61 protein-coding genes (1 of these 61 running past the window's edge) are annotated in these 57,671 nt (G+C 43.2%); 17 read left to right on the top strand and 44 right to left on the bottom strand.

What is annotated here, in order from left to right; translation table 11 throughout:
- Positions 1-576, bottom strand: the 5' portion of a protein-coding gene (locus tag E4U82_RS06125) for a phosphatase PAP2 family protein (protein WP_135109196.1). 78 nt of this gene lie to the left of the window's left edge; 576 of the gene's 654 nt are visible here — the first part of the coding sequence; the start codon lies at positions 574-576; its stop codon lies off the left edge, out of view.
- Positions 577-742: 166 nt separating this feature from the next.
- On the opposite strand from E4U82_RS06125, the gene E4U82_RS06120 reads away from it, so the two are divergent.
- Both E4U82_RS06120 and E4U82_RS06115 read left to right on the top strand, forming a co-directional pair.
- On the top strand, positions 743-1,183 hold the full coding sequence (locus E4U82_RS06120; RefSeq protein ID WP_135109195.1) for a ferritin-like domain-containing protein: 441 nt from the start codon (positions 743-745) through the stop codon (positions 1,181-1,183).
- Positions 1,184-1,311: 128 nt separating this feature from the next.
- Positions 1,312-2,481 (top strand): M20 family metallopeptidase, encoded by a 1,170-nt coding sequence (locus tag E4U82_RS06115; RefSeq protein WP_135109194.1) that lies wholly within the window; start codon positions 1,312-1,314, stop codon positions 2,479-2,481.
- 42 nt (positions 2,482-2,523) lie between these two features.
- Here the strand turns inward: E4U82_RS06115 and E4U82_RS06110 are convergent, their stop codons facing one another.
- The gene (locus E4U82_RS06110) at positions 2,524-3,738 is read right to left on the bottom strand and encodes an ABC transporter permease (protein WP_135109193.1); all 1,215 of its coding nucleotides are present in this window, start codon (positions 3,736-3,738) and stop codon (positions 2,524-2,526) included.
- Entirely contained in the window at positions 3,731-4,474 is a 744-nt protein-coding gene (locus E4U82_RS06105; RefSeq protein ID WP_135109192.1) for an ABC transporter ATP-binding protein, read from the bottom strand. Before E4U82_RS06105 ends, E4U82_RS06110 begins: the two co-directional genes overlap by 8 nt.
- Before the next feature lie 623 nt (positions 4,475-5,097).
- On the opposite strand from E4U82_RS06105, the gene E4U82_RS06100 reads away from it, so the two are divergent.
- From E4U82_RS06100 to E4U82_RS06090, 3 genes are all read left to right on the top strand, one after another.
- Complete coding sequence (locus E4U82_RS06100; RefSeq protein ID WP_135109191.1) at positions 5,098-5,523, top strand: HIT family protein; 426 nt, start codon at positions 5,098-5,100, stop codon at positions 5,521-5,523.
- Between the two features lie 146 nt (positions 5,524-5,669).
- A complete protein-coding gene (locus E4U82_RS06095; RefSeq protein ID WP_135109190.1) occupies positions 5,670-6,191 on the top strand; it encodes a tryptophan transporter in 522 nt (173 codons plus the stop codon).
- 198 nt (positions 6,192-6,389) lie between these two features.
- Positions 6,390-6,746: a YtxH domain-containing protein gene (locus E4U82_RS06090; protein WP_135109189.1), complete on the top strand. Its 357-nt coding sequence runs from the start codon at positions 6,390-6,392 to the stop codon at positions 6,744-6,746.
- Between the two features lie 160 nt (positions 6,747-6,906).
- Here E4U82_RS06090 and E4U82_RS06085 read toward each other — a convergent pair whose 3' ends face one another.
- The 3 genes from E4U82_RS06085 to E4U82_RS06075 all read right to left on the bottom strand — a co-directional run bounded on the left by E4U82_RS06085 (position 6,907) and on the right by E4U82_RS06075 (position 10,002).
- Positions 6,907-7,869 carry a glycine betaine ABC transporter substrate-binding protein gene (locus E4U82_RS06085; RefSeq protein WP_135109188.1) on the bottom strand — a complete coding sequence of 321 codons (963 nt, stop codon included), beginning with the start codon at positions 7,867-7,869 and terminating at the stop codon, positions 6,907-6,909.
- Positions 7,870-7,955: 86 nt separating this feature from the next.
- Positions 7,956-8,795 (bottom strand): ABC transporter permease, encoded by an 840-nt coding sequence (locus E4U82_RS06080; protein WP_135109187.1) that lies wholly within the window; start codon positions 8,793-8,795, stop codon positions 7,956-7,958.
- Entirely contained in the window at positions 8,788-10,002 is a 1,215-nt protein-coding gene (locus tag E4U82_RS06075) for a quaternary amine ABC transporter ATP-binding protein (RefSeq protein ID WP_135109186.1), read from the bottom strand. The genes E4U82_RS06080 and E4U82_RS06075 overlap by 8 nt, the downstream gene beginning before the upstream one ends.
- A gap of 482 nt (positions 10,003-10,484) precedes the next feature.
- Between E4U82_RS06075 and E4U82_RS06070 the strand changes: the two genes are divergently transcribed.
- The gene (locus E4U82_RS06070; RefSeq protein WP_135109185.1) at positions 10,485-10,955 is read left to right on the top strand and encodes a GbsR/MarR family transcriptional regulator; all 471 of its coding nucleotides are present in this window, start codon (positions 10,485-10,487) and stop codon (positions 10,953-10,955) included.
- Between the two features lie 59 nt (positions 10,956-11,014).
- Here the strand turns inward: E4U82_RS06070 and E4U82_RS06065 are convergent, their stop codons facing one another.
- Complete coding sequence (locus E4U82_RS06065) at positions 11,015-11,338, bottom strand: DUF1878 family protein (RefSeq protein WP_135109407.1); 324 nt, start codon at positions 11,336-11,338, stop codon at positions 11,015-11,017.
- A 207-nt stretch (positions 11,339-11,545) separates the two neighbouring features.
- Here E4U82_RS06065 and E4U82_RS06060 point away from each other — a divergent pair, with 207 nt between their 5' ends.
- Positions 11,546-12,103, top strand: coding sequence for a DUF3267 domain-containing protein (locus E4U82_RS06060; protein ID WP_135109184.1), 558 nt, complete (start codon positions 11,546-11,548; stop codon positions 12,101-12,103).
- Positions 12,104-12,611: 508 nt separating this feature from the next.
- Positions 12,612-13,577, top strand: coding sequence for a peptidylprolyl isomerase (locus tag E4U82_RS06050; protein ID WP_135109182.1), 966 nt, complete (start codon positions 12,612-12,614; stop codon positions 13,575-13,577).
- A gap of 145 nt (positions 13,578-13,722) precedes the next feature.
- Here the strand turns inward: E4U82_RS06050 and E4U82_RS06045 are convergent, their stop codons facing one another.
- The 3 genes from E4U82_RS06045 to E4U82_RS06035 form a co-directional block, all read right to left on the bottom strand.
- A complete protein-coding gene (locus E4U82_RS06045; protein WP_135109181.1) occupies positions 13,723-13,917 on the bottom strand; it encodes a sporulation YhaL family protein in 195 nt (64 codons plus the stop codon).
- A 79-nt stretch (positions 13,918-13,996) separates the two neighbouring features.
- Positions 13,997-14,947 (bottom strand): 3'-5' exoribonuclease YhaM, encoded by a 951-nt coding sequence (gene yhaM, locus E4U82_RS06040; RefSeq protein WP_135109180.1) that lies wholly within the window; start codon positions 14,945-14,947, stop codon positions 13,997-13,999.
- A 36-nt stretch (positions 14,948-14,983) separates the two neighbouring features.
- Positions 14,984-15,562 (bottom strand): GbsR/MarR family transcriptional regulator, encoded by a 579-nt coding sequence (locus E4U82_RS06035; protein ID WP_135109179.1) that lies wholly within the window; start codon positions 15,560-15,562, stop codon positions 14,984-14,986.
- A gap of 696 nt (positions 15,563-16,258) precedes the next feature.
- Here E4U82_RS06035 and E4U82_RS06030 point away from each other — a divergent pair.
- Positions 16,259-16,444: a YhzD family protein gene (locus E4U82_RS06030; protein WP_135109178.1), complete on the top strand. Its 186-nt coding sequence runs from the start codon at positions 16,259-16,261 to the stop codon at positions 16,442-16,444.
- Between the two features lie 110 nt (positions 16,445-16,554).
- On the opposite strand, the gene E4U82_RS06025 is transcribed toward E4U82_RS06030, so the two are convergent.
- Positions 16,555-17,325 (bottom strand): enoyl-CoA hydratase, encoded by a 771-nt coding sequence (locus tag E4U82_RS06025; RefSeq protein ID WP_135109177.1) that lies wholly within the window; start codon positions 17,323-17,325, stop codon positions 16,555-16,557.
- A gap of 139 nt (positions 17,326-17,464) precedes the next feature.
- Complete coding sequence (locus tag E4U82_RS06020; protein ID WP_135109176.1) at positions 17,465-17,827, bottom strand: YlbF/YmcA family competence regulator; 363 nt, start codon at positions 17,825-17,827, stop codon at positions 17,465-17,467.
- Between the two features lie 155 nt (positions 17,828-17,982).
- Here E4U82_RS06020 and E4U82_RS06015 point away from each other — a divergent pair, with 155 nt between their 5' ends.
- Positions 17,983-18,864, top strand: coding sequence for a PucR family transcriptional regulator (locus tag E4U82_RS06015; protein WP_167751340.1), 882 nt, complete (start codon positions 17,983-17,985; stop codon positions 18,862-18,864).
- A gap of 109 nt (positions 18,865-18,973) precedes the next feature.
- Complete coding sequence (locus E4U82_RS06010; protein ID WP_135109174.1) at positions 18,974-20,077, top strand: ABC transporter ATP-binding protein; 1,104 nt, start codon at positions 18,974-18,976, stop codon at positions 20,075-20,077.
- 126 nt (positions 20,078-20,203) lie between these two features.
- On the opposite strand, the gene E4U82_RS06005 is transcribed toward E4U82_RS06010, so the two are convergent.
- From E4U82_RS06005 to E4U82_RS05980, 6 genes are all read right to left on the bottom strand, one after another.
- Positions 20,204-20,398 (bottom strand): alpha/beta-type small acid-soluble spore protein, encoded by a 195-nt coding sequence (locus E4U82_RS06005; RefSeq protein WP_135109173.1) that lies wholly within the window; start codon positions 20,396-20,398, stop codon positions 20,204-20,206.
- Positions 20,399-20,542: 144 nt separating this feature from the next.
- Complete coding sequence (fumC, locus tag E4U82_RS06000) at positions 20,543-21,928, bottom strand: class II fumarate hydratase (protein ID WP_135109172.1); 1,386 nt, start codon at positions 21,926-21,928, stop codon at positions 20,543-20,545.
- 945 nt (positions 21,929-22,873) lie between these two features.
- Positions 22,874-24,763, bottom strand: coding sequence for an ABC transporter permease (locus tag E4U82_RS05995; RefSeq protein WP_135109171.1), 1,890 nt, complete (start codon positions 24,761-24,763; stop codon positions 22,874-22,876).
- A complete protein-coding gene (locus E4U82_RS05990; protein WP_135109170.1) occupies positions 24,738-25,502 on the bottom strand; it encodes an ABC transporter ATP-binding protein in 765 nt (254 codons plus the stop codon). The genes E4U82_RS05995 and E4U82_RS05990 overlap by 26 nt, the downstream gene beginning before the upstream one ends.
- Before the next feature lie 106 nt (positions 25,503-25,608).
- The gene (locus E4U82_RS05985) at positions 25,609-26,610 is read right to left on the bottom strand and encodes a sensor histidine kinase (RefSeq protein WP_135109169.1); all 1,002 of its coding nucleotides are present in this window, start codon (positions 26,608-26,610) and stop codon (positions 25,609-25,611) included.
- Positions 26,607-27,314, bottom strand: coding sequence for a response regulator transcription factor (locus tag E4U82_RS05980; protein WP_135109168.1), 708 nt, complete (start codon positions 27,312-27,314; stop codon positions 26,607-26,609). The genes E4U82_RS05985 and E4U82_RS05980 overlap by 4 nt, the downstream gene beginning before the upstream one ends.
- A 193-nt stretch (positions 27,315-27,507) precedes the next feature.
- On the opposite strand from E4U82_RS05980, the gene E4U82_RS05975 reads away from it, so the two are divergent.
- Complete coding sequence (locus tag E4U82_RS05975) at positions 27,508-28,422, top strand: zinc dependent phospholipase C family protein (RefSeq protein WP_135109167.1); 915 nt, start codon at positions 27,508-27,510, stop codon at positions 28,420-28,422.
- 85 nt (positions 28,423-28,507) lie between these two features.
- On the opposite strand, the gene E4U82_RS05970 is transcribed toward E4U82_RS05975, so the two are convergent.
- Positions 28,508-29,104: a TetR/AcrR family transcriptional regulator gene (locus tag E4U82_RS05970; RefSeq protein ID WP_135109166.1), complete on the bottom strand. Its 597-nt coding sequence runs from the start codon at positions 29,102-29,104 to the stop codon at positions 28,508-28,510.
- 154 nt (positions 29,105-29,258) lie between these two features.
- Between E4U82_RS05970 and E4U82_RS05965 the strand changes: the two genes are divergently transcribed.
- A complete protein-coding gene (locus tag E4U82_RS05965) occupies positions 29,259-29,819 on the top strand; it encodes a small multi-drug export protein (protein WP_135109165.1) in 561 nt (186 codons plus the stop codon).
- Positions 29,820-29,977: 158 nt separating this feature from the next.
- Here the strand turns inward: E4U82_RS05965 and E4U82_RS19810 are convergent, their stop codons facing one another.
- From E4U82_RS19810 to E4U82_RS05950, 4 genes are all read right to left on the bottom strand, one after another.
- On the bottom strand, positions 29,978-30,130 hold the full coding sequence (locus tag E4U82_RS19810) for a hypothetical protein (RefSeq protein WP_167751339.1): 153 nt from the start codon (positions 30,128-30,130) through the stop codon (positions 29,978-29,980).
- A 48-nt stretch (positions 30,131-30,178) separates the two neighbouring features.
- Positions 30,179-31,453: an MFS transporter gene (locus E4U82_RS05960; protein WP_135109164.1), complete on the bottom strand. Its 1,275-nt coding sequence runs from the start codon at positions 31,451-31,453 to the stop codon at positions 30,179-30,181.
- Between the two features lie 209 nt (positions 31,454-31,662).
- A complete protein-coding gene (locus E4U82_RS05955) occupies positions 31,663-31,896 on the bottom strand; it encodes an IDEAL domain-containing protein (protein WP_135109163.1) in 234 nt (77 codons plus the stop codon).
- Positions 31,897-31,996: 100 nt separating this feature from the next.
- Positions 31,997-33,196, bottom strand: a complete 1,200-nt coding sequence (locus E4U82_RS05950) for an MFS transporter (protein WP_135109162.1) — start codon at positions 33,194-33,196, stop codon at positions 31,997-31,999.
- A 220-nt stretch (positions 33,197-33,416) separates the two neighbouring features.
- On the opposite strand from E4U82_RS05950, the gene E4U82_RS05945 reads away from it, so the two are divergent.
- Positions 33,417-34,283 carry a cation diffusion facilitator family transporter gene (locus E4U82_RS05945; RefSeq protein WP_135109161.1) on the top strand — a complete coding sequence of 289 codons (867 nt, stop codon included), beginning with the start codon at positions 33,417-33,419 and terminating at the stop codon, positions 34,281-34,283.
- 51 nt (positions 34,284-34,334) lie between these two features.
- On the opposite strand, the gene E4U82_RS05940 is transcribed toward E4U82_RS05945, so the two are convergent.
- Positions 34,335-34,628, bottom strand: coding sequence for an AzlD domain-containing protein (locus E4U82_RS05940; protein ID WP_135109160.1), 294 nt, complete (start codon positions 34,626-34,628; stop codon positions 34,335-34,337).
- A complete protein-coding gene (locus E4U82_RS05935; RefSeq protein WP_135109159.1) occupies positions 34,625-35,353 on the bottom strand; it encodes an AzlC family ABC transporter permease in 729 nt (242 codons plus the stop codon). The genes E4U82_RS05940 and E4U82_RS05935 overlap by 4 nt, the downstream gene beginning before the upstream one ends.
- A 612-nt stretch (positions 35,354-35,965) precedes the next feature.
- Here E4U82_RS05935 and nhaC point away from each other — a divergent pair.
- Complete coding sequence (gene nhaC / locus E4U82_RS05930; RefSeq protein ID WP_135109158.1) at positions 35,966-37,330, top strand: Na+/H+ antiporter NhaC; 1,365 nt, start codon at positions 35,966-35,968, stop codon at positions 37,328-37,330.
- Between the two features lie 117 nt (positions 37,331-37,447).
- On the opposite strand, the gene E4U82_RS05925 is transcribed toward nhaC, so the two are convergent.
- The 12 genes from E4U82_RS05925 to E4U82_RS05870 all read right to left on the bottom strand — a co-directional run bounded on the left by E4U82_RS05925 (position 37,448) and on the right by E4U82_RS05870 (position 47,786).
- Positions 37,448-38,212, bottom strand: coding sequence for a cobalamin-binding protein (locus E4U82_RS05925; RefSeq protein WP_135109406.1), 765 nt, complete (start codon positions 38,210-38,212; stop codon positions 37,448-37,450).
- 107 nt (positions 38,213-38,319) lie between these two features.
- The gene (gene map / locus E4U82_RS05920) at positions 38,320-39,072 is read right to left on the bottom strand and encodes a type I methionyl aminopeptidase (protein WP_135109157.1); all 753 of its coding nucleotides are present in this window, start codon (positions 39,070-39,072) and stop codon (positions 38,320-38,322) included.
- A gap of 339 nt (positions 39,073-39,411) precedes the next feature.
- Positions 39,412-39,786 (bottom strand): hypothetical protein, encoded by a 375-nt coding sequence (locus E4U82_RS05915; RefSeq protein ID WP_135109156.1) that lies wholly within the window; start codon positions 39,784-39,786, stop codon positions 39,412-39,414.
- Between the two features lie 250 nt (positions 39,787-40,036).
- The gene (locus tag E4U82_RS05910; RefSeq protein ID WP_135109155.1) at positions 40,037-40,795 is read right to left on the bottom strand and encodes a (S)-benzoin forming benzil reductase; all 759 of its coding nucleotides are present in this window, start codon (positions 40,793-40,795) and stop codon (positions 40,037-40,039) included.
- A 70-nt stretch (positions 40,796-40,865) separates the two neighbouring features.
- The gene (locus E4U82_RS05905) at positions 40,866-41,495 is read right to left on the bottom strand and encodes a C39 family peptidase (RefSeq protein WP_135109404.1); all 630 of its coding nucleotides are present in this window, start codon (positions 41,493-41,495) and stop codon (positions 40,866-40,868) included.
- A 237-nt stretch (positions 41,496-41,732) separates the two neighbouring features.
- On the bottom strand, positions 41,733-43,097 hold the full coding sequence (locus E4U82_RS05900) for a dipeptidase (protein WP_135109154.1): 1,365 nt from the start codon (positions 43,095-43,097) through the stop codon (positions 41,733-41,735).
- Between the two features lie 117 nt (positions 43,098-43,214).
- A complete protein-coding gene (locus E4U82_RS05895) occupies positions 43,215-43,598 on the bottom strand; it encodes a hypothetical protein (protein WP_135109153.1) in 384 nt (127 codons plus the stop codon).
- A gap of 66 nt (positions 43,599-43,664) precedes the next feature.
- The gene (locus tag E4U82_RS05890; protein WP_135109152.1) at positions 43,665-44,798 is read right to left on the bottom strand and encodes a bifunctional cystathionine gamma-lyase/homocysteine desulfhydrase; all 1,134 of its coding nucleotides are present in this window, start codon (positions 44,796-44,798) and stop codon (positions 43,665-43,667) included.
- A gap of 15 nt (positions 44,799-44,813) precedes the next feature.
- Positions 44,814-45,740 (bottom strand): PLP-dependent cysteine synthase family protein, encoded by a 927-nt coding sequence (locus E4U82_RS05885; protein WP_135109151.1) that lies wholly within the window; start codon positions 45,738-45,740, stop codon positions 44,814-44,816.
- A 14-nt stretch (positions 45,741-45,754) separates the two neighbouring features.
- Positions 45,755-46,222: an S-ribosylhomocysteine lyase gene (locus E4U82_RS05880; protein WP_135109150.1), complete on the bottom strand. Its 468-nt coding sequence runs from the start codon at positions 46,220-46,222 to the stop codon at positions 45,755-45,757.
- 28 nt (positions 46,223-46,250) lie between these two features.
- Positions 46,251-46,889, bottom strand: coding sequence for a class I SAM-dependent DNA methyltransferase (locus E4U82_RS05875; RefSeq protein WP_135109149.1), 639 nt, complete (start codon positions 46,887-46,889; stop codon positions 46,251-46,253).
- 234 nt (positions 46,890-47,123) lie between these two features.
- Positions 47,124-47,786, bottom strand: a complete 663-nt coding sequence (locus E4U82_RS05870; RefSeq protein ID WP_135109148.1) for a YhcN/YlaJ family sporulation lipoprotein — start codon at positions 47,784-47,786, stop codon at positions 47,124-47,126.
- A gap of 163 nt (positions 47,787-47,949) precedes the next feature.
- Between E4U82_RS05870 and E4U82_RS05865 the strand changes: the two genes are divergently transcribed.
- On the top strand, positions 47,950-48,186 hold the full coding sequence (locus tag E4U82_RS05865) for a YhdB family protein (RefSeq protein ID WP_135109147.1): 237 nt from the start codon (positions 47,950-47,952) through the stop codon (positions 48,184-48,186).
- 288 nt (positions 48,187-48,474) lie between these two features.
- On the opposite strand, the gene E4U82_RS05860 is transcribed toward E4U82_RS05865, so the two are convergent.
- The 4 genes from E4U82_RS05860 to E4U82_RS05845 all read right to left on the bottom strand — a co-directional run bounded on the left by E4U82_RS05860 (position 48,475) and on the right by E4U82_RS05845 (position 53,406).
- Entirely contained in the window at positions 48,475-49,713 is a 1,239-nt protein-coding gene (locus tag E4U82_RS05860; protein ID WP_135109146.1) for an anti-sigma-I factor RsgI family protein, read from the bottom strand.
- Positions 49,713-50,441: an RNA polymerase sigma-I factor gene (gene sigI, locus E4U82_RS05855; RefSeq protein WP_135109145.1), complete on the bottom strand. Its 729-nt coding sequence runs from the start codon at positions 50,439-50,441 to the stop codon at positions 49,713-49,715. Before sigI ends, E4U82_RS05860 begins: the two co-directional genes overlap by 1 nt.
- A gap of 855 nt (positions 50,442-51,296) precedes the next feature.
- On the bottom strand, positions 51,297-52,115 hold the full coding sequence (locus E4U82_RS05850; RefSeq protein ID WP_135109144.1) for a S1C family serine protease: 819 nt from the start codon (positions 52,113-52,115) through the stop codon (positions 51,297-51,299).
- Between the two features lie 187 nt (positions 52,116-52,302).
- Positions 52,303-53,406, bottom strand: coding sequence for an MFS transporter (locus E4U82_RS05845; RefSeq protein ID WP_245183529.1), 1,104 nt, complete (start codon positions 53,404-53,406; stop codon positions 52,303-52,305).
- Positions 53,407-53,648: 242 nt separating this feature from the next.
- Between E4U82_RS05845 and E4U82_RS05840 the strand changes: the two genes are divergently transcribed.
- On the top strand, positions 53,649-54,203 hold the full coding sequence (locus E4U82_RS05840) for a beta-class carbonic anhydrase (protein WP_135109142.1): 555 nt from the start codon (positions 53,649-53,651) through the stop codon (positions 54,201-54,203).
- A gap of 166 nt (positions 54,204-54,369) precedes the next feature.
- Here E4U82_RS05840 and E4U82_RS05835 read toward each other — a convergent pair whose 3' ends face one another.
- From E4U82_RS05835 to E4U82_RS05825, 3 genes are all read right to left on the bottom strand, one after another.
- Entirely contained in the window at positions 54,370-55,578 is a 1,209-nt protein-coding gene (locus E4U82_RS05835; protein ID WP_135109141.1) for a quaternary amine ABC transporter ATP-binding protein, read from the bottom strand.
- Positions 55,578-56,435 carry an ABC transporter permease gene (locus E4U82_RS05830; RefSeq protein WP_135109140.1) on the bottom strand — a complete coding sequence of 286 codons (858 nt, stop codon included), beginning with the start codon at positions 56,433-56,435 and terminating at the stop codon, positions 55,578-55,580. Before E4U82_RS05830 ends, E4U82_RS05835 begins: the two co-directional genes overlap by 1 nt.
- A gap of 86 nt (positions 56,436-56,521) precedes the next feature.
- Positions 56,522-57,538: an ABC transporter substrate-binding protein gene (locus E4U82_RS05825; protein WP_135109139.1), complete on the bottom strand. Its 1,017-nt coding sequence runs from the start codon at positions 57,536-57,538 to the stop codon at positions 56,522-56,524.
- Positions 57,539-57,671 lie beyond the last annotated feature (133 nt).

The raw sequence follows: 57,671 nt of genomic DNA, 5'->3' as shown, positions 1-57,671 counted from the left end.
TCCGAAAACAAACCCGGCGATGACATCTGTTAAATAGTGAACGTTGATGATATAGCGGCTGATCCCAATCAGAAAAATAAGCAGCGCGAGGCTTAGTTGAACGGCTAAAACAGCCCGCGCTGACGTTAGCTTTTTGACAAGGAAATAAGCAAGCAACCCATAACAAACCATTGGAATCATTGCGTGACCGGATGGGAAACTGTATCCTTCAGCATTCGCGGCAACCAAGATACTTGGGCGTTCGCGCTCCACAAGCTGTTTAATGACAACATTCAGACCATGGCTCGTCAACGTCCCCAGGCCAAATACCAAGGAAGGCAGCAACTCCCGGTAAACACGCCATAGAAAAAGTGCCATCAAAATTGTAAAGGGCGTTAAAAAGGTATCCGAACCGAATTCCGTTACCCATCGGAAAAATGTATAAACAGTGGTATCTTCCATTTGTTCAACAAGGCCACGGGTCATTCGATCCAGGTAAAGAATTTTCCCGCTGATAATACGGAACACCCAAACGCCAATCGTTAAAAGAACTGCCATCAACAAAAATAATAGAATACCATTCCGTCTATGCCACACGTCCAGCCCCTCCTGAATACATCATACCTTATTTCCCAGTGGCATAACAATCACGAATTGCAAAAGCGACAACGAACCAGATAAACCAACCCATGCATGTTTCAAATTAGTGATGAAGGGTAACATATTAATGTACTTATGATTATTTGAAAGGTTGGGATATGCTATGAACCAAGATATGCAAAATTTGGTTGACGGATTGAATGAAGATTTGGCTCACGAATATGCTGCAGCGATTCAGTATACGTACAGTGCGTCGGTTGTCTCGGGACTGTACCGTTCCGCATTAAAGCCTTTTTTCGAAGCGGAAATCAATGATGAAATGGGACATGGATTATATTTGTCCGAAAAGATTAAGTCATTAGGTGGTACACCAACGACAAAATCTGCCGACGTCCCACAGCCGGAAGAAGTAAAAGATCTGTTGGAAGCTGCACTTGAAGCTGAAAAAGACACCATTAAACGTTACGAAAAGCGCAAACAACAGGCTGAAGCGCTAGGCTTAACTGAGCTGGTCGTTAAACTGGAAGATATGATCGCCGATGAAACAGGTCATAAAGAAGAAATTCAACGGTTATTGACAGACCCAAGAGTCCATAATCAATAAGACAGGGCTGCTCCGAAAAAATTACTTTTTGGGGCAGCTTTTCTTTCTCTAAATCTTCTTAACTATATAACATGGCCCCGCAAATGATGTTATACTAATTGCAACAGCTTGAAAAAGGAGGCCTTTCCTTGCTACAGGATATACATAAAAAATTGGATGAACTGTACCCTGAAATGGTAGATATCCGGCGTTATCTGCATCAATACCCGGAACTATCATTTCAGGAAACCAAAACCGCACAATATATAACAGATTTTTATGAAGATCTGGGGATCCCTTATCAGAAAAATGTCGGTGGTAATGGCGTGATTGCCACATTAAAAGGCGGAAACCCGGGCAAAAAAGTGGCATTGCGAGCTGATTTTGATGCCCTTCCAATTCAGGATGAGAAAGATGTTCCCTATAAATCAAAGATCGACGGCGTCATGCACGCATGCGGTCATGATGGGCACACTGCACAACTGCTAATGCTTGCCAAAACAATGAAAATGTTTCAGGACGATCTGCCGGGCACCATTGTATTTCTGCATCAGCATGCAGAAGAATACGCACCAGGCGGAGCTAAACCGATTGTTGAGTCAGGTGTGCTTGATGATGTCGATGCGGTTTTTGGAACCCATCTTTGGGCAACGACTCCGTTTGGTGTGCTGCAGACATCAAAGGATGTTTTCATGGCCGGTCCAGATCGCTTTGAAATAACTATACAGGGCCAAGGCGGGCATGGCGGCTACCCGCATCAAACAAAAGATGCAATTACCATTGGTTCGCAAGTCGTCACCCAGCTGCAACAAATTGTCTCAAGGCAGCTTGACCCGCTGGAAACAGCGGTCATCACCATCGGGCAATTTGAAGCGGGCAATGCGTTCAATATCATCGCAGACAAAGCAAGGCTTGTCGGTACAGTCCGATATTTAAAACAGACGGTTCAGGAACAAGTGATGAATGAAATGGAAAAAATAATACAGGGCGTTTGTATCGCCCATGATGCTTCCTACTCATTCCATTACGAAAAAGGCTATCCGCCGCTCGTCAACAATGCTAAAGAAGCCGAAGTGGTCCTCGAAGCAGCCCAGGAGGTTGATGGCTTACAAACAGCCGAAGAGGTGAAACCGGTTATGGCCGGTGAGGATTTTGCCTATTACACGATGGAAAAACCTGGTGCATTCTTTTTCACAGGCGCACAAAAAGAAGGACACCACTACCCGCACCACCACCCGAAATTCGACATTGAGGAACGTGCCATGCCGATAGCCGCCAAAACACTCATTACAGCGTATTTTAAATACCAGGAGAAATAAGCCGTAAAAGGAGGCTGACACCAAGGCGGGTCAGCCTCTTCCCTATGCCGTCACTTTTTTCTTCACGTATCCCCGAATAAATAAGTAATTAAAGACCGTTCCGCCAATAAGCGCGATCAACATGCCCATCCATTCCTTCATGCCCAAAAACAACAGGGCAAAAATCACCGTTTGGATCAATGTCAGCTGAAACAGCAGCTTGAAGAGCGATTGTTGCCTTACCTTAATATCAACCGGGTACAGATCAAGCCACATGACCGTCCGGTGATGATGGTATAACGTCATCATCTGAAAAGCGCTCATATACAAAAACAGCAGGGCAAACAGCAATTTCATCCAAACGTTTGGAACAAAATAAATGAACAAACCACCGATGACAATTAGCCGGACATACATCCCTAAATAATCCCCGCTCCGAACAAACGAAATCCGGTACAAGTAATCAAATGTCCGATTTTTTGCTAACGGCACCCTGCTGACAAGCGATACCAGCCATTGTCTGCTTTTCACCCGATTTTTTAAATGCGGAACATCTGTAAACATATTGGCAATCCGGTAAAATGTCTGCATGCGTTCGCGGTCTTTTTCCACCAGCAAATCCCAGACAACTCCAGGCTGCTTTCGTGACACGCTTAAATCGTATAAAAAGACTAGCGTAAACAGCACCGTTGTGACTCCGGCCCACACCATTTCACCTGAGATAATAAAATAAAAGACAGCCAGATTCAGCAAAATACGCACAACCTGATCAACCCACCGCACCCCGGGTTCTCGGATTTTCAGTATCCACCAATTGGCAGCCAGGTTCCCTGCTTTAAAAATGAGGACAATGAGCAATGTCAGTAAATAAACTTCCCCGGTACGCTCCGGATAAGACGCAAAATATAACGGTCCAAACGCTGCACCAGCAAGCAGAATCATGTAAAGCTGAATAACAAAACTGTAAATTAAAGCGTCACGGAAATAGGAACCCATTTTATTCTCGGCAGCAATCAGAAATACTAGATCCGGTTCTTTTAAAAGAGTGCGAACAGGACTATAGCTGACGAGCAGCCCAAAGGTCAATCCAATAATCCAATTCGTCGGAAAATCTTCCGGAAGATTTGCGAGCCACTGCTGATAATAATAGGCCGCCGCCGAAACAAAAAAGAACATGGCAAACGCGATATGTCCATTAAAAATATAGCGCAAATAACGACTTGTCTCTTTTAAGTGTGCTGCGAAACGTTGTTTAAAAAACGCATGTGAATCAAACATGGCTATCTTCCTTCGTCAATTCCACATATAAATCATCAAGCGTTGCATCAGGCATCTTAAAGTTTTTACGCAATTCCTCCAGCGTGCCAATTGCCCTGATTTTACCTTCATGCAGGATGATGAATCGGTCACAATTTCGTTCAGCTGTTGCGAGAATATGTGTTGACATGAGGACACCCGATCCATCTCGCTTCATGTTATCCATCAGTTGCAGATAGGATTTGATGCCAAGCGGATCAAGTCCGACAAACGGCTCGTCCACAATGTATAACGGTGGTTCGATCAAAAAGGCGCACATGATCATCACCTTTTGTCGCATCCCTTTGGAAAAATGGGTCGGAAACCATTTCAGGCGTTTCTCCATCCGAAATTCTTTCAACAATGGCGGAAGTCTTTTTTCAAAATCAGCTTCCGAAATATTATAAGCCATTGCTGTCAGTTTCAGATGCTCATATAGTGTTAATTCATCGTATAAGATCGGCATTTCCGGTATATAGGCCATTTGATTTCGATATGTATCCGGATTTTCCTGAAATGTTTTCCCGTTAACTGCAACGGTGCCTTTTTTAGCCTGCATTAAGCCGATAATGTGCTTGATGGTCGTACTTTTACCGGCACCATTCAGTCCGATCAGCCCAACGATTTCGCCGGGATAAACATTCAAGCTAATACCGTGCAGCACGTTTTTGTGTGTATAACCGCCATATAAATCGGCTATATGTAATAAAGGTTCCACAAAGCCTGCCTCCCAATTGTCACTTACTTAAAATTTTACCACGTTTCACGTGAGGAGCCAAAGCAAATTCTTCGACAAAAAATGTGTATAAAAAGATATAGACGGTTAACACTAACGAATGAAGCCAAGTGGATGAGCAAAATCATATAATTTCGCACTGCACAAATGAGGTGTTAGTGATCGGCAATTAAGTGATCGACCTGTTTAAGATTGTCTGCACCGTATCTTTGGATACAGTTGCACACGTCTTAAGTGTAACATCTAATGCTTTAAACCTTTTTGCCAGACGGTCCCAATTCAATTGGAACCTGACAAATCGGTTTTTGTAAACGTTGAAAGCACATGCGATTGACGATTATTACAAGTCCCCAGACGTTAGATGTTTTGCCATCCGCTTACTTCTTAAAGCAGGCAGGCTCACCTAAAAAATGAGCCTGGCCTGTTTATTTTTTTGTTACAAAAACCATAAACTGCGACGCGCGGTAATCAGAGTGGCCTCTATATGACAATTTTCGTTACCTTGCTGTTTGTCTCAATTATGCCTTATATTTGTATTCACTTGGCTTTACTTTTAACCCGGTTTCTTTATACAATAAATGAAAACACGTATAGGAGTGATTGGCATGGCGCATGAGGATTGTATTTTTTGCAAAATCATTGATGGTGAAATCCCGTCAGCGAAAGTTTATGAGGATGAAGCCGTCTACGCGTTTCTGGATATCAGCCAAGTAACAAAGGGACACACACTAGTCATCCCGAAAACCCATACGAAAAATATTTATGAAACACCGCCTGAAGTTGCAAGCGAACTGTTTAAACGGATTCCGACCATCGCAAACGCCATCAAAAAAGTTTACCAGCCGATCGGCATGAACCTGTTAAATAATAATGAAAAGCCCGCGGATCAGTCCGTATTTCATTTACATGTTCATCTTCTGCCGCGTTATGGTGAGGATGACGGTTTTTCATTCAACTGGCAAGTGCATGAGAACGATTATTCACAGGATGATTTGCAGCAAATTGCCAAAGAAATTGGTGATGTGATTTAACAAGCACCACTAATAATAATTAGAAAATTGATTCTGTTTATTTGCGTGCTTTTCTGTTATAATGAGATTATGCTTTCGCAGCTGGCAACACGTGCACAGCTGGGGGGCCAAAATAGATAGTTTAGCTGAGAAGAGGAGAGGTAAAAGTGAATACAAGAGTTTTGGTATTTTTATCGTTGTTATTAGGGATTGGTGCTGTGTTGCATTTTATCATTCCACCATTTATTTACGGGATGAAGCCAGACATGCTGCTTTCCATGATGTTTTTAGGAATTATGCTTTTTCCAAAGGCGAAATATGTTCTGCTGTTATCGGTAGGAGCAGGCATTATTTCCGCTTTGACAACGCAGACACCCGGCGGCCAGATAGCCAACGTGATTGACAAACCGATTACAGGCATTCTGTTTTTTGGACTGTTATTACTGGTGAAAGATCGTATCAATGTTAAAATCAATGTTCCAGTATTAACAGCTGTCGGTACGATGATCAGCGGCTCCATATTTCTAACTGTCGCGCTTTACATTGTGGGCTTAATGGACGGAGCCTTCCCGATCTTATTCGGTACAATTGTATTGCCAGCAGCTGTATTGAATACAGCATTTATGATGCTTGTATATCCAATCGTGCAAAATATTTTAAAACGGGCACAACCGCTGACCACCGCCTGATATTTGACGGCATGATATAAATTATCAATCCTTTGGCACTATTTATCTGTCAGGGGATTTTTTAAAATTAACGTTCATTATGATAGTGAACAGGCAAGTATGTCGAGTGGTCTGCATCAGGCAGCCTCAGGCAATTCACAGGCATTTCACCTCCGCTTGCCGGGGTATATGAATTCTTTGAAAGGAGCGTTTATCTTTATGACTAAAGGAAAATCGTTATTTCTCGGGATGGTGGCAGGAGGAGCATTAGGTGCTGCTGCGGTATTATTAAGTACCCCGGAATCAGGCAGGAATTTACGGAGTCGTGCCAGGGAACAGCGTGTTGAATGGCAGGAGCTACTTGAAAACTTAAAAGATGGCAGTCTCAAGTTAAAAGAGCGACTGACCAATACATCCAAAGAAGGAGCTGTCCTCGTCAGGGAACTAACACAGGAAATGAAAAACTCAGTAGAAGATTGGAAAAAGACCGTGGAGCCGCATCAAGAAAGTATCCATCAGTATCTGAAAGAAATTGAATCAAGCCTAAGGGACTTGGAAGATAAAGTAGGAAAATAACATTTCAAAATCGTTCCAGCTCCCCCATATCTGCCTTTTCAAATGGCGGAAATCAGGGGGAGTTTTTTATGCAGTGAATCTGCTAAAAACAAATTTTCGTCATAAAAAAAGCTGCCTCAATAGATGAGACAGCTTTTTTTATGCTTTTATGACATCCAGGTTATTCACCAATACCTTCTGTCCATTTTTCCAGAAGATCAGGATTGTCTTCAAGGAATTGGCTTGCGACATCAGCCGGCTCTCCACCATCATTGATTTCAACCAGCAGTGAGTTTTCCATTTCCGTATCGTAATCTTCTGTAATTCGCTGGACAACTTCATACGCTGCAGGCGAGTCTTCTTTGAAGCTTGTGTGTGCTATCGCTTCGATCCGATCACCTTCACCGCCATAGACTTCTTCAGGATCTTCAAGCATTTTCAGGTCCATTTCGGCAAACATCCAATGTGGTTTCCAGCCAGGAATAATAATTGGTTCTTCATTTTCAATTTTGGTTTGCAGTTCTGACAACATGGCACCTTCAGAACTTGATTGCAGTTCCCAGTTGTCTAAACCATATGTTTCAATTGCTTCTTGTGTACTTTGCATAACACCAGCGCCTGGGTCGATACCGGTAATTGTCCAATCAACTGCTTCACCCAATTCTTTATTGCCTTTCAGATCTTCAATAGCGTTCACATCCATATAAGATGGAACCGTCATTGCAAGTGGAGCTTTATCAACAAATGTTCCAACAGCTTCCACATCGTCCTGATATTGATCCCAATAGGACTGGTGGGTTGCTGGCAGCCATGACGCTGTCATAAAGGATGCATCGTCATTGGCAACACTTGTCCACATTGAACCAGCATCAACCTGTGTCGTTTCCACAGTGTACCCAACATCTTCAAGAACCTGCTTTACTAAAGGTGTACGCGCAATAGCGCCTGCCCATGAAACGTATGGAATAGTCAGTTCCGATTCACCAAGTTCTACACCGCTACTGCTGTCGCCACTGTCGCTGCTACCGCTGTCGCCAGAGTTACTGTCACTTCCTTCTTCACTGTCTCCGCCGCCACATGCTGCCAGTACAATAACCAGCACGAGTGCTGCAGCTAAGCCTAAAAATCTAAATTTCTTAAACATAAGAAATTGACCTCCTTAAAATAATATTATATATATATGTTCGGATTCATTGCGTCACTGCCGATGCAATGAATCCTGGAACATGCTTAATTTTTATTTGCCCCTTGTGTAATACGATCAAACAACATTGCAAGGATGACAAGGGACAGACCACCTTCAAAGCCCGGTCCAATTGCAACTTGTGTAACAGCCCTGTAAACGACTGTACCAAGACCCGGCGCCCCAACCATTGAGGCGATAACCACCATCGACAATGACAGCATGATGGTCTGATTAATACCTGCCATGATTGTTGGCATAGCAAGTGGTATCTGTACTTTACCCAGCCTTTGGCCAGTTGATGAACCAAATGCATTGGATGCTTCAATCAGTTCCTCGTCCACCTGCCGAATACCAAGGTTTGTCAGCCTTACAGTCGGAGGCATTGAGAAGATAATGGTAGCTACGACACCTGGCACCGTACCAAGGCTGAAGAAGACAACGGCCGGAATTAAATAAACAAAGGCAGGCATCGTCTGCATAAAGTCGAGAATAGGTGTCACAACTGCTTGGACAGCACCTTTCTGTGACATCCAGATGCCAATCGGTATACCGATTATCATCGAAACCGCAACCGAGACTATTACCAACACACTTGTTTCAATGGTTTCCGGCCAATAACCAAGATTATTGATAAGTCCAAGACCAATAAGCGCAAAAAGACCAAGTTTCCAGTTGACTACCCACCACGCTATGAGCGCTACGATTATAATCAGTAACAGTGGCGGAACAAACTCCAATAACATCACAATATTTTCGTTAATAAATTCAAGGACTGCTGAAATACTATCAAAGACCACCGAAAGTGAGTCTGTCAAGAAATCAACAAACGATTCAATCCACTCTGCCAATGGGAGTTTGGGAAAAAGAGTTCCTGAATTATCCATTTGTTTCCTCACCCCCGTTTCCATTTAGCACTTCATCGTTACCAGCAAGTGCACCGATAATAGCGCCTCTGACAACAATACCAACCAATTTGCCCGTGTCATCAACAACGGAAAGTGGTGCTTTATCTTCAGCCATAGGCTCAAATATATCATTCAGCAGTGTGTCAGGATGCACTTTCGGGATATCATTTGTAAGGATATCTTCCAGTCCTTGGCCTTTCTTCGCTGCGGCTGCTGCTTGGTCAGCCGTTACATAACCTAGCAATCTATGCTTTTTATCCACAACATAAATTGTAGAAACACCATTCTCTTTCATCAGCCTGAGGGCGACGTTAGGCCCCCGATCAGCCGTCACCGTTTCAGCACGTTTCATCACATGGCTGGCTGTCAGAACCTTGGCGAGGTCAACATCCTCAACGAAACGTTCAACGTAATCGTTTGCCGGGTCCATCAAAATTTCTTCAGCCGTCCCGATCTGTACGATGCTTCCGTCTTTCATCAGAGCAATACGGTCGCCGATTCGAAGTGCTTCATCTAAGTCGTGAGTAATAAAGATGATGGTTTTGTGTACCCGCTGCTGCAAATCCATTAATTCATCCTGCATGTCTTTCCGGATCAGCGGATCCAGCGCACTAAACGCTTCATCCATCAACAGAATGTCCGGATCGTTGGCCAACGCTCTTGCCAGGCCGACCCGCTGCTGCATGCCACCGGATAGCTCACTCGGGTATTTGTCCATATATCCGCCTAAGCCAACTAATTCAAGTGCTTCACGGGCACTCTTTTCCCGCTCATCTTTATCAATCCCTTGAATTTCCAAACCATATTCAGCATTTTTAAGAATTGATTTGTGAGGCAACAGTGCGAAGTTCTGGAAGACCATACTCATTTTTTCCCTGCGAACTTTTCGCAACTGATCTTTATTCATTTTTGCTATATTCTCATCACCAAGCCAAACATCCCCTGAGGTTGGCTGAATTAAACGGTTCAGCATGCGAACCAAAGTGGATTTACCACTGCCGGACAACCCCATTATGACGAAGACTTCACCATCATCAACTTCGAATGAGGCCTGATTAACGCCTACCGTCATCCCGGTCAGGTCCAGAATCTCATCCTTCGATTTATTTTCTTCAAGATATTTCACAGCCTGTTTCGGCCGTTTGCCAAAAATTTTTGTCAAGCGATCTACTTTAATTTCACTCATTTCTTCACCTCACTTAAATCAAGAACTCCAGTGTTTCTGCTCCCTTTTTTACGAGAATCAATAATCGTTTTTTATAAAACGCTCATTATCCCTGTAAAAAAACTTATTCCGGCAGTTCCGAGCTGCCACTTACATCTCCCCCCCTTTTTTTCTAACCGATCTTAAATAACGAGGATAATAGTCCTGCAACTTTTTTATCAGATTAAATCCATAAAACGATCCCGAAATGGTTAACTTTAATCTCACATATAACTAACCTCGCGTCATCCACTCTTACTACTATATTACTATCTCATTCATAATTCAAATGTTAAAAACTACTGATTTTGTACGTGTTTTTTGTACAGTTTAAACTGTACAGAGTTGTGTTAGCTTATTCTTTTATTTCCTTACTTTTTCTTCGATTTACTTACCACTTCCATATTTTGAATCTTGATTGTTTTAGTGTAACCTTTATTCAGCAGGTCTTTTAGGAGGGTTTTATGAACAACTCAACGATTGAAAATGCGACATATGACATTATTTCAGAATTTGCCAAAACAATAGAAATGTTTGGCTTAAGCCCATTAGAAGCACGATTATTCGTTTATTTATATTTACAGAACCAGCCAAAAACGCTGGATGACATGAGTGAAGCGTTAGGAAAAAGCAAAACATCCATGAGTACCGGAATACGGAGTTTGTCCGACTTCAACCTTGTTACCCTTGTGTGGAGAAAAGGCGTACGGAAGGATTTATATGAAGCGAATAACGAATTGTTCAAATCATTTATGAACAACTATGTAACCAAATGGATTAACGCATCCAATCATCAGAAAGATGCTCTTGAGAAAATTCACCATGAGCTTAAAAAGCTAAACATAGAAGAATATCCGGAAATAACGGATAACTTAACTAGAATCATTGATTTTCATAGACAGCTTGAATCCTCTTTTCGCAGGCTCCAGTCATAACGAAGACAACCTGGCCGCCAAATAGTCAGTTGCTTTTTATCCAGCCATTATCTCAGCTTTTATCTTTCCAGAACATCGATAAATTCCTCCATTAAAGAAGGATAGTATCCTTCTTTTTTTAATGCATAAACGGTTCGATTCGGGTCCAACTTTTCGTTAAGCATACCGGCAAACTGTATTAGAAGGGAAGAAAAATCTAAAAACCCTTCTTCTTTTTGTGTCATATACTGCTGATGCAACCTTTCCAGCAAGCGTAAAAGCTTATCATATTCACCTTTGGTCATATTGTTTTCGATGACCATCTTTGTAAATGGGTATTGATTGATATCAATTGTTTTTGATAACAGTTGAAGATACAAGTTCATGGTTTCGTTATGCTCCATATTCTCCAACAAAAAGACCCCCAGGCCAAGTTATTAAAATGTCTCAGGCACCCGATTTGACGGGATATACGAGCCATCTTAAAAAAAGGAATTATTTTTTGTATAAACCTATTGATTTTCAGATTCAAACGTACTATGATGCTTTAAGGCAATTCGGATTAAGAGGTTGCACGATAAAGCTATATACTTTAACAGGAGGGATCAAAAATGAATTGCTGGAAAATCATTAATTTCAATAAAGAGTATGGAATAACCAGGTTGTATCTGCAATCATTTTTGTTTGGCCTGTTGGCTTTTATCATTTTATATGTACCACTTTCCATCAAACATGGCACAACTGACATGAGCAAATCAGGCATTCTTCCATTTATTGTCATGGTCTGTTGCCTGCCGCTTATACACTCGTTCATGCATATTTTACCATTAATCATGATGAATAAACGGGCAAGATTGATTTATAAGCGAAACACCATTTTCTTTCCGATTATTAATTATTATACAAAAAAACATTTGACAAAAAAAGCTTCATTACTTGCAGCAGGGACACCCACCATACTCATTACAATACCCGGGGTGACGGCAGCTTATCTGTTCAGTGAATTCTATGTGTATTTCCTGATATTCACATCTGCTCATATTGCCATAACGTTTACAGATTTTATATATATCTTTTATATCGCAAAAGCACCCAGGCAATCATTTATTGAAAACAGAAATAATGAATTTACGATTCTCATACAGAACGAAAAGAAATCGGCTGGTTAGCCGGTTTCTTTTTGGTACGGGAAATTTAAATTTATACTGTTCATGACAAGCATCTTTTGATAGAGTATTAAGTATGGGAAAATGCCGCGTGTTTCTAAGGGGGTTTTTAATATGATGTTTATTTTTCCGATTTATGCCATTTTTGTACTTCTAATATTTAATTCGCTCACACATCAATTTTGTATGAAGATGGAAATGAAAGATAGAAAGCAATCCTCCATGTTTCGTGTGATTAATATCATGATTTTGGTATTACTGGTATCTTCTTATGTAAAAGTGCTAAATGCCACAGTATGAGAAGGTTGACCTATTTTTTTTGGATAAATATGTGTTATATTTATAAAGTGAAACTTCATTCTGTGAAATGATTTTCTTCACAGAATGTTAGTTGAACAGAATCGGGCATTTAGGGTCAGTTAGCCGCCGTATTTTGGCGGGTTAATGACCCTTGGGATGCGGGATAAAATAGCAAATGAAGTACTGAAAATTAAGCTGGGAGTGTTCACAAATGAAGAAATTAACGATTGCTGCAGTCTTAACAGCAAGTATTCTGGCATTAGCTGCCTGTAATTCCGGCGAGGGGGACTCCGAAGTCGTTGCCGAAACAAGTGCTGGTGATGTTACAAAAGAGGAATTTTACCAGGAAATGAAATCGCAATCCGGACAGCAGGTTCTTCGTCAACTGGTCACCTTTAAAGTATTAAGCGACAACTATGATGTATCCGAAGAAGAGGTCGACCAGGAAGTTCAAAAAACGAAAGATCAATTAGGCGGCCAATTTGAGATGTTTCTTCAGCAGCAAGGCATTCCTGATGAGGAGGCATACCGTGATACCATTCATCTCAGCCTTCTACAATTGGAAGCAGCTGCCGAAGATATGGACATTAAAGAGGAAGATTTGAAGCAACGATACGAGCGCATGAAGACGGAAATTCAGGCGAAACACATTTTGGTCGGTGATGAAAAAACTGCAAACGAAGTCAAAACCAAACTTGAAGATGGCGGTGACTTCGGTGAACTGGCAAAAGAATATTCCACTGACAAGGCTTCTGCCGAAAACGGCGGTGACTTGGGCTATTTCTCTACCGGTGATATGGCCCCTAAATTTGAAGATGCAGCTTACAACATGGAAGTGGATGAAGTGAGCGATCCAGTTAAGTCTGAACATGGCTTTCACATTATTAAAGTGACAGACAAGCGTGATACAGAAGAAGATATCGGATCATTCGAGGACAATAAAGATACCATCCGCCGCAACATTATCAACCAGCGTGTTGATGTTCAAGCACTACAGGAAAAAGTTAATGGCATGATTCAGGATGCCGATGTCAATATTCAAGCAGAAGGTCTTGAGGATATATTTGAAACAAAGAATCCTGGACAGGGCCAAGGTTCGGGACAAAGTGATGAAGGCTCTGGAGAAGGCCAGGGGTCCGGCGAAAGTGATGAAAGCTCCGAAGAAGGCAAGGGTTAAGAACGAAAGCGCTGGGGCTGTATGTTGCCAGAGTTATTCACAACACTTTACACTTTTAAATTTAAAACCGCGAAGTCATATAGGTTATGACTTCGCGGTTTTTCTTCTCAAGGTATTCATTTTTTCAGGTGCTCTGCTTTCCAGATCACTGCGGCAGTCGTTTACGCTCCTGCTTTTGTTTACGATCCTTTTCAATTCGATCAATATAGATTTTACCTTCTTGTTCAATATATTGCTGTTCAAGCCTCCGCTCTGCTCTCATTGCCTTAAACGCCATATAACCACTGAGAAAAATGAAAAGGATTATCATAAATACCCACCAAGGCACTCCAAGAATCATACTTAGCCCCCTTGTCCATGAATCTATTTCAAGTATATGACAAAAGGGGATAAAAAATAACCCGTTTGAAGAAGTCAGTTTATGAATTCCCTTCGAATAGCGGCTTGTAAAATGCCCGATTGTCCAACGCAAATAAGCGTTCTGTAAATTCTCCCGGCTTCACTTTACCCAACGCACGATTCAGTGTGTTCATCCGGGCGTCAATCAGGTCAATTAAATGCAACAACTCCGCTTCCCTGATTAATGGTGCCTTAGGGCTCCCCCATTCCGCTTTACCGTGATGGGAAAGGATCAAGTGTTGTAAAATCAGCACTTCCTCACTGTCTATTTGCAGTTCTTTAGCCGTATTTCCGATTTCCTCCACCATGATGGGAATATGCCCGATCAGTTTCCCTTCAAGTGTGTACGAAGTCGTGACAACCCCTGAAAGTTCTTTCACCTTTCCGAGATCATGCAGAATAATTCCAGCGTATAATAGATCCTTATTTGTTTCGGGATACAATGCATGCAATTCTTTTGCCAGAGCAAGCATACTGACCACGTGGTGCGCCAGTCCCGATACATATTCATGATGATTTTTCGTTGCTGCAGGATATGTCAGTAAAGCCTCCTGATATTTTTTAATTAATGCTCGCACAATCCGTTGCAGTGACGGATTGTGCATTTCAAAAATGGCTTCAGTCAATTTCCCCATCAGAACATCTTTATTAACAGGGGCCTTCTCAACAAAATCGGAAACTTGCACACCATCTGTTGTCTGAGAGGGCCTGATGGTAAATATTTTTAACTGAGGTTTCCCTCTGAACTGGTTCACTTCGCCGGACAGTTTGACAATCTGCTCAGGGATGAACACATCTTCATCCTCTTTCGTAATATCCCAGAGCTTTGCTTCGATTTCGCCGGTTGCATCACGCAGTATTAATGTTAAAAACGGCTTTCCGTTGCTGGCAACTCCCCTTGATGCAGATTTGATCAAAATAAAGTTATCAAAAGGATCGCCAATGCTGTAATGTCCTATCCCCTTTTTCAATCGCTTCCTCCCCCTTCATCTTATACAGAAACTAATTCATTCATCGTTTTCTTTATCTGTCTCTACAATGTTTTTCGGTATGTATTCAAATATCTTACCTGATTCAACAACTTGAATGAATTGCATCAGCCATCGGTAATAATCCTGGGCATATTTAAGCCTGTCTACATCCCTTTCAATCTTATCTTTCAACACCTGATCTGTCGTTTTCTGTGCGATTTTTCTTAAATCCAGTATCGTTTCCTCAGCCTCTTCAATATTCGTTTCGGTATGATGTTTCCAACGGCTCGCAAACAACGACGTGAACGATTTATACCAGTCCTCTTCTGACCTGTATAAATCTTTTCGGATTCCCCTTTTAAATGTTGATTCCACCATTTTCATATCCGATAATGCACGAACCCCTGTCGACATACTGGTTTTACTCATTTCCAGCGCATCACGCATATCATCCAGCGTCATCGGTTTATCTGAAAAATAAAGGACACCATATAAACGTCCTACTGAAGATGTAATACCATATAAATTCATATTTTTGGCGATGACCTGGATAAATTTTTCAATTGATTCTTCGTATTTTTCTTCTTCGATTGATGTGTTTTTGTCATTCTGCAATGGAATCCCTCCATACGCTTTTATAAGAGGTTGTTACCAACAAGTTATCTGAAAATAGTTTATCATTAATATCGACGGAATGCGAACAGATTTTGCTGATTCAATGAAGGTGCCCCAGAAAAAGTTCCTCACAATGGTAAGACACAGTTCACCTATATTCAACCTTTAATGATCTTCATTATTATCGCCTGATAACAGCAGTCCGTATTCAATATTCCTGAATTCCTGAAAACTTCGCGCGCTGTTCACCCATGTTTGGCAGATTTCTCTTTTTGCTCAAGCCACCTGGCCTGCATTATCCGTTCATTTTAGTCACTTTATTGGAGCGTTCCCGGTTTGAATCACTGAGAAACCTCTAAACGGCGTCTGCATAACGATCGAGTTAGCTCAGGAAGGTATGAAATCCTTTTAAAATAAGACTTTAAACACAAGGATTCGCAACCTAAACAACCTGACATCTGACATGGATAACAGACATTCTTCTTTACTGCTATTGTAGCAAATCCCTGTCACGAATGCACGTTCTATTTACTGTTTTACCTAATCTTTTTAATCAGCTGATGACACTTTGAAAACTGCCAGATGAAGCCAGTAGTCATGTGGATTCATCATAGACAGAAACATCAAAGGGTTCTCTCTCCACCCTTTTTATGATACATTTAAATGAATAGTGGTAATTTTAAAGGAGGGATCTATGTGAAAACGTATTTTCTGACTGTTTTTAATAAGACCGGGGAAAGACTGCTTAACGAAACATTCGAGGCATCCAATAACGGTCAAGCGAAAGAAATGGGTCAAAAACGTCTTGCTGATGAAGGCTACAGTGAATATACCCACCGCTGTGTCTCCCCGGAAGCAAAATTGGTACTGTTTCATCGTTAAGACTGCCTTCACATATATAATCGAAACACGACAGTAAAAGGGGGCCATTACGTGTGAAATTTATGCCCTCTTTTAACTGTCGTAACAGGAAATGACGACGGACGGGCAGCTTACTTCCCTGTAAACACCGGTTTGCGCTTTTCCTGAAAAGCCTTTACACCTTCCTGGTGGTCTTTTGTATGACGGAGCTCCCATTGTGCATTCCGTTCCGCTTCCAGGTAATACTTGAGTGTCTCGAGGTTGTTCCGATGATAAATTTTTTTCGTTTTCAGCATGGCTGCCATTGGAGAAGCCTGTATCTGTCCGGCCATATGAGTAGCATGTTCCAGCGCGTCATGTTCGGTCAGTACATCGACAAGTCCCATTGCTTGTGCTTCTGAGCCCTGAACTTGCTGTTTCTCCCAAATAAATTGTTTGGCGCGCTGGGTCCCTACCCGTTCACGCAACCAGAAATGTCCGCCGCCATCCGGGACCAGACCGATCCCAATAAATAGCATCCCCATTTTGGCTTCCTTATGAGCAACGACATAATCCGCTGCCAATGCAAGAGAAAGCCCCAGCCCGGCTGCTGACCCATTAACAGCTGATACGACCATTTTAGGCATCAAATATAATTTCAGTGCCACCGCTTCAATTGTTTGCATGACTTCTTCAAAAAATGCTTTATCCGCAAAATCAGCCATCATGCCAATGTCCCCGCCTGCAGAAAATGCCTTCCCTTTTCCGCTCAGCACGACCATACGATCATCATTCTGTTCCACCTCAGAAAGGACATTCAGCAGCTCTGCCAGCATTCTTTTATCCATGGCGTTGTATCGCTCAGGACGATTCATATAGACATACGACACGCCATGCTGACGCTCATATAATATAGTACGCATCCTATCGACCTCTTTTCACAATATTCATTGTGATATACTTTCGCGAAGTCGTTTAAAAAATCCTGCCTTCTGAAGAAAGATGTGCTGGAAAAACCAAAAATAAATCCCGCCGAAAATCGCTGCGGGAAATGTCAGATATTTATTCAGTTGTTTCTTCTTCAGGATTGCCATACAATTCCTCAAGCGGTTTTGTAATGATGCGGCTGACATCATTGATGACTACATTCAAACGCTGCTCTTCTTCCATTAATTTGGAAATATCCTCATGCTGCTGCACCAGTTCAACAACTTTGCGGGCTTCTTCAACTTCCTCTTCAGAGATTTCCTGCCCTTGCATTTGCTTTTCTTGTAATTCCATTTGTGTATTTCGGAAGTTATCAAACATTTTTTTTGCAGATTCATCAGCCATTACAGCGTCATAAGCATCCTTTAGTCTTGTGAATTCATCGCTGTTACGAATTGCTTTTTCTAACTCATATGCACTATCATAAATATTAGGCACGATAGATCCTCCTTCAACTTTGTCTAAACATACTATAACAAACGTTTGAAGCACTGTATAGCATTTCCTGAATGGCCGAAAACTGCAAATTTCATTTTTTACGGACCATATACACTGCTATAATGGAAAAAAGGACTGGAGAAAGTGGTGTTTTGATGATCGAACAACTCCGCAAAATTTTTTCATCATTTATTTTATATCAGGACGTAACGGATGATAAAAAAGACCATTACCAATGGTTTCTAACCTCTGAACATCAGATGATTGGGATTGCCAAAGAAGAATTGACCACGAAAGAAAGCCAATTATTGAGTCACTTCCTGGTGCCACATACCATTACTGTTCCAGAGATGACATCCGAGGAAGAAAGATGGCATACTTTGATCCACAGTGGCACTACACCGCGCTCCACGGCGGCGAGATACCGTTTTATTTATTTTACCTTCCAGCGTGAACAAATCGATCCTGCCTCATTTAAAGAAGCCGTGAATGCGTTTTTCGCAAAGCAGGTGCCGATATTATGGGAGAATGATCATGAAGGTATCATCATTGAAGAGAATCAGGATGAACCCATTTCATATGAAGCCATTATAGACATATTCATGAGTGATCTGTCCGTCAACATTCGTTTTTTCGTCGGGGCGTTGATGACTTCATTAAAAGAGGCACAAAAAGGGTATCAGATGCTGCTGAGAGGTGCTGACGCTGCACGAAAACACTCCGAAAAAGCAGTTATAACCCATATTGAAGCGATTCCATACATCCTGATCGATCAATCCAATGACAGTATCCGAAAAGACCTTGTCAAAACAGTACTGGCTGATACTACAGATGACCCTGATTTACTTAAAACGATTGAAACCTTTATCACCTGTAATTTAAATGGGTCTGTCACGGCCAAAGCATTATACTTGCATCGAAACAGCCTGCAATACCGTCTTGATAAATTTAAGGACAAAACAGGTATTGACGTACGTGAATTCCAGCAGGCAGTCGCTGTCTACATCGTGTTACGGGCCATAAATCGGGAAAAATAAACAATATGCACAAACAAGCCCAGGTTCTTTGTTCACTTTTCCCATTTACTGAACCTCCCTAAATTAGCTAAAATAAATTTAAACCGCTTACATATTGAGGAGGAGAAACATGGCTGAATTGCGAATGGAAAATATTCAAAAATCCTATGACAAAAATGCCCTTGCTGTCGATGATTTTAACTTAGGGATCAAAGACAAGGAATTCATCGTATTCGTCGGACCATCCGGCTGTGGTAAATCAACAACACTAAGAATGATTGCGGGCCTCGAGGAAATTACGAATGGGGAATTGTACATTGACGATAAACGAATGAATGATGTTGCGCCTAAAGACCGTGACATCGCAATGGTTTTCCAAAACTATGCCCTGTACCCACATATGAATGTGTATGATAACATGGCGTTTGGATTAAAGCTACGCAAATTCAAAAAAGACGAAATTGACCAACGCGTTAAAAATGCCGCCAATATTTTAGGACTGGAAAGTTATTTGGATCGTAAACCAAAAGCATTATCCGGCGGACAGCGGCAGCGTGTCGCCTTAGGACGGGCCATTGTCCGTGATGCAAAAGTGTTCCTGATGGATGAACCATTGTCCAACCTTGATGCCAAATTGCGTGTACAAATGCGTGCTGAAATTCAAAAACTTCACCAACGGCTGCAAACAACGACGATTTATGTGACACACGACCAAACAGAAGCGATGACAATGGCAACACGCCTGGTGGTTATGAAGGACGGCATCATTCAGCAGGTAGGTGCTCCAAAAGAAGTTTATGACGAGCCGGAAAATGTTTTCGTTGGCGGATTCATTGGCTCTCCATCGATGAATTTTTTGAGTGGGAAACTGAAAGATGGCAACTTTGAAAATGAAGGGGCCAAAATTAAAATTCCTGAAGGTAAAATGAAGATATTACGTGATCAGGGATACACGGATAAAGAAATCATTTTGGGGATACGGCCCGAAGACATTCACGATGAGCCCGCGTTCATTGAGGCAACGCCCGATACAAAAATAACGGCCACCATCGATGTTGCAGAATTAATGGGTGCGGAGTCCTATCTTTACTCCAAACTAAATGAACAGGACTTTATTGCCCGGGTAGACTCCCGTTCAGATGTTACCGGCGGCGAGCAAATTGACCTCGCTTTCGATATGAACAAGGCACTTTTCTTTGATGCGGAAACAGAACAGCGGATCCGAAATAAATAAATGTATATATTTCCGGCTATTGTAAAAAATACCAATAACTGATTGTATAAATAGAGGGAAGCCATTGGTAGACTTCCCTCTATTGTTTATAAGGAGATGTACTCCTTATGAAGCCATTCATTATTATTATTGTCCACTAAATTGAGATTGAGCTGATTGAACCAGACGTTTTGTGATCTCACCACCGACAGAACCGTTTGCACGGGAAGTCGTGTCAGCACCAAGGTTAACACCAAATTCTGATGCAATTTCGGTTTTCATTTGGTTGAGAGCCTGTTCTGCACCAGGGACAACCAATTGGTTTGAGTTGTTGTTAGCCATGTTTATCACCTCCTGTACGCATTATTGTGAGCAGATCGCGAAATCTTATCATGAAAAATCACTGGTAATTGTTGCTTGTTTAAACTGCAGAACGTCATAAAAAAAGTGCACTACCGTCATTACAGGTAGTGCACTTTTTTAGCATTATTTCGGATAAGTCATTTCTTTCGGATTCACATATTTTTCAAATTCCTCTTCGGTCAGCAGTTCAAGTTCAACAGCCGCTTCTTTAAGCGTGCTATTATCCGCAAATGCTTTTTTTGCGATTTTGGCAGCATTTTCATAGCCGATATGCGGGTTCAGGGCCGTTACGAGCATGAGTGAATCCCGTAAATATTTTTCAATTTGTTCATAGTTCGGCTCTATGCCCTTTGCACAACGCTCATCAAACGACAGCATACTGTCTGCCAGCAGCTGACAGGATTGCAGAAAGTTGTAAGCAATGACCGGTTTGAAGACATTTAGCTCAAAATTGCCCTGGCTTGCTGCAAATCCGATGGCAGCATCATTTCCCATCACTTGCGTCGCTGCCATTGTCACAGCTTCCGTTTGTGTCGGATTGACTTTTCCGGGCATGATTGAGCTTCCGGGTTCATTTGCGGGGATAGTGATTTCACCAATGCCTGAGCGTGGTCCGCTTGCAAGCCAGCGCACATCATTGGCAATTTTCATCAAATCGGCGGCCAGCCCTTTCAAAGCACCATGGACGTGAACAGTTTCATCGTGACTTGTCAGAGCATGAAATTTATTTGGTGCGGATTTAAATGGTTTTCCGGTTTCGTCACTGATGGCCTTGGAAACAGCTTCCGAAAAATCCGGATGTGCATTCAAGCCTGTGCCGACAGCTGTACCACCGATTGCGAGATCACGGACATAGCTGAGGCTTTCCGAAATCATCGTTTCTGATTTTTCCAGCATGCGGTGCCATCCGCTGATTTCCTGCCCGAGTGTCAAGGGTGTTGCGTCCTGCAGGTGAGTGCGTCCAATTTTGACGACATCCTGAAAGGCTTCAACCTTTTCATGCATGGTTTGTTTCAGTTTTTTGACAGCAGGCAGAACATGATTCTCTAATTTTAAAACAAATGCAATGTGCATAGCAGTCGGGTACGTGTCATTGGAGCTTTGGGATTTGTTGACATCATCATTTGGATGTAGTGTCGTATCACTCCCCCGCTCTTTCAGCCATTCGGTTCCGACATAGGCAATGACTTCATTCACATTCATATTGGATTGTGTGCCGCTCCCGGTTTGCCAAACAACCAATGGAAAATGATCGTCGAGTTTCCCATCTAATACCTGATCGGCGGCATATCCGATCGCGTCGGCTTTTTGCTTATCCAATAAACCTAGCCCACTATTCGCTTTGGCAGCACTTTTTTTAAGAATTGCAAATGCCCGGATCACCTCAGCCGGCATCTTTTCACCGCCGATTGGAAAATTTTGCTTGCTTCGCTGCGTTTGAGCGCCCCAATATTTATCAGCCGGTACTTGCATCTCACCCAGTGTGTCTTTTTCTATCCGGTAGTCCATATATGTTGCCTCCTTATGTATAAAATGTCGTTAAGTTTATTGTAACAAATGAAACGAAGCGAGTGTTAGCGGAAATGCTGAAATTTGTCACAAAAAACAAGCAAACGCCGCAATTGAGATAAACTGCGACGTAACGAAAATTTTCATATAGAGGCTTATGCCACTCTGATTACCGCTGAGTGCTTTGAAACGCTCCGGCAATATACTTAGTGTTCGTCGTGTTGCAAGACTTTTCGAAGTAGCAGCACTCCTCGCAACTCGTAGCGTATTCGGCGGAAGCTTTGGCTCGTCGCTTTCCATGGGCACGGCCTCGGGCCAACAGGACGTTGGTCACAAAGGCGTTGCCACAGGACGTGGCGTTCTTAGCCTTTGAACCATGCTTTCCTGCGGGGTCTTCGGACACGTGACTGTTCTGATTGAGTCTACGTATATTGCCTCCGCTAGCGATATAATTGACTTTAAACCAGTGGAAAGCGAGTGTATTTCCTGAGCGACGAATCCTTATATTCGGGAACAGTCCTCCGCGCCAATCAAACGCTGCAATGGAGCAGGAAACATACAGTAAAGTGTTTCAGCGGCAAGACAATTATAATCCGGCTTCTCGATTTAATGGTTAAGAAATCTGGTTTTTTCCGGTATAAAGCATTTTGTTCTTTTGCAAGATGTGCGCGTAAAATCTAGCGGAGGAAATACACGGAGACTCCTGCGGGAGCAGAGGCATCGGTGAGACCCCGCAGTGCGCCAGCACAAAGCAAAGCTTCCATGAGTATGCTTCGTCCTGCGAGGAGTGCTACTTCTCGCAATCACTTGCAACACGACGAGCACGAGGAGGCTCACCAGCCGCCCCCGGAAAGCGTAGTGTATTTCCGTAGCGGCAATCCAACCACCATCTCAATCTACGTCGCAGTTTATGGTTTTTACGTCAAAAGTAACGTTTAGAAACAGCTAATAAACAGCACGTCTGATTTGTTTTGTATAAAAGTGTCGGACAATAAGAAAATAGATGATTTGTATCACAGTGAATGTGCCAAGCACCATTGCCGACTCGTTTATAAGTGTGTAATCAAACATATGTGACAGAGCAGTCAAGGCAACAGCTCCGTGAACCAGCGCAACAACAATCGGTGCAAAAAACAGGAGTGCTGTCTGACGATTGATAACTTTTTTCAGTTCCTTATTCGTCAAACCCATTTTGGCAATCATCCTGAATTTCTCCTTGTCCTGATTAAGATCTGTGTACAACCTGAAGTACAGGAAGCTGCCGGCCGACACAAAGAACACAATGCCAATAAACAGCCCGATGAACAAAATTGGACCGTACACTTTATTGACCTGATAAATGGTATAATCGATCGCTGCAAAGTTATAACCGCCTATAACGTCAAATATTTCTTCACCCGCCTGGACGAGCGCATCTTCCTGACCTTCGTCCGCAGCCCAAACACGGGTGGTTTCAACCGAAGCCGGCTCCGGCAGCTTTTCATACATGGTATCACTGATCACATAATAGGAATACATTTCAGGCAAAACATGCTCATCAAGCATCCGATCGGGTTTAATCGTTGTGCCATCCCTAAGCTTCACTGGACTATCCATGAGTCTGTCCACCTTGCTCCCGGGAGCCATCACTTTGGAGCTATCTGTGATGACCACGGCTTCATCATCATCGATACGCACCCTGTTTTCTCCGAGTAAATCAGCAAAACGATTGTAGCTGGTTTCGCTGGTAATCATCACTTCACCATCATTCTGACTGAAGTATGTCTTATCGATGACGCTGGAATCACCCTTAATCTCATGTTTATCGAGTGCTTTCTCAATGAAACGAACTTCCTTTTGCATATCTTCTTCTTTAGCATCCGCGGATGATGTATACTCAAAGGAAAAGGGATTCGCCTCATCAATTCCTCTCATAAAAAACGACTGGAATCCATACAGCGACCCAATCGCACTGAAAGCAACAGTGGAAATAATGGCTACCATGAAAAACGTGCGTGCGTTGTCTTTCATGCGAAATGACAAATCCGAGAAAAGCACCATATTTGTTTTCCGCCAAAAAACACCTTTTCTTTCTTTCAACTGCCGGATCACATAAACACTCAATTGGGTAAACAACAAATACGTTCCGATAACCACTACAACGATGACCGGCAGCATTGCCATTACAACCAAAGGGCCCTTCACATACAGAGCCGTCGCGTAACCTGAGGCAAGCAGTACCACCGCGATGATCGCCAGTGCAATCGATGCTTTCGGCTCGCCTTTTGATTGTTTATCAGCCTTGATTAGATCAACCAGTTTCCGCGTCCGCAGAATAAAGGACACGAACAGTGAAATGAACAAAAACAGTATAATAAACGATACAAACGTGACGATGATGGCCATTAAAGGAAAATAAAAATGAAGAGATTCATCAATAATCAGTACATTTTCGGCAAACAAAAGAATCGCCTTGGCAAACACAAGCCCAAACAAAATTCCGCCCAGGGTCGCAAAAAAGCCAATCAACATATTTTCCATAAAGACCATCAGACGAATTTGCCTTGTGGACATCCCCTGCATCATCAGCAACCCAAATTCCTTCTTGCGCGATTGCAAAAATGAGCTCATTGAATACAGGACGAAGAAAAAAGAAAACACGTAAATAACCCCGCCTGCGATTGTCATGCCGTACAGTATCTCCCCACGGATGGACCCATCAAAAAAAGCAGGGTGAAAGGCAAAAATAGCAAATGTAAAAAAGACCATTACCGTAAACAGACTGCTCAGAAAATAGGCGGCGTACAGACGCTTGTTGCGGATGACATTATTAATCGCGAATTGACGAAAAGTCACTGTCATCCCCTCCCATCAAAGAAAGCGTATCAATAATGCTTTGGAAAAACGTCTGCCGGCTTTCTCCGCGATGGATTTCCGAATAAAACTTTCCGTCCCGGATAAACACAACCCGATCTGCATAGCTTGCCGCCTGCGGATCGTGCGTGACAAGCATCATGGTAGTTTCTTCTTTTTTATTAAGTGTTTCAAGCATACTCATGACGTCTTTGGATGCTTTGGAATCAAGATTCCCGGTCGGCTCGTCAGCAAGGAGCAGTTTCGGCTGATGGATCATTGCCCGAGCAATAGCTGCCCGCTGCGCCTGACCACCGGAAATTTCATGAGTTCGTTTGCTCATGATTTCAGCAATACCAAGTTTTTCGGCAATGGCATTTGCTCTCTGTTTCATCTCTTTGACACGTTTGCCATCCAATGTCAACGGCAGCACCATATTTTCCTCCACCGTTAACGTGTGCAATAGATTGAACTCCTGAAAGACAAACCCCAATTCCCGCCGGCGAAACTTGGCCAGATCATTCTGGTTAAGCGTGTGCGGATTTTTTGCTTCAATCAGTACTTCACCGGTTGTCGGTTCGTCAATCGTTGCAACCATGTTAAGGAGGGTTGTTTTCCCGCTTCCGGACGGTCCCATGATGGCAACGAAGTCTCCCTTCTCAATTTCCAGGTCAATATTTGACAAGGCGCGATAGGTGACTTTCCCTTCGTACACTTTACTCACGTTTTTGACTTCAAGCATGTCTGTACCCCTTTCATCAGCGTGTGTAATACACCCTGAACCATTATTCTATGAACAGTGTACCGCCCTTTGCCCTGTCAAACGATCGATTGGCCTTTCATTTTTCTTACATTGTTGTCATGTTTTGTGCTGGTGAAAAAATGATACGGAATGTTGTTCCCTTACCAACAATACTTTCCATTTCAATTCCGTGCTTCAAATAATCGGTCACTTCTTTGACGAGAAACAGCCCCATGCCAGTGGATTCCCGGTATCTACGTCCATTTTCTCCTGTATAAAATGCGTTGAAAATGCGCTTTTTGTCTTCTTTAGGGATCCCGATGCCAAAATCAGTCACTTCAAAAATAGCTGAGCCATCCCTTTCATAAAGCGAAATCATAATTTGACCGCTTTTTCCTGTCGAATATTTCACCGCATTCTGTATGAATTGGGTCATAATAAACACCAGCCACTTCTCATCTGTCTCAACCTTGATCCCCGAACGTTCTATTTCCAATTTAGGGTAAACCGCATGACGGATAAAAAAACGCTTATTGTCCGTGGTCACCTCCTGAATCAGGTTTTCGAGGCTAACTGGCTTGACCCTAAAGTCCTGCTCAATCGTACGCAGGCGCGCCATGTAAAGCACCGTATTTAGTCCTGTTTTGATCCGCTCGGTTTCTTCGCGGATATTCGATGATTCCGGCTCATCAAGATTCTGAGCTGTCAATTCAATGACCGAGAGTGGCGTTTTCATTTGATGGACCCAGAGATCGATGAATGTCATATGCTCTTCTTTTCGAGCTTCAATTTCAACAATCCGGCTCTTGTACAACCTGTACTGCGATTTCAGCAATTGATCTAGTGCCTCGGCAACCGGAATCTGTTCCGTTTTCTGCAATGATTCATCAAACGACGTTAGTGGTTTTTCAAGCCGTTTATAAAACGAGCTTAATGTCACGTAGCGATACACAAGATACCCGCCTAATAAAAAGAATCCGAGAAAAATTGCATAGAGTAGCCCCCTGATGTTCTGGTAGCCGTCAAGCCATACGATAAGGAACACAAGGCCAAACTGGATCACCTGCAGTCCAATCAATAATTGATGATCCCTGATGAACAGTTTCATAATTTCTCTGCCCTGTTCCACGTCACATGCAGCCGGTACCCTGCTCCCCGAACTGTTTCGACCGCTCCAGTGATTCCAAGCTCCTGAAATTTTCTGCGGACTCGTGTCATATTGACGTTAAGCGTATTTTCATCCACATATGCTTGATCATCCCATAACTTTTCCAGCAAGTCCTCCCTGCCGGCGACACGTGGATGCCTGTCCATCAGGCTTTCAATAATATCCGCTTCCTTTTTTGTGAGGAGTGTCACATCAGATCCAAACCTAAGTTCAAGTCTTTCCGGCAACAGTTTCAGCCCATCCTTCTCCAGGTTGCGTTCTTGGTGCGCTGCCGCATACTCGCCGTAGGCACGACGCAATTGGCTTCGGATTTTGGCCATAACCACATCAGGGTGGAACGGTTTGGTGATAAAATCATCACCGCCGTTTTCCAGTGCCATCACCTGGTCCATCTCCCCAGTCCGGGCGGAAATGAAAATAACCGGACAAATCGACTCAAGGCGAATTTGCCGGCACCAGTAAAACCCATCAAAACGGGGCAAATTGATATCCAGCAGCACGAGATCCGGTCCGAACTGTCGAAATACATCCATCAGGTTATCAAAATCATCAACCGTCAAAACATCATACGCGTATTTTTCGACAAAAGCGTGTAAATAGCCGGCAAGTTTCGGATCATCTTCCACAATCATTATTTTTTCCACGGTCAACCCTCATTTCACACGATGTTTTGATACAATTATAACATGTAAGGGGTCATCAGAATTCGGACAAAATCCTGGCTCGTGTTAACAGAAATGAAGCCATTTAGTCACAGAATAGTAAGGATTCTCATATTGCTTTCAGGCCGTTTTCTATTATACTGGATAAAACAACGTATAGGCAGGAGGTTTCATGATGCCTAATATTTGGACACATATGCTCTTTTGCGAAAATGTCGCCGACTCGATTGGAAATCCGAATTCATTTTTGCATAATGAAGCGTATATGAAGCTGGGGGCTCAGGGGCCGGACCCCTTTTTCTATTATAATTTTTGGCCATGGATGCAAAACGATCCTGTAAACGCTATCGGACTCCGGCTTCATCAGGAAAGATGCGGGGAGTTTCTCATGGATTTGATCGACCAGGGAAAAACGATGGATAACCAGACACAAGCGTATCTGTTCGGGTTCGTCACACACCACATACTTGACCGGAATGCGCACCCTTATATACATTACCGTGCCGGATATGAAGGGAATAAACACCAGGAGTTGGAAGTGCTGATTGATACATTGATGATGGAAAAATACCATCATTTAAAAACATGGAAAGCACATGTCGCTAACGAAATAGATGTAGGTACCAAACTTGATGGGCGCATTGCAGATTTGCTGCATACAACCATTACAGCCCACTATCCCAAGAGCAGTCCACGTACGAATGCTTATATCCAAAAAGCGTACAGGGATATGAAATTAGCTCTGAGGTTGCTAGCTGATCCTTACAGGTGGAAAAACATACTATTCAAGCCATTGATTGCTTCTTTTTCCCATCAGCCCATTAAGAATGATGTGGATTATTTAAACCTGTCGCACACAACCTGGTACCATCCTGCGACACATGAACCTTGTACAAAAAGCTTTGTCGACTTGTACAATCAGGCCTGGCAGGAAGGCATCGACATTATGCCGAAAGTGATTAACTACTGGAATACGGGTAATCACGCCAGCAGAAAGCAGCTCAGTAAACTGATTGACAACATTTCGTATGATACCGGCAAGCCATTGGCGTTAAACCTCACAAATCAATATAGCGAACCGATTGTCTGACAGAAAACTATATTTTCATATCCAGTTATAAAGTGACTCGGCTCCCCAGCCGTGTCACTTTATAAAATCTCTCGGCCGGCTGCACTCAGCGGCATATTTTGTATAAATATTCCCGGATTTGTTTTTCAACGGCCTGCTCATCGTAAATTTCCGGATAAATAACCGTCTCAAACATTAAACCATCAATGAAAATCGCAAGCGTTTTTGTTTCATCTTCCACATGATCTTTGTTCAGTAAATCATCATTTTCCTTGAGAATTGTCACTGCCCGAGTGACAAACGCTGTGTAAGACTCACGATAACGATTCTTTAGCTGACTATACTCAGGCGATTTATTAGGCATTAAATTCAATTGCGCCCAAATATCATTTTCAATTCGTTGCTGTGGGTTTTTCACTTGGACCAGCTGGCTTAACATACTGACAGCATTTTCAAAGGCAGTCTGGTCATCCAGAATGACATTCCCGATCCTGGCTTCTGTTCGTCTATACAGACTTTCCATTGTAAATTCATAAAGATCCTTTTGCCTGGGAAAGTAATACTGAACCGAACCAAGAGATAACCCCACCTCTTTCGCAATTTCGCGCAGTGTTGCTTTTTCGATACCCTCCTGGTAAATCATTTTAAGCGTTGCTTCTGCTATTTTCTCTTTTCTTTCTCTATGATTGACGCGTTTTGGCATGATAAAATTTCTCCTTGATTTTTATAATACGATTGTATTATAATAGTTTTATTAGGTCATTTGACTTAAAACAATTGATGAACAGAAAAATTTTTACCGCTTTTCACTCCATCAAGGGCAGCGTAATCCAATAGGCACAAAGAAGGTGATCATGATGGATTTAATGATTTATATTCTTCTCACATTTGTTGCAGGAGCTATACCGTTTGTGGAATATATGCTGGCTATTCCCTTTGGCATCATTGCCGGGGTCCCTACAATACCAGCAACTATAATTGGTTTTGCCGGCAACTTGACCACCGTAATTTTGCTAATATGGTTTGTCGACAAAGTGCGGGATGCGTTACGTAAAAAGAAAAAGCAAAAAGTTACTGCTTCAGATTCAGTCTCCGATGCTCCCTTTACTGTATACCCAAATGGGGAACAACTGCAAAACGGGGTGGAAGCTATAATAGATGATCATGTCAACAAAACAACTGGCACACTGAAAAGTAATCGTGCCCAAAAGGCGAAGAAACTATGGGTTAAATATGGCATGCCGGGATTAAGCTTCTTGGGCACCGTTTTGTTGAGCAGCCATTTAACGGCATTAATGGCCTGCTCATTCGGAGGTAATCGCGGCTATATTACGATATGGATGGTCATTAGTCTCGCCATCTGGTCATTAATCGTTGGAGTTGCCGTTCATTTTGGCATGGATGCCTTTTTCCGATAAGAAGGCATCCAATTTTTGTTCTGGTAAAGGGCCTTCCAAAGGTCTACTTTTGTAAACTCGATGATTAAACAAAGCGTTTTATCTTATCTTGTTAATTTCGCCGCCCTTCTCACCGCTAATTCTGTCAGACATTTCATCCCGGGCTTGTGAAAGAAACGCTATTTAAACAATTTTCTCATCATCTTGCCTGTTCCTTTTCCGGCCATTCTGCGCCCTATTCGTTTGCCGACTTTCCCTTTTTTAACAGCATTAACGTCCCCCAGAATTCTGGAAATAGCATATAATACCTTTCGAATATTATTAATCCGCATGATAGCTCACCCCCTGTCCGATTTTATCACATCGACTCCCCGTCATAATCATTCAGCATATTGTTTCGCCTGCTGAACACCTTTTTCAATATTCACCAACCGCAGTAATATGATCCCCACGATAAAAAATATGAGCAATGATATAATCCCAAGTCTGCTCGAGCCTGTCAACTGCCCGACAAATCCAAATAGGAAGGGACCGAAAATAGCTGCAAACTTTGAGGAAATACCGTAAAACCCGAAGAATTCTGCCTGCTTATTGGCCGGAACCATCCGTCCGTATATGGATCTGCTCAAGGACTGTGCCCCGCCCTGCACCATCCCGACACATATAGCCAGAAGATAAAAATGCAATGCAGAAGCCATGAAATAACCAAGAATGACAACCCCAATATAAATATATAACGTCAGATAAAGCGCTCTTTTTGGTGTGATTTTGGTTGCGAGCCAGCCGAAGAAAAATGTGAACGGGATCCCAACGAATTGCGTAATTAAGAGTGCAATGATGAGTGAATTCGAATCAATGCCAATGCCGCGTCCGTAAATAGTGGCCATTCTGATAATCGTTGAAATACCATCATTATACATCCAGAAGGCAATCAGAAAAATCAGCAGATACTTGAACTGTTTGATTTCTTTAAATGTGTTGATAACCCTTGAAAACCCAATGGCCACATAAGATTTTTCCCGTTTGACAGCCGCTTTTTTCTCTTCCCGGACGTTTTTCAAAAGCGGGATGGAAAAGATGAACCACCAAAGTCCAACGGAAGCAAATGAAAGCTGACTTGCCATTGTGGCGTCCGGTATACCAAACCATCCATATTGTGTAATCATCAAAATGTTGACAGCAAGTAGTATTCCGCCGCCGATATAGCCGAATGCAAAACCGCTGGCCGATAACTTATCCATTTCATTCTCATCTTTGGCAATCTCCGGCAAAAAGGCATCATAGAATACATTCGCGCCGGAAAAACCGATATTTCCAATGATCAATAAAATAGAAGCAAATATGTATTCCCCTTCCCCGACAAATGCCAACAGAATACTCGCGATCATCCCCATAAAAGCAAAAAAGCGCAGGAATTTCTTTTTGGCTCCGGAATAATCGCTGATAGCTCCCAATATCGGTGCTAAAATGGCTACGATTAAGACAGCGATGGACTGGGAATACCCCCAATAGCTCTCTGCCAGGTTTTCCTCTAATCCCATGGCAGCTACATCATAATAGAAAATCGGCAGGACTGCAGCCATGATGGTCGTGGCAAATGCGGAATTCCCAAAATCATACAACATCCAGCTGACAGCCGTTTTATTGTATCTCATCCATTCTTCCCCCCTTTTCCATTAGCATACCAGATAACCAGTACTATCGGATGACTTTTCCAAAAAAATGAGATATTTTTTCGTGCAGAAGCATGTTCAGAAGAGAAAATAAATACTCTTGCGGCCACCAGGTGTCACCACATGTTTAAACAGCCTCCACAGTAAAAAAACCTCACCAAACACGGCGAGGCATGTGTACTGAACCAGGCTTATTCCCAGATATAATGTCTATATTCTTCACTCAACTTGATGAATCTTTCCCGATCCCCTGCATCAATGGCTTCATTGATAGCAGATTCCAGTTTTTGTTTATTCCAATTGAAACACAATTCATCCAGCAATAATTGTGCTGACAGCTTCAATTCAAACGGAGCATCCCGCTTAGCTTTCATAGCCTTTCCAGTGTAACAGTAAAGTTGATAGGTTGTTTTTTGTTTCTTCATGGAACAGTCCCCCTCGTTCCTTTTTTTCATTATCCTAAATTATTTAAATATTTGCAAGGATAAATTTATGGAAAACTAACTTTTATCTGGACACAAGGAACTACGGTTTTATGTTTCGATATCCCAGAAACCCCGCCACCAGAGCAAAAATAGCCAGAACACTCGCCATCCAGCTGATATTGCCTTTCATCATGATCGCAATCACCGGCGGGCCTGCTGCAACACCAATGAACCGCATGGCACTATAGATCGATGTAATGACTCCCCGCACACTTTTTTCCAAGCTTTCAGTAATCAAAGCATCCAGACACGGAAGCGCCATACCAATCCCGGTACCGCAAACCAGGAAAATAGACAACAGAAAAACAGGTTTGTCGGTAAATGGAATCACCGCAACCGAGGCGCCGGTGAGAATAATCCCGATGAAGATGACCCATTTCATAACGTTTAAGTTATCTTTTATTTTTCTGCCCGTTGTAAATGATGCAATCGATAGGGCCAATAATGGAACAGCGAGCAATACCCCTTTCCAGATGCCTTTATATCCATAATCCTCCTCCAGAATGCTGGACAGGTAAAACAGAAACCCAAATAGGATAAACATCAGGATGGCGCCAATCACAAACACGGCAAACAACCATCTCCCATGTTCTTTCAGAATATCTTTGGCAAGTCCCAGATATTCTTTGAAGCGTGTCTGTTTTTCTTCGCCCCCCTTATCTTTAATCATAAATATAACCATTAATACAGAAGCGGCACAAAACACCGGGATGGAATAAAACGGCAGATACCAAACAATCGCTGCAAGAACCGCTCCGAGTATCGGGCTCAGTACTTTCCCGACCGTATTAGACGTTTCGACAATACCAAGCGTTGTACTCGCTTCCTCATCATCTTTAAACATATCGCCTACAAGCGGAAGCACGATGGGAAAAGCACCTGATGCACCAATTCCCTGCAATATCCTGCCTCCAAGAATCAGCAAAAATGAATGGTCCATCAGTTGAGAAGCCAGTCCGGCCACTAGCCCCCCGGCCCCTGTAATAATTAATGAAGGAATAATAACCATCTTCCTGCCATACCGGTCTGACAAAAATCCGGCAACGGGAATCAAAAAAATAGCGACAAGCGAATAAGATGTGATGATATAACTGGATTGCAGCTTCGAAATATCAAGCTCCTGCTCCATAACGGGCAGGATTGGAATGAGCATTGAATTCCCCAGCGTCATAATCAGTGGAATCGATGCCAATGAAATAACCGCCCAGCGTTTTTCCTGTTCCGTCAATTGCTGCTTCATACTATTGCTCCTTCATGTTTATAGAATCACTAAATTTACTATTTACTTGCAGGCAGGATTTATTCTTTAAGATTTTGACCCAGTGAAACTTCCTTCATGACTGTCAACATCTATAGCCCTATCCTTCAAATTTTCTCTGGACCCACCATGCTAATCTTTGTTAGACTGTTAAAGCTATAGAAGGACCCGCAGTTATCCCATACATGATGGAGGCTTTTCCATGAATCAGGCTGATAATCTGAAAAAAGGCGAAAAAGGCGCCTGGCTCAGCATTTGTGCGTATATTATTTTAGCAACAGCCAAACTTGTCATTGCTTCAATTGGTAACTCGGACGCATTGCGTGCAGACGGGCTGAATAATGTAACAGACATTGTGGCCTCGGTTGCTGTGTTGATCGGGCTTAAGATTTCCAGAAAGCCGCCTGACGCAGATCATCATTATGGTCATAACAGGGCGGAAACCGTCGCGTCGTTGTTTGCGGCGTTTGTGATTGTAACGGTAGGTATTCAAGTCATTATCGGCACGTTTGGACAGCTATTTTCTGAGGAGACTTCCCAGCCTGGCATGCTCACAGCGTGGACTGCACTTGGTGGAGCTATTGTCATGTTTTTCGTTTACCGGTACAATATGTCACTTGCCAAAAAAATCGGCAGCGGTTCACTCAATGCCGCCGCCCAGGATAATCGTTCAGATGCTTTGGTCAGTATCGGTGCTTTTGCCGGAATTATCGGAGCACAATTCGGCCATTATTGGCTCGATCCGCTGGCCGGACTGATTGTTGGTATAATCATTTGCAAAACAGCCTGGGATATCTTCAGAGACGCAACACATGCATTAACGGACGGATTTGATGAGAGGCAAATCCGGAAGATTCAATCAAGCATTACGAAAGTGCGAGAAGTTAAAAAAGTAACGGATGTGAAGGGAAGAATCCACGGAAACCAGACATTTGTAGAGGTTACCATTCTTGTTAATCCGAATTTAAATGTGAAGGAGAGCCATGCCATCACTGAGGAAATTGAGCAATTCCTCAAGAAAAAACATAACATAACGTATGCGCATATTCACATCGAGCCTTATGAATAAAAAGCTGTCCGCAGCGGACAGCTTTTTAAGCGTTGCAAACCTAAGTTCTTGTTACATTGTCAACAAAAAAACCGTTAAAATAGCGCCTATGACCACCAAAATGACGTTCAGACCAAAATACGCCAGTATAATAGCTGCTACCCCGCCCAAGAGTCCAATTAACGGCTGATCAGGAATGACTGTTAAAATCCCCGGAAAAATAAGCGCTCCCAGGGCTGCATATGGAATGGCGTTCAGCCAGCGGTTTACCCAATCACGAAAGGCGAGCTTATCCACAATGAACGCCGGAATAACTCTAGGAACCATGGTTACAAGTGCCATGCCGATAATAATCGCTAAAATCATGACGCATCCTCCTTCAGCAAAAATACGCCGCTCAATCCGCCCAACACTGTTCCAAATACGATGGCCCAGCCTTCACTCATAAATTGGCTGAAAACAACGTTGATTAGCATGGCAATAACCGCAACAAACCCAACACGCCACTCTTTTTTTACGGATGGGGTAAGCAGTCCAATAAACATAGCGTACAAAGCGATGCCCATGCTCTGACTTAGCTTCTCAGGGATAACCTCGCCTAAAACGCCCCCTAAAAAAGAACCCACAATCCATGACAAATAGGCTGTTAAGATCAGGGCAGCATAAAAATAACCGTTCTTTTCCATCTTTGCCTCTTGTGTATGTAAAGAAGACACGGCAAATGTTTCATCTGTTAACCCCAGTGATAAGGGTGCCTTCCACCTCAGTCCAAGGTTCCGCAGACGGTTCATGAATGACAAACTCATCACAAAATGACGGAAATTGAGCACAAATGTTGCCACGATAATTTCCAGTGCTCCGGCCCCAACTGCAATCATATTCGCACCCATAAATTGGCTGGCGCCTGCAAAAACCATCACACTCATTAACGTTAACTCAGTCAGTGTCATGCCAGCCTGTTTTGCCAGCACGCCGTAAGTGATGGCGATCGGCAAGTACCCGAGCATAATCGGAAAACCCACGGCTATACCCTTCCGAACCATATATAGTGCAGGGGATGATTTTTGTTTTTCCAATGCATCTGTATCCATTCTCGTCCCCTCCCGAGTCAAAATTAAAACAATTATAACTTATTTCATCTCAAAGAAAAAGTAATTGACTTTTGAAAAAATACCCGTTGACAAACCAGAAACATACCATGTATAGTTATATTTTAATTGAATGATGAAATCCGTGAATGCGCAGTAGAGATTTTTCCGGACAGAAATCAGAGACGCGGGGGGATCGGTGAAACCCGCGGTAGGAAAAATTCGAATTACACATTCAGACTTGACGTGCGTGTTCAAAAAGAAGGATAAAAAGGACCGGCAGGCTAAGTTCGCGACGTCCTGTCGCAACGCCTGCACTAGCACGTCCTGTGCGTCGAAAGTTCGAGGCGGCGTAGTTTTGGCGGGCGGAATGTATGCATTTAGATACATGAGTAGCACAAAAAACTAGCCAACAACGAAATTCGATGTGTCATTTTTACCGGACTTTTTGAACAACCTCTTGACGGATATGTTTCTTGAGTGGATGCGTTTATCCGAATGAAGATCATTTCATCAGGTAAAAGGCATCAATCAGGGTGGTAACGCGGAGAACAGCTTCGTCCCTATTTTGAGGATGAGGCTTTTTTAGTTTGGTTAACAGAGGAGGCGTTCATATTGTTCACGGTAGAGCCAAAATATCATCCAGCACTTAGTGAATCGATTTTATTTTTCATATTAACCATCGGGCTAATTAGTTACTTTCTGATTGGCTTGGGAACAGAACCACACATCCCCATCCTGATTGCTTTATTGCTGATCGTTATGTATGGACTGATTAGAAAGATTCCGTTTAAATATCTTGAAGCGGGTATGATCGCTGGGGCCAAGTCCGGAATGGCAGCCATTTTTCTGTTTCTATTAATTGGAATTCTAATCAGCAGCTGGATGATCAGCGGTACGATCCCCGTCCTAATCAATACCGGTTTTACATTGATTGGTGGAACATGGTTTTATGCGATTGTATTTGCCGTGACAGCCATCATCGGTGTTTCACTGGGGAGTTCACTCACAACTACAGCAACGGTTGGCGTTGCTTTTATCGGGATGGGGAGTGCCATGGACGCCTCACTAGCGATTACGGCTGGAGCCATTGTTTCCGGAGCATTTTTCGGTGATAAAATGTCGCCACTGTCCGACACTACAAATCTGGCATCAACCATTGTGCAAGTGGACTTATTTGCGCATATTAAACATATGAGTCTGACAACACTCCCGGCGTTCGTGATTTCATTTATTTTGTTTGCGATTCTGTCACCAAACGAAGCCATTACCATTGAAAGTCTGGAAACATACAGGTCCAGCTTGGGGGCAACCGGTTTGATCCACTGGACATCATGGATACCGCTTATCTTCCTGGTTTTCGCAACGGCATTCAGGGTTCCGGCGTTCATTTCATTGGCTGCGAGCAGTGTGATTGCAACGTTGCTTGCCCGCATGACGAGTGGCCTTATGTGGTCTGACATATGGGGGATCTGGTTCAACGGTTATACGGCGGAAACCGGTTTTGAGCCAGTTGACAGCTTGTTAACAAAAGGCGGCATCAATAGTATGCTGTTTACCATTTCCCTTGTCATTCTGGCACTAGGATTTGGTGGATTATTGTTTGTGACCGGGATCATTCCGACTCTTTTGTCGTCTTTCCAGCAAAAGCTGCAAAAGGTGCGGGCCATTATCGCATCAACTGCCGCAACAGCACTCGGCGTCAATGTGCTGATCGGTGAGCAATACCTGTCTGTCATGTTAACCGGCGAGACATTTAAAGGCGTTTATCAGCAGTCAGGATTATCCAATAAGGTGCTTGCCCGAACGCTGGAAGACGCCGGTACAGTGATCAACCCGCTCGTCCCTTGGAGTGTCTGTGGTGTCTTCATCGCTGACGTTTTGGGTGTATCCGTACTGACTTACCTGCCGTTTGCGTTTTTCTGTCTTCTCAGTCCGGTTATCACCGTAATATTTGGTGGACGGACATTGAAGGGCTAATCAAGCATCGAACTGTTGTTGTGGCTTTCGGACGAAGATTGCGTTTTCGGGGTGAAGTTCCCTTTCCATCCCGGCTCGCGGAAGCACAAAGACCCTCTGCGACAAGGGGAGGATTTTTCATGCCAATATAGCTGTCAATCTGCGCAGCCCTTCAAGGAGTCTGGGGGATGGCCGGCAAAAAAGGGATTCTTCGAGGACATGAATGTTATCTTCCTGGACTGCCTTCATCTCTTCCCAGCCAGGGCGCCTGCGAACAATCTCCGGCCGCATTTTGGATTCCTTCACCCCTACCCATACCATGCAAATGTGGTCGGGGTCACGTGCCTTAATATCTTCCCAATCTGTCTGAACACTTGCTTTATTTTCGGTATCAAAAATATTTCGGGCACCTGCCAGACGGCTTATTTCGGTCAGCCAATTGACACCACCTGGCGTGAAAACAGGTTTCGGCCACCATTCCCAGTATAGTGAGGGATTATGTGACTTTCTAGCGGCTTGTTCACGAAAATTTTCCACTTCTTCACGAAAAAGGGCTGCCTTCTCTGAACCAAGCTTCCTTTCTCCCAATGCAATTCCCACAGACTCAATATCATCAGCAATCTCTTCCAATGAATTAGGGTTCAATATGATGTACGGCAGTTCCCATTCATTAAGCGCATCAATATTTTTTTCCATACCAGGGACACTCAACGAGGCCAGCACTAAATCAGGCTTTAATGCTGCCACCTTTTCCATATCAATCGACAGATCCGGTCCAACTTTTGGCAGTTCCTGCACTTCTGCCGGCCAATCAGAATAATGGTCGACGCCCACCAGTTGGGGTGTTTCACCGATATATTCCATGATTTCTGTGTTACTGGGACAAATCGAAACAACGCGCACGAGCAACTCCCCTTTCCGGAAAAATCCGGCATTGTCAGCGTCAGAATGAAAAAAATTGGTCAACAGCTGAATTCATCTTCACCCTAATATATAGCTACAGCCCAAAATCACTTATCCTGATCGGTTGTCAGCAACGGGCCGTCTTTTGTAATTACAACAGTATGCTCATATTGTGCGGAGCGTCCCTGATCAACTGTACGTGCTGTCCAATTGTTGTCATCCATTTTACTTTTCCAGGTGCCTTCATTGATCATGGGCTCAATTGTAATGACCATGCCTTCTTTCAACCGTGTTCCTTTGTTCGGCAAGCCAAAATGCGGGATGTGCGGGTCTTCGTGCAACGTCGGCCCGATACCATGTCCGGTAAAATCGCGAACAACCGCGAATCCTTCCCCTTCAGCATACGTTTGAATCGCATGACCGATATCACCGATTCGATTACCGGGAAGGGCCTGTTCAATCCCTTTGTAAAGCGATGTTTTCGCGACTTCCAGAAGTTTTTCACCGGCTTCATCAAGAGTTCCAACCTTATACGTCCATGCTGAATCTGCCAATCCCCCATTCAGATTGACGACCATATCAACCGTGACAATATCGCCATCTACAAGCTGCTTGTCGCGAGGAAAACCATGGCATATCTCATCATTAATAGAGGCACACGTTGCATATGGATAGCCGCTGAAACCTTTCTGTTCTGGTGTAGCCCCATGTTCAGCCAAAAACTTTTCTGTAAATGAATCAATTTCCATTGTTGTAATCCCTGGTTTAATAATTTTAGCGATTTCTTTGTGGCATGCGACGAGCACATCACCAGCCGCCTGCATCTTTTCAATTTCGCGTTTACTTTTACGTGTTATCATCAGGTTCTTCCCTTCTACAAAATCTTCTATAAAGTGAAATGTCAGTCCACTGGGTATTCTTTCCCCGCTGCGTAAGAGTAAGAAAAGCGCGGGGCGCCTTGTTCACCCCCGAAAAGCTTAAGCAAGAATTTGCAGTGGCGGGTTTGGCCACGTAAAATTATTGCTTAAGACCTCGAGGGGGTAGGCGCTGGCCGGCTAAGTTCGGCACGTCCTGTGCCAACGCCGGCACTAGTACGTCCTGTACGTCGAAGCTGGACATGGCTATTGCTGACAAAGAGCTTAATATAGCCAAAAATTTTATACTTTCTTATCTTTGAACAAAAACTAATCCTCGGGCGTTCACAAAAAAAGAATGCATTTTTCCTCGGAAAATGTGTCACTGACGCAGGAACTCTTTGTGTTGCGACCTGTATCGTGCAGGTCCGAACTGAGTGGGGCCGTTGATGCAGGACACTCTACCGTTGATACTACGCGTCCCACCATTGATGTTCCACGTCCCGTCGTTGATGCCCCGCGTCCCACCATTGATGTTCCACGTCCCGCCGTTGATGCCCCGCGTTTCACCGTTGATGTTCCACGTCCCGCCGTTGATGCCCCGCGTTTCACCGTTGATGTTTCACGTCCTACCGTTGATGTTCCACGTTCCACCGTTGATACCCCCTGTTTCACCGTTGATGTTTCACGTCCTACCGTTGATGCCCCGCGTCCCACCATTGATGTCTCACGTCCTACCGTTGATACTCAGTGTTCTACCGCTGATGTTTCCTTTCTATGCTGGAAAGCTAATCTGCACATTTTGATCAGTTCGCCTCAGTCATTATATCATAAAGCAAAAATTCATTCAGTGGCTTCTCAGCCCTATCCCCATACGCGGCCATTCATCGAACGGCAGAAAATGCAGCGGAACAACCATCCCCTGCATTTGATCTGTTCATGCTTCAAACCTTATCTTGCAACCTGTTGATTACAAGTAATCGGTCACACGATATATTTTTCCATTCACAATACTTGTCTCATCGGTCAAAATATCAACCAGAACGCCGCCGACTGTATCTGTATCTTTCAATTGATTATTTTGCTTATAACCACGGAATTGATCAACTTCGATAAATGCATCCTTATCGCTCTGGCGAATTCTTTCCTGCATCCCGGTATCCATAATTCCCGGACTGAACGCAATGACTTTACTTCCGGTCTTCAATTCATCCTGTTCCAGTGCTGCTGTTTGGGTAAACATATTCATAGCAGCCTTGGATGTACAATAAGCACTCCAGCCGTAGACAGGCCTCTCTGCAGCGCCTGATGTGATCGTTGTGCTAATAAATCGGACATTCCGCTCAGCAGCTTTTTTCAGAAATAAATTTGTCAGTATCATCGGGGCTGTTGTATTCACTTGGATATGGTATGCCACATCCGCACTTTTTGTGTTCATGGATTTATCAAGCGGCTCCAGCACTGCCGCATTATTGACTAAATAAACCGTATCCGGCTCAATAGAAAATATATCCTCACCGATTCGTCGAAATAACGCTTCCGTCGCCTCCAGATCACCTAAATCACAGGCATAATGCTGATACGTCACGTTGTTCGCTTTGGCCGCATCGTCAAGTTTAGCATTCTTATGACGGGAGATCCCCGTTACGTGGACACCTGATTCCATTAAAAGCTTCGCGATTGACTCCCCTAATCCTTTCGACACACCTGTAACAACTGCATGTCGCATAAAAATGTTCCCCCTCTATTTTTCAGTATATGACGTTATGATACCCGCATTCAGACGATCGAAAACAATCTTATTTTGTAATGACAATTGCCTGACTGCCCATCTGTTCCCAGGCCGCTTCGAAGTCTTCTTTGTTTACCTTCTGATTTTTCTGCCCGTAAGGATTATTAATATAGACATAATCCTTATCAAAACCTGTCACAACGACACTATGCACACTGAACGTGACATCCACTTCCCCTGATGGCGTGTCCCACGTTTCAAAATCGTTTGCCGGAGCAAAATTAACAGTGGTAATCACCCATGCCGGTAACCCCTGAGCTACCAATTGATATAACATGTCAATGGGCTTGCCGGTCAAATCAATCGCATTATTTCCGGCAAAGTCCTGTGCAACATCATACATCGGTCCATGATACACACTAAGTCCAGGACCGTTCACCATATCCCCGACAAACCCCTCATTCGGATTCCCTTTCTGGCCATTATCATAGGTTAATGGGACACGCGGAAGTTTGTCAGCCACTTTATTTTTTGTTGTATTATAGCCATGATAATTCAGGATCATGGCCAGGCTGGAAACCTCACAGCCATTATAAATCCTGGGGTGGTCCATTTGATTGATCAACGGTACATTCATCGGCTTTTTGCTTTCCGGCGTGTTGTCAGGAAATGGCTGCAACGAAGAAGTATCTGCCATCAGCAAAGGATTGATTTCCGCAAATTCCGGCACCGCTTTTTCCGCCAGTTTGGTCTGTCTGGCAGCATTCGTTTCGGAATGAAATGTTTGCTGTTCACATGCACCTAAAACAAACGCCATCAAGATAAAAAAGTGTACAATTTTTTTACGTTTCCACATCTGATGCATATCTCCCTGAATGTCCTGGTAATCTTATGCCAATCTTTTGTATATTGTCAGCCACACAAAAGACCGCTTCTATTTCAAGTCGGCCCAATAATGAACTAGTGTTTCCATCCCTTTGTCAAAACTGTCTAATGGAAAACTTTCATTTGGCGAGTGCAGCCGGTCATCCGGTGTGCCAAATCCGAGCAGCACAATCGGAATATGATAGATATCCTCAATCCACTCAACAACAGGAATCGAGCCACCCATGCGAATGTAGACAGTTTCTTTGCCAAATGCCTTCGTATAACTTTCAGCAGCTTTTTTAATAAGCTGGCTGTCCGGCTCCACTTTGTAAGCCCTGGCTGACAGTTTTTCTTTTTTTACATCAACCGTAACACCTGATGGGACAGCTCGATGAATATGTTTTTCGAGCAAATCCTGAATTTTTTCGGGATCCTGCCCGGGAACGAGACGGCAGGTGATTTTTGCTGTGGCGGTTGATGGAATAATCGTTTTCGTCCCTTCACCCTGATAACCACCGTACATGCCGTTGATTTCAAAGGTCGGCCTTGCCATGGTATGTTCTTTAGCGGTATAGCCTTTTTCAGATGCTGTCTCTTGAACACCTGTTGATTCCTGATAGTTTTCGCCTTGAACATTTTTGATTAATTCCCGTTCGTTGTCGGAGAGTGGTTCAACATCATCATAGAACCCGTCAACCGTCACGACTTCATCTTCATCTTTCATGGATGCCAAAATATGATTCAACGCCATGATCGGGTTGCGGACAGCACCGCCATACATGCCCGAATGGAGGTCATGATCAGGTCCGGTGACATTGATTTCGATGCCTGTGAACCCTTTTAATCCGTAAAGAATCGTCGGCTGGTTTTCGGCGATCATTCCCGAGTCAGAGATAACGGCAAAATCAGCATTAAACTGTTCTTTCTTATCATGCAGCACTTTGTAGAGATTTTCACTGCCGATTTCTTCTTCACCTTCAATACATACTTTGACATTGATCGGCAGTTTTCCTTCCGTTTTCATATACGCCTCAAAAACAGCAAGATGCATGAACACCTGTCCCTTATCGTCACTTGAGCCGCGTGCATATAAGCGCCCATCCCGGATTTCCGGTTTGAACGGATCGCTCTTCCACTGGTCAATCGGATCGACGGGCTGCACATCATAATGCCCGTAAAACAGGACAGTTGGTGCATCAGGACCGGCCTGGTTATATTCGGCATACACGAGCGGATGACCACCCGTATCCTGCTGCTGTACCTGGTCAAATCCGATATCATTTAAATAGGATTCCAGGTAAGCGGCAGCCTCCTTAATATCTTTTTTATGTACACTGTCCGTACTGACGCTCGGAATCGACAAAAACGTATTTAATTTTTCAAGCAGCTGTTCGCGATTCTCGTTTAAATAATGCAATGCCTGTTTACTCATCGACTCATACCTCCTGTTCATTTTATTCTATTTTAGCATATATGATAGCAAAAAAACGAATCGGGCGGTCCCGATCGGGGATGTGCTGCCGATATCCTTGCTCTTCTGTTGATATTCTTACTCTTCTGCTGATCCTTCCGCTCTTCTGCTGATTCTTCCGCTCTTCTGCTGATTCTTCCGCTCTTCTGCTGATTCTTCCGCTCTTCTGCTGATTCTTCCGCTCTTCTGCTGATTCTTCCGCTCTTCTGCTGATTCTTCCGCTCTTCTGCCGATTCTTCCGCTCTTCTGCCGATTCTTCCACTCTTCTGCCGATTCTTCCGCTCTTCCGCCGATTCTTCCGCTCTTCTGCCGATTCTTCCAATCTTCTGCCGATTCTTCCGCTCTTCCGCCGATTCTTCCGCTCTTCTGCCGATTCTTCCGCTCTTCTGCCGATTCTTCCGCTCTTCTGCTGATTCTTCCGCTCTTCTGCCGATTCTTCCGCTCTTCTGCCGATTCTTCCACTCTTTCCCGCCAATATCCCCGTTTTTCCGCAAAAAAAGACAGCCTGTAAAAAGACTGCCCTATAATCTATTCAAGTGCCTGTGATAAATCTTCAATCAGATCATCTGCATCCTCAATACCGACTGATATTCGAATCAATCCATCCGTTATGCCAAGTTCTGCTCGCCGGTCTGCAGGAATAGAAGCATGTGTCATTTTTGCCGGAACCGAAATAAGACTTTCCACCGCCCCCAGACTCTCGGCAAGTGTGAAATAGTTTACACGGCTCAGGATCTTATCAGCACTTCCACCACATCCTGCATCAAACGAAATTATCCCGCCAAACCCAGTTGCCTGACGTTTTGCAATATCATGTCCTCTATGTGACGGGAGCCCGGGGTAGTAGATGGTGGTTACGTTCTCATCCCCCTGCAGAAATTCCGCTAGTTTCGCCGTATTGTGTTCAATGGCTTCCATTCGTATTCCAAGTGTTTTGATACCACGCATTAAGAGCCATGAATCCTGCGAGCCCAGCACTCCTCCGGTTGAATTTTGGATAAAATGAATCCTTTCTGCTAAGTCATCGGAATTAACGGCTAAAAGTCCTGCCACAACATCACTATGCCCGCCGATAAACTTAGTGGCACTGTGCAGCACAATATCTGCGCCCAGATTTAGCGGCTGCTGCCAGTACGGTGTGGCAAACGTATTGTCAACTATTAACAACAAGTCGTGTTTTTTCGCTATTTCGCCCATTTTTGCGAGATCGGTGATTTTTAGCAGCGGGTTTGTCGGCGTTTCAATATACAGAGCCTTCGTATTTTCCTGTATGGCTGCCTCAACATGTTCCGGATAACTTGTGTCCACGTAAGAATGATCAAGGTTAAAACGATTCAGGACGCTTGTCATCAGGCGGTAGGTTCCGCCATACACATCATCCGTCATAACAATATGATCGCCGGCATCAAGCAGCATCATAACCGATGTAATCGCAGCCATACCAGATCCGAACGCAAAGCCTGATGCTCCGTTTTCAAGTTCAGCCACAACGGTTTCAAGCGCATGACGGGTCGGGTTGCCAGTCCGGGAATATTCATAGCCCCTGGGATTGCCGGCTGAATCCTGCTGATACGTGCTGACCTGGTATATCGGAACAGACACAGCGCCTGTTTTTTCATCCCCTGTTACACCACCATGGATCATCTTCGTTTTTGTGCGCATAAATCCATTCCCCCTTCAATTATCCCAGTTGGAATATATATCTTTGCTCAGGTAACGGTCACTGCCATCCGGAAAAATCGTGACAACTGTTGTCCCCGGTTTAGCGTTACGGGCTTCTTCCAATGCAGCATACATCGCGGATCCTGATGAACTCCCAACAAGCAATCCTTCTTTTTTCGCCAATTGTTCCGTCAGCGTAAAAGCAGACCAGTCCGATACCGTATACACATCATCCATCAGCGAATGATCAAAAAAGCCAGGCAAAAATTCCATTCCAATTCCTTCTGTTTTGTGTGAACCTGGCTCACCACCGGCAATAATTGATCCCTCGGGCTCTACGATTACAGACCGGATAGCCGGCTTTTTCTCCTTCAGATAGCTGGATGTCCCCATAAATGTGCCACTTGAGCCTGCACCAGCGACAAAGATGTCAATATCACCATCAAGGTCACGCCACAATTCAGGTGCAAGTGTTTTAGAATACGTGGCGGGATTCGCCTGGTTAACAAATTGCTGCGGTGAAAAACTGTTTGGAATATCGTTAAGCAGTTGTCCGGTCTTTTCAATCGCACCAGCCATGCCCTGATCACTTGGTGTATGAACAATGGCTGCCCCCAACGCTTTCATAAGCTGCTGTTTCTCAACACTGAATTTCTTCGGGACACAAAAGATAACCGATAAATCCTTATTCATAGCTGCCAATGCCAGCCCAATACCGGTATTCCCGGCAGTCGGCTCAATGATCGTTCCACCTGGCTTAATTTTCCCGCTGGATAGCGCATCACGAATGAGTTCAACACCCAGTCGGTCTTTCACACTGCCGCCCGGATTATAGAATTCCAATTTCGCATATAAACGAACACCTTCCGGAAGTGAAAAGTTCGTTAGCTCCAATAATGGAGTTCCCCCAATTAACGCATGAATGGATTGGTATATGGCCATCGTTTCGTCCCCTCTCACTCCGCAAATACCTGCTGCCACTCTTCTTTTTTGGCGAGCATATCTTTGGCGATCTTTTGTGCACCTTCAAGACTGTGGTTGGCCGCCCAGCCGCATTGGAATTCATTGCACGCCGGCACCTCTTTTGCCTCAAGAACGTCTTGGAATGTTTTTTCAAGTGCTTCAATGACATCTCTATAACTGTCATTATTTAAAATCGACAGGTAAAATCCCGTTTGACACCCCATTGGTCCAATGTCCAGCAGATTATCTAAATGGTTTCGGATATTTTCGGCCATTAGATGCTCGATTGAATGCAGTCCAGGCATATCCATATGCTCTTTATTCGGCTGTTTAAACCGGATATCATATTTGTACACGCTGTCACCATTTGAACCCGATGTCATCCCAACAAGACGAACATAAGGTGCTGCAACTTTTGTGTGATCAAGATTAAAACTTTCCACGTTCATTTTTTCTGCCATGATAAAATCGCTCCCCTATATAAAGTCATTATTTTTTTACAGCTATTATTAACCAGGCGAAATCATTCATTTGTTCAAACGTTACATGAAACCCATTCACTTTAAAAATACGTTCCATTTCTGACAGTGTCGTGTAATACTCCCGCTGCAAATCTTCCGCTAAATCCATAAACTCCTGATTCTGTGCCTTATTTATCGCAAATTCCTTATGATCGTCTGTTTCGAATAGTGTGTCTGCAAAAACAATTTTCCCCATAGGCTGGAGAAGCTCGGCATATTGTATAACAGCCTCCTCCTTTTCAGAATCCGTCAGATGATGGAAAGCAAACGAACTTGCAATCGTATGAACAGGTTCTGCGGGTGTCGGAAAATTAATGAAGTCCCCTTCAAGGAAAGAAAGGGATGGGAGCTTGAGTGAAGCCTTTTTCCTCATTGCTGCGGATGGCTCGATCCCTGTTACCTGATAACCTGACTCCATCAGTTTTTTCGATAAATTCCCTGTGCCAGCACCGAATTCCAGTATATTTCCAAAAGCACATTTAGCCACTCTACTTAAAATGATGTCGTAATTTTCAAAGACATCCTTATATTGTGGATCAATACCTGCGACACTGTCATCATATGAGTCCGCCCATTCATCAAATAAACCTAAAAACTCACGACCCATGTTGTCATCCCCATTATTTTCAATTCATAGTATACAACTATGTTTAATATGGATTGTATGTACAGAATACCAAATGTTGAAAGTAATAGCAAAAAAAGAGTGCACACAATTAAGCGTGTCACTCTTTTAAATGGTTTGTGAAACTGCAATGCTCAGGACGGGGGGCGTACCGGCGCCAACAATTACAGCGCGGAAACTCAGCCGCCGATCCTTTTTTCTTCTTGAACACGTTTTTTAATGATTACCCCGTTCAGGGAAAACACGTTCAATCATATTGCCCATTTGATCGAACAATCCTTCAACCGGTTCATCATTATCGGCGTCGTCAGCGTAATTGTTCATCAGGTCTAAAAAGTCAGGATTTGTCGATACATAAACATTGTCAACATCAGAGTCAACCGATTTCACGATATCCGATATTTGTTCTTTGACCTCATCTGTGACGTCTCCGCCTTTGTTGTTATTATTATTGGTTGTGCCGTTATTGCTAGCATTGTTATCGTTGTTCATGTTGTTGCCATTGTTGTTATCCCGGTCCATTTCTGCAGCCACATAGGCATTATTATCCGTTTTAACGACATAGGCGTTATCAATGCTATCCACCTCATTGGCAATTTTGTTTGCGGCTTTATCTGCCAGTTCATATTGGTCCTCATTATTGTTCCCGTTAGGACCATTTTTTCCCTGGTCATCTTTATTACGTGTGCGATTGCCATTGTTACGGTCATTCATATTATCTGTTCCGGTATCACCTTCAAACCGGGTCTGTTCCACATTGTCATTATTATTCTTGCCATCGTCAGTACCGTCATTTCCTCCATTATTACCGTTGTTTCCATTACATGCGGCAAGAACAAACAGTACTGCCAGCATGATGCTAAAAAGTTTCCATTTCATTGTATTCAAAGCCCTCCTTACTGTTTTGAAATTAGTATGTAACAGAAAAAAAGATTTATACATTAACAGAAATTGGCAGATACACCATTTTTGTTTCCGACAATATATATATAATTCGGGGAGACTATAACTGATCCTTTTCAACATGAAGGAGGGCGAAAAGATGGAAATTCCAGATTACGACAAAGCGTTGTATTATACGTTATGGGGACAGTGGGATGAATTGCTTGTACTAATGGTTCGCACAGGTGATGATATGCTGTCCAAGAAAATCCAGCTCTTCCTGCATGCCTACCATTATTCACCAGAACAAGTTAAAATCATCGAGTCACATGACAATTTATTGTATTATATAGACCATGCCATGAAATACACTCCACCCATTGCCATGGAAGTATAAGAAAAGGTCCCGAAACGCGAAAAATGCACTGATTAAACGGTGCATTTTTCGTTTATGAAGTATAAAATTTTTGAACAAATTTAGCTCTTTGTCAGCAATAGCCATGTCCAGCTTCGACGTACAGGACGTACTAGTGCCGGCGTTGGCACAGGACGTGCCGAACTTAGCCGGCCAGCTACTGCCCCTCGAGGTCTTTAGCAATCTTTTTACGTAGCAAAATCCGCCACAACAAATGTTTGCTTAAGCTTTTTGGGGGTGAACAAGGCGCCCCGCGCTTTTCTTATCCCTTTATTTTGGGCCTTTCCCATTGTTCTTTCTTCCATTCTTCCCCTTGTGGTGGCCTTTCTTTTTGCCGTTGTGTTGTTTGACTTTCTCATGGCCTTCCCCATTGCTATTATGATGTTTATGTGTGTGTTGACCGCTGGCTTTACCGTTGTTTTGCTTGTGGTGGCCATTGTGCGGTTTCGCCTTGTCTCCTTTTGCTTTTCCATTATGTTGCTTTGGCTTATCATGCCCCTTACCTTTGCCATGATGCCGGTCGTCACCCCCAGCGTTCTTATGTACGGATGTTTCGTTTTGCCTCTCCTGTCCATAACCGTTTCGCTCAGCATTTTCAGATTTTAAGTCGCTTGGGTGTTTTGATTCATGCCGACTGTTTGGCGTTTCTTCGTCATGCCGTTCTACAGATTTGACAGTCTGGTCACTCTGTTCAGAAGCTTTTTCATCGGATAGCACATTTTGCTCGCGTTTATTCGGTCGATTTTCATCTGCTGGAGACCCTGAATGATTGTTATTCTCGTTATAAAATATATTTAAAATTTCTCTATCGTCCTCATCAACAGGGGGTTCTTCAGCTGCATGACCTTCGTTTCCACTAGTGGAAGATTCCGATTCAACCAGACTCCTGGCCATTAATTGGTTCATCGATTGCTCGCTTTCCTGAGCTTGTTTCCGAATTTTGTTTGGTATTTGGAATGTTACAATTCCCCAACCCTGATCATGATCCAGAAAATAATCGTCGATCGCTTTCGTGACAGAGACCTGATGTGTATCCCGAATATAATTCACGCCAGCGAGCATGTTTTTTCCATTCTGCAGCAGATTTGCTTCTTCGCTTGCTGTTATAATTTTTTCCATGACGTTTTCCAATGAGTCACCTTCATAATCAGTCAGCTTCGGTAAGAACGATTCGGCATCTTCATTTAAAGGAACGATTGACTTGACATTTAAATGATCATCAATCGCAAGTTCTATGTTTGGATTGATGGAAATATTTACATAGGCATATGTTCTATCCTTGTCCATCATAAAATAAATCGGCATCAATATTAGCAATAGACAAGCGATTGCAGCCATTTGGAATATGTACTTCTTTTGGCTGTAACGCCATTTGCCGGGGAATGGCTGGTAGCTGACTTCCATGCCGATAGCCGCATTTTTTAGCGGCCATGCTTTTTGGAATGCGCCATCCTTTTGCATCACAATGATGTAATCGCGATGTTTTTCCATCACAATTCCTTTTTTCACTAACCCACCCCCTTAAGGTACTCCTTAAGATATGTGTAATCCTCGTCCAGAATAATAAAAATGGCTAGAATGAATTTTCGGTTTCTTTCCAGCGTTTTCTTACTGACATTCACCAATTTGGCTAAATTTTTTAGTGGCAGTTTTTTCTTTTTTTGCACAAAATGTCTTAAGTCAATATCATTATACAATGTTCTTGCCACCGCTATAGCAGTTTCCCGTGCATCTTTATGCTTTGGCGACACCTCCGTCAGCTGAACTAATGACAGTTTATAGCTGCGCAGTTTTTCTTTAAAATCAATAATTTCCTCTCTGAGTAATAAGACGTTCTGTTCTTCCCGGTAGGATTCCTTAACCGCCTGAATCTCGACAGGGTTTTCCATCTGTTCTTCATCATAACGACCGTCCAGTGATATGGCAACCGGTGTCTTTTGCACGTAGCGTATATAATCAATGACCTTCCGCTTTACGACCAGCCTGGAAAAAGTCAGGAACGAACTGCCTTTTTCAGGAGAATACGACATAACCGCCTCGTTAAAAGCATTTAAACCAATGCTGAATTCATCATCTGTTCGAGGATCAATGTAACGTTTACACACTTCGGAAACACATTTTGCGATAAATGGCTGATAACATTTTAAAAGCTCATTTTGTATAATTTGATCCCCTTGCTGCGCTATGGCAACCATTTCTTCAAGGGGGCTTTCCTTTAAGGATTGACTACTTGGCAACACGCAGCACCCCCAGCCTTTATAAAATTCGTTTTAAGAGCATACTTTTTGGGTGTGGTTTGCAGTGAATCATGTTCAATGATGATATGTATGTTGAAATCATTAACGTTCATGATCTATCCACCATCTTTGTTTATATTTAAGTGAGTGTTCAAAAAGGCGGATAAAACCGGACTTTTGAACAGCCTATATTATTTGTCCAATATGATTATATCGTAACGTACCATGCATATGGTTTCGAGAACAGGTTTATTACATTTTTTTTAAAAATCCGTTACTGGCATGATATAACAGCGGAGGACGCAAAACGGCCGAATAGCGAACGTTCAATTCTATCATTTTGATTGCGATAAAGAAGGAAGAAATTTATGAGGTATATTGCGAAGGATCAACTATTAATAATATCAAACATTTTACGTTTAAAAGCTATTTTGATGTCTCCTAAAAAATAAGGATCTGCTGATAAGAAAAGCGCGGGGCGCCTTGTTCACCCCCGAAAAGCTTAAGCATGAATTTGTAGTGGCGTGTTTTGCCACGTAAAATGATTGCTTAAGACCTCGAGGGGGTAGGCGCTGGCCGGCTATGTTCGGCACGTCCTGTGCCAACGCCGGCACTAGTACGTCCTGTACGTCGAAGCTGGACATGGCTATTGCTGACAAAGAGCTTCATATAGCCCGAAATTTTATACTTTCTTATCTTTCAAAAAAAGACCGTCATCCCACGTTGGAATACCGGTGGCACCCCACAGTACGCCAGCACAAGCAAAGCTTCCATGAGTTGAACAATACAGCATAACCTGCCACCTCCCACAGTTTCAATACGGTTTACCCCAGAGTATTGTACACTAAACACGCATCAGCCATGGTGACCATAGAAATAGTCAATTGGTATCAATAAACCGACCCGGCCATGGGTGTCGTGATGCAGCGTCGCAAATACAACACCGATCACTTTTCCATCCTGATTAATCACCGGACTGCCGCTGTTTCCCCGGTAAACCGGTGCCTCCATCATAATTACCGGCTCTTCCCAGCCATTTAAACGAATTTCATCAATCACTCTGCCTTCGTTTGCTATACCGTTAAAGTTACTAGGGTTACCGATAAAATAAACCTGCTCAGTACCGGGGTCGTAGGCAGTTTCTTCTGCAAGTTGCAAATGAGGCAAATTTTTTCCGGTCACATTCAGAACGGCCAAATCAACAGATGGATACGTCTCTACAACCTCACCTGCAAACAGCCCTTCCTCAGGGAACGCCACCGTGACTTCATCGTCACCTTCCACCACATGGTGATTGGTGATAATTGTTCCATCAGCTGTAACTGAAAAGCCCGTCCCTCTTGAATCGTCCGTTTCAATAACAACAACCGACTCTTTATAAGTCTGGATGTCCTCCTGCGCCGACAGTTGGGCAGATGTGAATAAAAAATCGATAGCCGGAAAAGAAAATGTCCTTGGTATAAGTGATGCAACATTCATTACCATTACAACAGCAATCAGCCAAAACAACCATTTGGGAAATGGTCGTCGGGGCTTTTGATTTTTCGTTTCGTCTCCAGCACGTTCAAGTGCCTTTTGCCGCTCCTGTTCCACAAGCTCATACAATTCTTCTTCATCCAGCTCTTCATACAAATCATCATCTATAACATCAGGATTCTTTTTATCGTTATTCATAATGCACCCCGTCTGTTGAAAAGTAATATGATGGCGTTGACACGTTCAGTTTCCCTGCAGATTATTAATCACATTTTATCACGCCATCGCAAAATTGAATGGCTTTATTTTCTAAAACAACAAAAGGACCACGTATGAATGTGGTCCTTTGCAACACGTCAGGTTATACGGCTATAATCAAAAATATTTACTTCACTAGTTTCTGGCGACGCAGGTTCACCCATAAACAAGCGAGGCTGAATAACGCCAGCAGGATGAAGCCCAGATAATAACCACCTGTCATATCTTTGAATACACCAAGGACAATTGGTGGAAAGAAACCACCAAGACCACCAGCGGCACCGACAATGCCAGTAACAGCACCTGTATTACCCTGTGAAACCATCGGCACAAGTTTAAAGACAACACCGTTGCCCATTCCTGAAAAAATGGCTATCGTCAGACAAAATACAGTGAATAAAATAACATTGCCAGTTGTAAACGCGATAATGGCCGCACATGCCGCAATCACCAGGAAGACGACCGTAAGTAGTTTTTTTGGATCAAATTTATCTGCTATCATCCCACCCAATGGTCGAATAAAGGTAGCGATAACGACAAATATAGCAGCCCGCTGTCCTGCGTCAACGGAAGTCAAGTCATACAAATCCTGAAGAAGCGTTGGCAAATAAAGTCCCAGTGCAACAAATACACCGAATGTGAGAAAATAGAAAAGTGATAGCATCCAGGTTTGTTGATGCTTTAATGGTTCCAATGCACTTTTTAATGTCTTTTGGCCACTCTGCTCACGATCGCTTGTTCCAAAGTAAAATATGACAGCCATTATCGCAATTGCTATGGCTAATATACGAAATGCCCAATCAATACTGTAGGTAGCGACAATAACTGGAATAATGAAACCGGCAACAGCTGTCCCGATATTTCCTACCCCGGCTATCCCCAGTACCAGTCCCTGCTTTTCTTTCGGATACCAGCCTGAAACATATGTAATCGCAATCGCAAACGTTGTACCACCCATGCCAATAAAAAAAGCATAGAATAGCATCCAGCCATAAGAATCAGCAAAACTCGCTCCAATTAATGGGATAATCAAAAATAACATTGTTAATGTGTAGACTTTTCGTCCACTGTATTTGTCAGAGAGAATTCCCAGCGGAATCCTCATTATCGATCCCAGAATAGTTGGTACCGCCACCAAAATACTAACTTGAGTTGCTGATAAGTTATACAATGCACTAATATCCTGAGCCATTGGTGAAATCATGGACCAGATTGTAAATGATACAATCATGGCAATTGTGGAGAAAACTAATGCTGACGTGCTTCCTTTCGTTTGTGTCACTGGTAACTCCCCTTTCAAAAAAATACATTGTAATCGTTTGTTCATATTTTATTATCATGTGTCATCTTGTTATAATAATGTTACCACAAATTGACTATGTCTAACCTAACACATGGTGAAGATTTTGTAACACTTATAAGGGTTATCAGCAAAGTCTATTTAACAAAAAATCATAGAAAGGACTGGCGATCATGAACCTTGATGACCTGCTTGCATTTAACAAACGGTTTGTCCAAGATCAAAGCTACGAATCATACAAAACAGACAACATTCCAAATAAACGGACGGTCATTTTCACTTGTATGGACACCCGATTAGTCGAACTGCTGCCGAAAGCACTGAACATCAGCAATGGCGACGTCAAAATGGTTAAAAATGCTGGTGCAATTCTTCGTGACCCGTTCGACAGTGTTATGAAAAGCATCCTTGTTGCGATTTACGAACTAAAGGCAGAACAGGTTATGGTGATTGGGCATCACGATTGCGGCATGTCACATATGAATTCGGACGCTTTTAAACAAAAACTGCTTCAAAACGATATCCCGGAAGAAACACTTCATACACTGACACATGCCGGTGTTGACCTGGAACAGGAGTTTTCAGGTTTTAACACCGTTGAAGACGCTGTTAAGGGTAGCGTTTCCGTAGTCAGAAACCATCCCCTGTTGCCGTCATATGTACGGGTTCACGGCCTTGTTATCAATCCGGAAACAGGCAAAATGGATCTGGTAACAAAAGAGGAATAAAGGCGCAAGTGCCCGTTTAGCGACGTACGGACTGGACCGCAGGAGATAAAGGAAACACGTCGACCTTAGGGAGCCGATTTCATGATTGAAAACATCTCAAAAAGTATATTTACATCTCATAAAAAAACTGGCGGATGCAACTGCAACCGTCAGTTTTTTATTGTATTTAGTTATGGTATTCGTCACTCTCTTCAACGTCTTCCGCTGCCAGCCCTGACAATACATGTACACGCAGAATAAAGCCGACCAGTTTCTTCTCATCATTTATAACCGCCAGTGGAAAGCTTGATTCCAGAGCTTTTGCAATCAAATCATTCACATATTCATCCTTTTGGACCGTTGTGATGTCAGTACGCATCGTTTCCTCAAGTGACTTTTTCTCCTTAAGGCCTTGAATCGCATCATCTATCGTGACGATGCCTTTGACATGCCGGCTGCGGTCAACGACAAATACACTGGAGATGCCATTTTCCTCCATTTCTTTCCGGGCAACATTCAAACCATCTTTCATGGAAACAAGAGCATTTGGTTTAATCATAATGTTTTCCGCCTGAAACACTTTCGACCGGTCAATATCTTTAATGAATTCTGAAATATAGTCGTTGGCCGGGTTTTCGATAATTTCTTCAGGTGAACCAATCTGATTAACTTTACCATCTTTCATAACAGCCACCCGATCACCAATCTTGAACGCTTCGTTAACATCATGTGTAATGAAAATGATCGTTTTCTGCAGCCGTTCCTGAATATCCAGCAGTTCCAGCTGCATTTCACGGCGAATGAGCGGATCCAATGCACTAAACGGTTCATCCATCAAAAGGATATCCGGGTCATTGGCAAGCGCCCTGGCGAGACCAACACGCTGCTGCATCCCGCCTGAAAGCTCATCAGGATATTTATCTTCGTAGCCTTTCAAGCCAACAATCTCAATATTCTTTTGCGCAATCTCCCGGCGTTCCTCTTTGGAAATATTACGTACTTCCAGCCCGTATTCGACATTTGCCATAATCGTCCGATGGTTGAAGAGACCAAAATGCTGGAACACCATCGCGACTTTTTCCTGACGCACTTTTTTGAGCTGGGACTTGTTGTTTTGCACAATATCCTCCCCGTCAATATAAATGGAGCCAGCTGTAGGCTTATTTAATAAATTAAAGCAGCGAATCAACGTCGACTTTCCGCTTCCCGAAAGCCCCATAATGACAAATGTCTCACCCTGATTAATCTCCATCGAAGCATCATAGACACCAACCGTGTGCCCTGTTTCTGCCAAAATTTCATCCTTCGTCATGCCGCTTTTAATTTTGGGAATAATCGACTTCGGTTTGGGTCCAAAAATTTTCGATATATGATCGACCTTTATTTTTGTATCCATTAGCTAAGCCTCCTATGCTTCTGGAATTTATCGGCGAGACCGTTGGTAACCCGGTCAATAATAATAGCAAGGAATACAATACTGATACCAGCTTCAAACCCTAGGGCTATATCAATCTGGTTAATCGACACAAGCACTTGCTCACCCAGACCTTGTGCACCAACCATCGATGCGATAACAACCATTGCCAGTGCCATCATCGTTGTCTGGTTGACACCTGCCATAATGGTCGGCAAAGCTTGCGGCAGTTGTATTTTAAACAGCATCTGCATTTTCGATGAGCCAAATGATTCCGCTGATTCAATCACTTCCTGATCCACACCGCGGATGGCCAGTTCAGTAAGCCTAATAACGGGAGGTATAGCGTAAATTAACGTCGCAAAAATGGCAGATATGTTTCCTAATCCGAAAAAGAAAATAGCAGGGATTAAATAAACGAAACTTGGCATGGTCTGCATCGCATCAAGTATTGGCCGCATAACCGTCGAAAATCCTTTACTGAAAGCCATCCAGACGCCCAGCGGTATCCCGAGTGCCAGTGAAATAATCACCGCCGTCATGACGATGGCAATCGTTGTCATCAAATCTTCCCACAGTCCGAACGTTCCTGTCAGAAATATGAAAAGACCATAAAGAATACCTGAAGTAATTGATTTGAAATACCATCCCAACAGTACAATAAGTATAATAAACAGCCACCATGGAATCCAAAGTAAAAAGCCTTCTATACTACTTATGATTTCAGACGAAAACAGGTAAATGAAATCAAATACGCTTTCTAGTGACTGGTCCAGAAAATCTATGAACTTTTCAACATAGTCACCGAGTTTAAACCTTATATCCGGAAAGACGCCCATAAAACGATACACCTCTTTTTCAATTTAAAGTTACCGGAAAAAATCAGAAAAGCAGCCAACCGGCAGGCCAGCTGCTTTATAAGCTATTATAGTGATTCCTTCACCTTCTCAGCCACGTCTTCAGGAACCCACTCGGTCCACAAATCTTCATGTTCCTTCATCCACCATGCGGCAGCCTCTTCAGCAGATGCATCTTCATTTTCATTCATGTAATCAAGCGCTTCTTCCGTCAGCGCACTGCTTGTTTCATAGTTGCTCAAAAATTCCACAACTTCCGGCGCCGCATCCGGAATATCTTTATGAACAGCAACAACCACATCATTTGGCGGTAATTCCGTCCCTTTTGTTTCTTCGTACACTTCCGGATCGTACTCTGGTTCTTCCAGCAGTGTCAGGTCGTATTTCGCAGTAACAGCAGTCGGCGACCAATAATAACCCACCCAGGCTTCTCCGGCTTCATAAGCATCGGCAAGTGAAGCGACAATTGCTGCGTCTGAACCAGGCTTAAAGTTTACAAACGTATCATTCAATCCATACGTTTCCATCTTTTGTGTGATGGCCTTTTCCACTGCCCAGCCGCTTGGTGCATTAATTAAACGGCCTTTCCCGGGTTCTGCAGGGTCTTCAAACAATTCCGGATATTTTTTCAGATCCTCGACCGTTTTCAGATCTGGTGCCATTGGTTCGATCCCGCGCTCCTCGTCGCCTTCAATCACATATGTCGGAACATAGATGCCCTGTTCATTATCATCAAAGTTGACGGAAACTTTTTCAAAATCTCCAGCTTCAATCGCTTCTGCATAGACTTCTTTAACATTGTCTGTCCATACTTCAGAGTAAATATCGATATCGCCTTCACGCAGACCTTGAATGGTTGCGGCAGTTGAACCTGGCGTTACTTCCGTATCAATGCCATAACCCACTTCTATAACCTTCTGCATAATCGAATTGTGAACTCTGATACTGTTCCACCCGGCATCAGCAAAGACCAGTTTATCAACAGATGCTTCTGAACCTGATTCACCGTCTGCTGAGTCAGATCCGCCACAGGCAGCAAGCGCAACTAAAAGCGCAGCAAATACTAAGATTAGTAGTTTTTTCATTCAATTACTCCTCGTATACTATATTTAGGCTCTTTCATTTAGCCTATAAATTCACAAAAAAACCTGCATTCAGAATGTTTATAACTTGGACGCTCTGAGATATTCCTAGATAATGGTCTTAGGATCATTTGGG

This window comes from Lentibacillus salicampi (genome assembly GCF_004565465.1).
GTDB classification, from domain to species: domain Bacteria; phylum Bacillota; class Bacilli; order Bacillales; family Amphibacillaceae; genus Lentibacillus; species Lentibacillus salicampi.
Note: the sequence above shows the minus strand (reverse complement) of the source record. Positions and strands in the feature narration are given on the sequence as shown.

What these genes read in the sequence shown, in the direction of transcription:
- E4U82_RS06120 (WP_135109195.1), top strand. Translation starts at nt 743, where the DNA reads ATGAACCAAGATATGCAAAATTTGGTTGACGGATTGAATGAAGATTTG.
- E4U82_RS06110 (WP_135109193.1), bottom strand. Translation starts at nt 3,738, where the DNA reads ATGTTTGATTCACATGCGTTTTTTAAACAACGTTTCGCAGCACACTTA.
- E4U82_RS06100 (WP_135109191.1), top strand. Translation starts at nt 5,098, where the DNA reads ATGGCGCATGAGGATTGTATTTTTTGCAAAATCATTGATGGTGAAATC.
- E4U82_RS06090 (WP_135109189.1), top strand. Translation starts at nt 6,390, where the DNA reads ATGACTAAAGGAAAATCGTTATTTCTCGGGATGGTGGCAGGAGGAGCA.
- E4U82_RS06085 (WP_135109188.1), bottom strand. Translation starts at nt 7,869, where the DNA reads ATGTTTAAGAAATTTAGATTTTTAGGCTTAGCTGCAGCACTCGTGCTG.
- E4U82_RS06080 (WP_135109187.1), bottom strand. Translation starts at nt 8,795, where the DNA reads ATGGATAATTCAGGAACTCTTTTTCCCAAACTCCCATTGGCAGAGTGG.
- E4U82_RS06075 (WP_135109186.1), bottom strand. Translation starts at nt 10,002, where the DNA reads ATGAGTGAAATTAAAGTAGATCGCTTGACAAAAATTTTTGGCAAACGG.
- E4U82_RS06070 (WP_135109185.1), top strand. Translation starts at nt 10,485, where the DNA reads ATGAACAACTCAACGATTGAAAATGCGACATATGACATTATTTCAGAA.
- E4U82_RS06065 (WP_135109407.1), bottom strand. Translation starts at nt 11,338, where the DNA reads ATGGAGCATAACGAAACCATGAACTTGTATCTTCAACTGTTATCAAAA.
- E4U82_RS06060 (WP_135109184.1), top strand. Translation starts at nt 11,546, where the DNA reads ATGAATTGCTGGAAAATCATTAATTTCAATAAAGAGTATGGAATAACC.
- E4U82_RS06050 (WP_135109182.1), top strand. Translation starts at nt 12,612, where the DNA reads ATGAAGAAATTAACGATTGCTGCAGTCTTAACAGCAAGTATTCTGGCA.
- E4U82_RS06045 (WP_135109181.1), bottom strand. Translation starts at nt 13,917, where the DNA reads ATGATTCTTGGAGTGCCTTGGTGGGTATTTATGATAATCCTTTTCATT.
- E4U82_RS06025 (WP_135109177.1), bottom strand. Translation starts at nt 17,325, where the DNA reads ATGCGTACTATATTATATGAGCGTCAGCATGGCGTGTCGTATGTCTAT.
- E4U82_RS06015 (WP_167751340.1), top strand. Translation starts at nt 17,983, where the DNA reads ATGATCGAACAACTCCGCAAAATTTTTTCATCATTTATTTTATATCAG.
- E4U82_RS06010 (WP_135109174.1), top strand. Translation starts at nt 18,974, where the DNA reads ATGGCTGAATTGCGAATGGAAAATATTCAAAAATCCTATGACAAAAAT.
- E4U82_RS06005 (WP_135109173.1), bottom strand. Translation starts at nt 20,398, where the DNA reads ATGGCTAACAACAACTCAAACCAATTGGTTGTCCCTGGTGCAGAACAG.
- fumC (WP_135109172.1), bottom strand. Translation starts at nt 21,928, where the DNA reads ATGGACTACCGGATAGAAAAAGACACACTGGGTGAGATGCAAGTACCG.
- E4U82_RS05990 (WP_135109170.1), bottom strand. Translation starts at nt 25,502, where the DNA reads ATGCTTGAAGTCAAAAACGTGAGTAAAGTGTACGAAGGGAAAGTCACC.
- E4U82_RS05985 (WP_135109169.1), bottom strand. Translation starts at nt 26,610, where the DNA reads ATGAAACTGTTCATCAGGGATCATCAATTATTGATTGGACTGCAGGTG.
- E4U82_RS05975 (WP_135109167.1), top strand. Translation starts at nt 27,508, where the DNA reads ATGCCTAATATTTGGACACATATGCTCTTTTGCGAAAATGTCGCCGAC.
- E4U82_RS05970 (WP_135109166.1), bottom strand. Translation starts at nt 29,104, where the DNA reads ATGCCAAAACGCGTCAATCATAGAGAAAGAAAAGAGAAAATAGCAGAA.
- E4U82_RS05965 (WP_135109165.1), top strand. Translation starts at nt 29,259, where the DNA reads ATGGATTTAATGATTTATATTCTTCTCACATTTGTTGCAGGAGCTATA.
- E4U82_RS19810 (WP_167751339.1), bottom strand. Translation starts at nt 30,130, where the DNA reads ATGCGGATTAATAATATTCGAAAGGTATTATATGCTATTTCCAGAATT.
- E4U82_RS05960 (WP_135109164.1), bottom strand. Translation starts at nt 31,453, where the DNA reads ATGAGATACAATAAAACGGCTGTCAGCTGGATGTTGTATGATTTTGGG.
- E4U82_RS05955 (WP_135109163.1), bottom strand. Translation starts at nt 31,896, where the DNA reads ATGAAGAAACAAAAAACAACCTATCAACTTTACTGTTACACTGGAAAG.
- E4U82_RS05950 (WP_135109162.1), bottom strand. Translation starts at nt 33,196, where the DNA reads ATGAAGCAGCAATTGACGGAACAGGAAAAACGCTGGGCGGTTATTTCA.
- E4U82_RS05945 (WP_135109161.1), top strand. Translation starts at nt 33,417, where the DNA reads ATGAATCAGGCTGATAATCTGAAAAAAGGCGAAAAAGGCGCCTGGCTC.
- E4U82_RS05940 (WP_135109160.1), bottom strand. Translation starts at nt 34,628, where the DNA reads ATGATTTTAGCGATTATTATCGGCATGGCACTTGTAACCATGGTTCCT.
- E4U82_RS05935 (WP_135109159.1), bottom strand. Translation starts at nt 35,353, where the DNA reads ATGGATACAGATGCATTGGAAAAACAAAAATCATCCCCTGCACTATAT.
- map (WP_135109157.1), bottom strand. Translation starts at nt 39,072, where the DNA reads ATGATAACACGTAAAAGTAAACGCGAAATTGAAAAGATGCAGGCGGCT.
- E4U82_RS05915 (WP_135109156.1), bottom strand. Translation starts at nt 39,786, where the DNA reads ATGGTGGGACGCGGGGCATCAACGGTAGGACGTGAAACATCAACGGTG.
- E4U82_RS05910 (WP_135109155.1), bottom strand. Translation starts at nt 40,795, where the DNA reads ATGCGACATGCAGTTGTTACAGGTGTGTCGAAAGGATTAGGGGAGTCA.
- E4U82_RS05905 (WP_135109404.1), bottom strand. Translation starts at nt 41,495, where the DNA reads ATGGCAGATACTTCTTCGTTGCAGCCATTTCCTGACAACACGCCGGAA.
- E4U82_RS05900 (WP_135109154.1), bottom strand. Translation starts at nt 43,097, where the DNA reads ATGAGTAAACAGGCATTGCATTATTTAAACGAGAATCGCGAACAGCTG.
- E4U82_RS05890 (WP_135109152.1), bottom strand. Translation starts at nt 44,798, where the DNA reads ATGCGCACAAAAACGAAGATGATCCATGGTGGTGTAACAGGGGATGAA.
- E4U82_RS05885 (WP_135109151.1), bottom strand. Translation starts at nt 45,740, where the DNA reads ATGGCCATATACCAATCCATTCATGCGTTAATTGGGGGAACTCCATTA.
- E4U82_RS05880 (WP_135109150.1), bottom strand. Translation starts at nt 46,222, where the DNA reads ATGGCAGAAAAAATGAACGTGGAAAGTTTTAATCTTGATCACACAAAA.
- E4U82_RS05875 (WP_135109149.1), bottom strand. Translation starts at nt 46,889, where the DNA reads ATGGGTCGTGAGTTTTTAGGTTTATTTGATGAATGGGCGGACTCATAT.
- E4U82_RS05870 (WP_135109148.1), bottom strand. Translation starts at nt 47,786, where the DNA reads ATGAAATGGAAACTTTTTAGCATCATGCTGGCAGTACTGTTTGTTCTT.
- E4U82_RS05865 (WP_135109147.1), top strand. Translation starts at nt 47,950, where the DNA reads ATGGAAATTCCAGATTACGACAAAGCGTTGTATTATACGTTATGGGGA.
- E4U82_RS05850 (WP_135109144.1), bottom strand. Translation starts at nt 52,115, where the DNA reads ATGAATAACGATAAAAAGAATCCTGATGTTATAGATGATGATTTGTAT.
- E4U82_RS05845 (WP_245183529.1), bottom strand. Translation starts at nt 53,406, where the DNA reads ATGATTGTATCATTTACAATCTGGTCCATGATTTCACCAATGGCTCAG.
- E4U82_RS05840 (WP_135109142.1), top strand. Translation starts at nt 53,649, where the DNA reads ATGAACCTTGATGACCTGCTTGCATTTAACAAACGGTTTGTCCAAGAT.
- E4U82_RS05835 (WP_135109141.1), bottom strand. Translation starts at nt 55,578, where the DNA reads ATGGATACAAAAATAAAGGTCGATCATATATCGAAAATTTTTGGACCC.
- E4U82_RS05830 (WP_135109140.1), bottom strand. Translation starts at nt 56,435, where the DNA reads ATGGGCGTCTTTCCGGATATAAGGTTTAAACTCGGTGACTATGTTGAA.
- E4U82_RS05825 (WP_135109139.1), bottom strand. Translation starts at nt 57,538, where the DNA reads ATGAAAAAACTACTAATCTTAGTATTTGCTGCGCTTTTAGTTGCGCTT.